Below are 57671 nucleotides of genomic sequence, written 5' to 3' on the forward strand. Positions count from 1 at the left end.
AGAGCCAGAGCCAGAGCCAGATTTGCCCCAATTCACTCCGGAAATGCCTGACTCATACGTGCCAATAGGTGAGCTGCGAGCGCGGGAAGGGTGGACACTGCAACTGGTTGCCGGTAATTACGAGTCGACCGTACTGGAGGTGCTTGGCCGGGCATCTGACGAGTCCGCCCTCGAGTATACTGTCGGTGAAAGGCAAGGGCGCCAGTGGTTCATGTTGTTGTATGGCCGCTTCGCCAGTCAGGCTGAAGCGCAGGCTGCGGCGCGTAATCTTCCCCCGGAGCTGGGGGTGAACAATGCCTGGGCGCGGGCATTCAGGAGTCTGTAGGCATGCACCATAGTGGTGCGTTTTTCGGGGTGGCGGTGGCCCGAACAGCGAAAAAAATTGTATACGTAGTTTCACGTGTGTAAAATCCCTTCCCCCTTTTTTTCGGTGTCAGCGCATTTCTTGCACCATTTTGGTGCGGTAGCGTCGCTGGCGGGAAGCATTTACACGCGAGAGAACGCTTATGACAACAGGCTTGTATCATCCTGATGAGTTCAGGGACAACTGCGGTTTTGGCCTGATTGCCCACATGAAGGGCGAAGCGAGCCATAAGCTGTTGCAGACAGCTATTGAATCTCTGACCTGCATGACCCACCGGGGCGGCATTGCTGCCGATGGCAAGACCGGTGATGGTTGTGGTCTGCTTATTCAGAGCCCCAAGGCCTTCCTCTATAAAGCTGCCCAGGCAGCCTTCGGCAAAAAACCTGGCGACTTGTTTGCGGTTGGCCAGGTTTTTTTGGCTAAGGACGACGCAAAAGCTTCTGCTGGCCGATCAGCTATTGAAAAAAGGCTGACGGAGCAAGGCCTTGAAATTATGGGTTGGCGGGAAGTGCCCGTCGATGACAGTTGCCTTGGCCCCATGGCTCTGGATTGTCTTCCGCGCATCGAACAGGTATTTGTAGAGCCCGGCGGCAAGGAAGAAAAAGAATTTGCGATCAGTCTGTTCGTCGGGCGCCGCCATGCTGAACGAGATATGGCGGAAGACCCGGAATTCTATATCTGCAGTCTTTCCCATAAGACGTTGGCCTACAAAGGCCTGATGATGCCCGCGGATCTGGCCAACTTCTACAAGGATCTTGGTGATCCGGATCTGCAAACGGCCATCTGTGTTTTCCACCAGCGCTTCTCGACCAACACCATGCCGCGTTGGCCACTGGCGCAGCCGTTCCGGTTCCTGGCCCATAATGGTGAGATAAACACCATCGACGGTAACCGTAACTGGGCAATTGCCCGCGCAGCCAAGTTCAGCTCACCGGATTTGCCGGATCTGCAGACCCTGCAGCCGCTGGTTAACCTGACTGGCTCCGACTCCTCCAGCATGGACAACATGCTGGAAGTGCTCCTGGCAGGTGGTGTAGACCTGTTCCGGGCGGTGCGCATGATGATTCCGCCTGCCTGGCAGAATGTTGATACCATGGATTCTGAGCTGCGGGCCTTTTACGAGTACAACTCCATGCATATGGAGCCTTGGGATGGCCCTGCGGGCCTGGTAATGTCAGATGGCCGTTATGCGCTGTGTATGCTGGATCGCAATGGTCTGCGTCCCGCACGCTGGGTTATCACCAAGGACGATTTCATCACCCTGGCCTCGGAAGTGGGAACGTACAGCTACTCACCGGATGATGTGGTGGCCAAGGGGCGGGTTGGTCCGGGTCAGATGCTGGCCATCGATACCGAATCCGGCGAGGTCCTGCATACCGGGGATATCGACCAGCGGCTCAAAAAAGCCCAGCCCTACAAGCGCTGGCTCAAGGACAATGCACTGCGAGTCGAGACCACGCTGAATCAGGCGACCCCGGAATTCAAGCTGATGGAATCCGAAGAACTTCTGGTTCATCAGAAGATGTTCAATATCTCGTTTGAAGAGCGGGACCAGGTGCTGCGCCCACTGGCTGAGAGTGCCCAGGAGGCGGTCGGTTCCATGGGGGACGATACCCCGATGGCAGTTCTGTCCAGCAAGGTGCGCCATGTGGCGGATTACTTCCGGCAAAAATTCGCGCAGGTCACCAACCCGCCCATTGATCCGCTCCGTGAGACCATCGTCATGTCTCTGGAGACTTGTCTGGGCGCAGAGCAGAACGTTTTCGAGGAGTCTCCGGAGCACGCTAACCGGATTATCCTGACCACGCCGGTGCTGTCGCCGGCCAAGTTCCTGAAGATCAGCAATAACGATCGCCCGGGATTTGAGGTGGCAAAAATCGCCCTGAGCTATCGTCCTGAAGAGGGCTTGGAGCAGGCGGTTCGTCGGGTATGCGACGAAGCCGAAAAAGTTGTGCGTGATGGCAAGGTGTTGCTGATTCTAAGCGATAAGGACCTGGCTCAAGGCGATCTTCCGATCAATGCCCTGATGGCCACCGGCGCAGTGCACCATCACCTGGTGGCGAGAGGTCTGCGCTGCGATTCCAACATCATTGTTGAGACCGGCTGGGCTCGGGATCCGCATCACTTTGCGGTACTGTTCGGATTTGGTGCTACGGCGGTCTACCCGTACCTGGCGTACCAGATCCTGAATGACCTGATTCGCACCGGCGAAATGCTGATGGATCCGATCGAAGCCAAGAACAATTACCGTAAGGGCATCAACAAGGGCTTGCTGAAGATCCTGTCGAAGATGGGTATCTCCACCATTACCTCCTATCGCGGTGCCCAACTGTTTGAAGCCATTGGTCTTGCCGACAATGTGGTAGACCTGTGTTTCAAAGGCGTGCCGAGCCGGATTCAGGGCGCCGACTTCTTCGATTTCCAGCAGGATCAGGAGCAGTTGGCCGCGGTTGCCTGGAAGCCCCGTAAGCCTATTTCCCAGGGCGGCCTGCTCAAGTACGTGCATGGCCAGGAATATCACGCCTTCAACCCGGATGTGGTGGGCAAACTGCAGGATGCCGTGATAAGTGGCGACTATGGCACCTACAAGGAATACGCCGGTCTGGTCAATGAGCGTCCGGTTGCCACCCTGCGCGACCTGCTGGTGTTCCGTGAGGGCATCCAGTCAATTGACCTGAGCGACGTTGAGCCCGTGGAGAATATTTTCCCGCGTTTTGACTCTGCGGCGATGTCTCTCGGTGCCCTGTCGCCGGAGGCGCACGAGGCTCTGGCCGTGGCCATGAACACGCTGGGTGGTCGTTCCAACTCCGGTGAGGGCGGCGAAGACCCGGCCCGTCACGGCACTAACAAGCGTTCCAAGATCAAGCAGGTGGCTTCCGGTCGTTTCGGTGTGACCGCTGAGTACCTGCGTAGCGCCGATGTTATGCAGATCAAGGTGGCTCAGGGTGCCAAGCCGGGTGAAGGCGGCCAGTTGCCGGGTGGTAAGGTAAATGACCTGATCGCGCGCCTGCGTTACTCGGTGCCGGGTGTCACCCTGATTTCGCCACCGCCGCACCACGACATCTACTCCATTGAAGACCTGGCGCAGCTGATCTTCGACCTGAAGCAGGTGAACCCGGAGGCGCTGGTGTCCGTCAAGCTGGTATCAGAGCCCGGGGTGGGCACGATTGCCGCGGGCGTTGCCAAGGCTTATGCCGACCTGATTACGGTTTCCGGCTATGACGGCGGTACCGCAGCCAGTCCGCTGACCTCAATCCGCTACGCTGGCTCCCCCTGGGAACTGGGCCTGACGGAAACCCAGCAGGCGCTGCGCGCCAATGATCTGCGAGGCAAGATTCGCCTGCAGACCGACGGCGGCATCAAGACTGGCCTGGACGTGGTGAAAGCCGCGATTCTGGGCGCGGAGAGCTTTGGCTTCGGTACCACCCCGATGGTGGCGTTGGGTTGTAAATACCTGCGGATCTGCCACCTGAATAACTGTGCGACCGGTGTCGCGACACAGAACGACTATCTGCGCGAAGAGCACTTCAAGGGCACCGTGGAAATGGCCATGAACTTCTTCCGCTTTGTGGCGGAGGAAACCCGTGAATGGCTGGCGAAGCTGGGTGTGCGTTCTCTGGAAGAGTTGGTCGGCCGTGTTGACCTGCTGGAGCGTCTGCCGGGTAATACCGAGCGCCAGAAGAAGCTGGATCTGACCCGTCTGCTGCAGAATGACCACATTCCGGCTGACAAGCCGCACACCTGTCAGATTGAGCGCAACAAGCCGTTCGATGAAGGTAAGCTGGCAGAGCAGATGGTGCAGGACACCGCTGCTGCCATCGCTGAGAAGTCCGGCGGTGCCTGGAGTTACCGGGTGACCAACTGTGACCGTTCTATTGGTGCACGCCTGTCTGGCGAGATTGCCGCCCGTTACGGCAACCAGGGCATGACCGATGCGCCCATCACCCTGGACCTGACCGGCACCGCTGGCCAGAGTTTCGGTGTCTGGAACGTTGGTGGTCTGAACCTGATTCTGGAGGGTGATGCTAACGACTACGTGGGTAAAGGCATGACCGGCGGTAAGCTGGTCGTCAAGCCGCCCCGTGGTAGCGATTTCAAGACCCAGGAAACCTCCATTGTCGGGAACACCTGTCTGTATGGCGCAACTGGTGGCAAGCTGTTTGCGGCCGGCACCGCCGGTGAGCGCTTTGCGGTTCGTAACTCCGGCGCCCATGCCGTGGTTGAAGGTGCTGGCGATCACTGCTGCGAATACATGACGGGTGGTCTGGTCACCGTGCTGGGGTCCACCGGCTACAACTTTGGTGCCGGCATGACCGGCGGGTTCGCCTATGTGCTGGACCTGGACAACACCTTTGTGGACAAATACAACCATGAACTGGTTGAGATCCAGCGTATTTCCCGTGAAGACATGGAAGCCTACCGGAATCACCTGCGTGGCGTGATCCGGGAGCACATCTCTGAAACCGGAAGTGCCTGGGCAGAGCACCTACTTGAAGATTTCGACGATTACATCGGCCGTTTCTGGCTGGTCAAGCCCAAGGCCGCGAACCTTCGCAGCCTGCTGGCAAGCACCCGCGCCCGTCCGGAATAACGGGCAGGTCCAACAAGGTTGATGGGTTGCACTCCGGTGCGGCCCCCGTCGAAATCGAGCTGATGAGAGTGGCAACATGAAAGAACGTCTCAACAATGACTTTCAGTTTGTGGAAGTTGGGCGGGTAGACCCGAAGAAGGTGCCTGCCAAGAAGCGCAAAAAGGAATTCGGGGAAATCTATCACCCGTTCAGCGAAACCCATGCGGCCTCCCAGTCCCATCGCTGCCTGGCGTGTGGTAACCCGTACTGTGAATGGAAGTGCCCGGTACACAACTATATTCCGAACTGGCTGAAGCTGGTGTCGGAGGGCAACATCATGAAGGCGGTGGAGCTGTGTCACCAGACTAACTCCCTGCCGGAAGTCTGTGGTCGTGTGTGCCCGCAGGATCGCCTGTGTGAAGGTGCCTGCACCCTGAATGATGGCTACGGCGCGGTTACCATCGGTTCTGTTGAGAAGTACATTACCGACACCGCATTTGCGCTGGGCTGGAAACCGGACATGTCCAATGTCACCTGGACTGACAAGAAGGTGGCTGTGATTGGCGCTGGTCCCGCAGGGCTTGGTTGTGCTGATGTTCTGGTGCGCAACGGCGTCAAGCCTGTGGTGTTTGATCGTTACCCGGAGATCGGTGGCCTGCTGACCTTCGGTATTCCTGAGTTCAAGCTGGAAAAATCCGTCATGTCCCGCCGCCGCAAGGTGTTCGAGGAAATGGGCGTGGAGTTCCGTCTGAGTACCGAGGTGGGTAAAGACGTTCAGTTGAACAAGATCCTGGAAGAGTTCGATGCCGTCTTTATGGGCATGGGTACCTACACCTACATGAAAGGTGGGTTTCCCGGTGAGGAGCTGCCGGGTGTCTATGACGCCCTGCCGTTCCTGATTTCGAATGTTAACCGTCGCCTGGGTTTCGAGAAAAAGGAATCTGACTTCATCGATATGAAAGGCAAGCGTGTTGTGGTGCTGGGTGGTGGTGACACCGCTATGGACTGTAACCGGACTTCCATTCGCCAGCAGGCCGAGAGCGTGACCTGTGCCTATCGCCGCGATGAGGCCAACATGCCTGGCTCCCGTCGGGAAGTGGCCAACGCGAAAGAGGAGGGCGTCAAGTTCCTGTTCAACCGTCAGCCCATCGCCATCATCGGTGAAGACCGTGTTGAGGGTGTAAAGGTAGTCACCACGGAGCTGGGCGAGCCGGACGAAAACGGCCGTCGTCGTCCGGAAGTGGTTCCGGGCAGTGAGGAAGTGATTCCGGCTGATGCCGTGCTGGTAGCGTTCGGCTTCCGCCCGAGCCCAGCACCCTGGTTTGAAGAGCTGGGCGTGAACACGGACGACTCCGGTCGGGTGACTGCGGCAGAAGAAGCCGAGTTTCCGTTCCAGACCAGCAATGCCAAGATTTTCGCTGGTGGCGACATGGTGCGTGGCTCGGATCTGGTGGTTACCGCAATCTGGGAAGGACGTCAGGCGGCCGAAGGCATCCTGGACTACCTGGACGTTTAACGCTGGATTGACCAGAGTCAGAAAGGGCGGCTTGCTAAGGGTAAGCCGCCCTTTTTTATTCGTGTAAACGGGGTATCATTGCTCCCCATTGTCTCTGACCATTTTTACCGACGAGAACGGGAAACTCTATGACCGAGCTGAAGAACGATCGCTTCCTGCGCGCCCTGATGCGCCAGCCTGTAGACCGCACCCCGGTGTGGATGATGCGCCAGGCAGGCCGTTACCTGCCGGAATACCGCGCAACCCGGGCCAAGGCCGGCGACTTCCTCAGTTTGTGCAAAAACACCCCGCTGGCCTGTGAGGTTACCCTGCAGCCGCTGGAGCGTTACCCCCTGGATGCCGCCATCCTGTTTTCTGACATTCTGACCATTCCCGATGCTCTAGGGCTGGGGCTCTATTTCGAAACTGGCGAAGGCCCGAAATTCCGTAAGGTCATTCGTTCGGAAGCAGATGTGGATGCCCTGCCCAGGATGAATGCCGAGTCTGACCTGGACTACGTGATGAATGCGGTGTCTACCATTCGCCGGGAGCTGAATGGCCGCGTGCCGCTGATCGGTTTCTCTGGCAGTCCCTGGACTCTGGCCACCTACATGATTGAAGGTGGATCTTCCAAGACCTTCTCGGAAGCCAAGAAGTTGATGTACGGTCAGCCGGAGGTGATGCATCGTCTGTTGGACCATCTGGCGGATTCGGTCATTGACTACCTCAATGGCCAGATCAAGGCCGGCGCCCAGGCTGTGCAGATTTTTGATACCTGGGGTGGTGTGTTGAGCAGTTGGGCCTATGAAGAGTTTTCCCTGCGCTACATGAAGAAGATTGTTGATGGTCTGATTCGCGAGAGCGAAGGTCGCCGTGTGCCGGTGATTGTTTTCACCAAGAACGGTGGTCAGTGGCTGGAGTCTATCGCTGATTGTGGCGCCGATGCTGTGGGGCTGGACTGGACGACGGACATCGGCAACGCCCGTGCCCGCGTGGGCGACAAGGTGGCCCTGCAGGGCAACATGGACCCGGCCATGCTGTATGCGCCGAAGGCGCGCATTCGCCAGGAGGTGGCGGATATCCTGAAGCGCTATGGTTCTGGCTCGGGGCATGTGTTCAACCTTGGGCATGGGATTACGCCGGATGTGGATCCGGAGCATGCCGGGGCGTTTATTGAGGCGGTTGTTGAGCTTAGTGGGCAGTATCACCAGTAAAGCCAAACTTGGGGGGGTACCGCTTCTCCTAGCCTGCAAGATTGGTGTTTGAGGGCCGGTAGAGCGGCCTCCGAAAAACCGCTACGAGCACTTCCATGTGCGCTTCTCTCCGGCCATCCATGGCCTCCGACATTTTTCGGAGGCCGCTCTACCGCCCCTCTTCGGACGTTTCTGGAAATATCCTCGTGAAACTGCATCATGATCTCTCATCGGGTGAGTTTTACTCCCTTTTGGTGTTGTTTAACTGAGCTGTACTCCTTTTTATGTCCGGTCTATAGTCAGAGAAAGCACGAACGTCTGTCTGGAGTTTTCCCTTGTCTAACAGAACATCCGAAAAACGCCGGTTTCACCGAATCAACTTTGATGCCCCCTGTGAGCTGCATTGTCAGGATCAGGTGTGGTCAACGGAGGTGTTGGATATTTCCCTGAAGGGCGTTCTCGTTCAGCGGCCAGAAGGCTGGAAGGTTCCGTTGAATAAGCCCTGTGAGGTGGTGATTCACCTGAATGAGCATGAAGCTGCGATTGTGATGGCGGTGGAGTTGAAGCATGTGGAGGATCATCGGCTGGGATTTCGCTGCCAGTACATTGATCTGGACAGTGCATCGCATTTGAAGCGGTTGGTGGAGCTGAATCTCGGGGATCAGGCGCTTTTGGAGAGAGAGTTTGCGCATCTGATTGACTGAGGTCGTCGTTGGGGATTACTCCGAAAGTTGCCGGTGCGTGGCAGAGGGACACCTCAAAAAATGTCGGAGGCCATGGATGGCCGGAGAGAAGCGCACATGGATGTGCTCGTAGCGGTTTTTTGAGGTGTCCCTCTGCCGCGCGCCTTGCACCGGATTTTGCAGGCTAGGGGGCCTGGCTCAAAGTTCCTCAAGAGCCGAAAGGGCATCCGAAAGCTTGGTCACCGGAATCACCTTCATGCCATCGACAGGCTTACGCGGAACGTTGGCCTTGGGCACCAAAGCCCGGGTAAAACCGTGCTTGGCCGCCTCGTAGATACGCTCCTGGCCACTCGGTACCGGCCGGATCTCCCCAGACAAGCCAACTTCGCCAAAAATCACCAGATCCTGCGGCAGCGCCCGATTCCGGAATGACGAAACCACAGCTGACAGCAAAGCAAGATCCGCACTGGTTTCGTTGACCTTCACACCGGCCACCACATTTACAAACACATCCTGATCGGCCACATGCATGCCGCCATGGCGGTGCAGCACGGCCAGAAGCATCGCTAAGCGGTTCTGGTCAGTCCCTACCGCTACCCGTCTAGGGTAGCTCCCCTGGGCCATGTCCACGAGGGCCTGAATCTCCACCAGCATCGGCCGAGTGCCTTCCCAGACCACCATCACCACGCTCCCCGGCGCCGCTTCCTCGCCCCGATTCAGGAAAATAGCGCTCGGATTTTTCACTTCCTTCAGGCCTTGCTCCAGCATGGCAAACACGCCCAGCTCATTAACCGCGCCGAAGCGGTTCTTGATGCCGCGCAGGGTGCGGTAGCGGCTGTCGCTGGAGCCTTCCAGCAGGATCGAGCAGTCAATCATGTGTTCCAGCACTTTCGGGCCGGCCAGGCTGCCGTCTTTGGTGACATGGCCCACCAGCAAGAGAATGGTGCCGGTTTGTTTGGCGAAGCGGGTCAGGAAGGCTGCGCTTTCCCGAACCTGGGATACCGAGCCAGGGGCGGATTCAATATCCGCCACATGCATCACCTGGATACTGTCGATTACCAGAATGCGGGGCTTCTCCGCTTCCGCCACCTGCATAAGCCGCTCAACGGAGGTTTCCGAGAGCATTTTCAGGTCTTTGGTGGGCAGGCCCAGCCGCTTGGCGCGCATGGCCACCTGTTGCAGGGATTCCTCACCGGTGACGTACAGCGCTGAGTGCTTCTCGGCCAGTTGGCAAACCGCCTGCAGTAGCAGGGTACTTTTGCCCGCGCCGGGGTGACCGCCCATGAGTACCGCCGAGCCTTCCACCAGGCCGCCACCCAGGACACGGTCGAATTCCTGCATGCCGGTGCTGATGCGTGCCTGCTCTGCCAGACTGACTTCGTCCAGGCTTTTTACCTCCGACAAGCTGCCGGCATAACCCTCAAAGCGGGCGCTGCGAGCACCTTTGCCGGGGCCTGAGACGCCGCGTACTTCGCTGATGGTGTTCCAGGCCTGGCAGGCGGTACATTGGCCCTGCCACTTGGAATAGTCGGCACCACACTCGGTGCATACAAAGGCGGTTTTGGCTTTGGCCATGGGTATGGTTCCGTGTCGGGCAGATCGGGGAGGGCAAGCGGGCCGACGCGAAGGCCGGCCCGGTCATCGGTTACGCCAGTTTCTTGTACTTCATACGCTTGGGCTGCATGGCGGAGTCGCCTTTGCGCTTCTTGAAGTCGGCGTCGTAATCGGTGAAGTTGCCTTCGAAGTAGACTACTTCGCCATCGTCTTCGAACGCCAGGATGTGGGTCGCTACCCGGTCCAGGAACCAGCGGTCGTGCGAGATCACCAGGGCGGAGCCCGGGAAGTTCAGCAGGGCTTCTTCCAGAGCGCGCAGGGTTTCCACGTCAAGGTCGTTGGTGGGTTCGTCCAGCAGCAGCACGTTGCCACCCTGTTTCAGCAGCTTGGCGAGGTGCAGGCGGTTGCGCTCACCGCCGGACAGGTCGCCCACCCGTTTCTGCTGGTCAGTGCCCTTGAAGTTGAAGCGGCCCACGTAGGCCCGGGACGGGGTCTCGTAGTTACCGACCTTGATGATGTCCTGGCCGTCGGAAAGCTCTTCCCACACAGTCTTGCTGCCGTCGAGATCGCGCATCTGATCCACGTAGGCCAGTTCCACGGTTTCACCAACGGTGATGGTGCCAGAGTCCGGCTTGTCCATGCCTGCGATCATCTTGAACAGCGTGGATTTCCCCGCGCCGTTACCACCGATGATGCCAACAATCGCACCCGGTGGAACGTGGAACGAGACATTCTCGTACAGCAGGCGGTCGCCGAAGGCCTTGCTGATGCCGTCCACCTCGATTACCTTGTCGCCAAGGCGAGGTCCGGGCGGGATATACAGTTCGTTGGTTTCGTTGCGCTTCTGGAATTCCTGGGAGCTCATCTCCTCGAAGCGGGCCAGTCGTGCCTTGCTCTTGGACTGGCGGCCCTTGGCGTTGGTGCGTACCCATTCCAGCTCGTGCTTGATGGCTTTCTGGTGAGCGGCCTCCTGCTTGGCCTCCATCTCCAGGCGCTTCTCTTTGTTCTCCAGCCACTGACTGTAGTTGCCCTCGAACGGAATGCCGTGGCCACGGTCCAGTTCCAGGATCCAGCCGGCGACGTTGTCCAGGAAGTAACGGTCGTGAGTGATGGCGACAACGGTGCCGTCGTAATCGTGCAGGAAGCGCTCCAGCCAGGCCACGGATTCGGCATCCAGGTGGTTGGTAGGCTCGTCCAGCAGGAGCATGTCAGGGCCGGACAGCAGCAGGCGGCAAAGGGCCACACGGCGGCGCTCACCACCTGACAGCACTTTTACCTTCTGGTCCCAGGCCGGCAGTCGCAGGGCGTCTGCCGCCACTTCCATCTTGCGCTCTATGTCGTGGCCATCGGTAGCCTGGATAATGGCTTCCAGTTCGCCTTGTTTCTTGGCCAGTTCGTCAAAGTCCGCATCCGGCTCGGCGTAGGCGGCGTAAACCTTGTCCAGCTCCGCCAGAGCGTTGTGTACGTGCGAGACGGACTCGTCAACGATTTCCTTTACGGTCTTCTCCTCGTCCAATTCCGGCTCCTGCGGCAGGTAGCCCACATTGATGCCGGGCTGTGGCCGGGCCTCACCGATGTAATCCTGGTCCACACCCGCCATAATACGCAGCAGGGTGGATTTACCGGCGCCGTTCAGACCAAGTACGCCGATTTTGGCGCCCGGGAAGAAGCTCAGAGAGATGTCTTTCAGAATTTCCCGCTTGGGCGGTACCACCTTGCCCACGCGGTTCATGGTGTATACGTATTGAGCCATTTTGGCATATTCCTTTTATCAAACAGTAGCTTGAAAAATGAAAGCACGTCAGGCGACTGATCGAGGACTTCGGGGTGAGCGATCCGGGATCGTCAAAATCAGGGATGATTTTGTCGAGCGTACAGGGACGTATTTACAGCGTATCCCGGATCGCTCACCCCGAAGGCCGATACCACGGACGTCGGTACCTGAGAACAATAACCGGGTAAGGTATCTAAAGCGTTCCGCGATAGCAATTGACAGCCTCCGGTGTGCCGGTATCTGCGGACGGCATAAAGGATGATTTTTAACCCGCTTTCAAGATAGAATAGCGGCCCAATTTTTCAGGGGTTCCGGCTTGCAAAGAGGCATCGCCGGGCCAGCCATACAGACAGGGGCAGCACATCCATGTTTACTCGTGATATGAAAATCGCCGGTTTCGATGACGAACTTTGGAACGCTATGCAGGCGGAAGAGAAACGCCAGGAAGCACACATCGAACTGATCGCGTCTGAAAACTACACCAGCCCGCGGGTGATGGAAGCCCAGGGCAGTGTGCTGACCAACAAGTACGCTGAAGGTTACCCCGGCAAGCGTTACTACGGTGGCTGCGAGTTTGTGGACATCGCTGAGGATCTGGCCATTGCCCGCGCCAAGGAGTTGTTTGGTGCGGCCTACGCCAACGTGCAGCCGCATTCCGGTTCCCAGGCCAACTCTGCGGTATTCATGGCGCTGCTCAAGCCCGGTGATACCGTTCTGGGTATGAGTCTTGCTCACGGTGGCCACCTGACCCACGGTGCCAGCGTGAACTTCTCCGGCAAGATCTACCACGCAGTTCAGTATGGCCTGAACCCGGAGACCGGTCTGATCGATTACGACGAAGTGGAAGCCCTGGCTGTCGAGCATAAGCCGAAAATGATCATCGCCGGCTTCTCTGCTTACTCGCAGGAGCTGGACTTTGCCCGTTTCCGTGCCATCGCCGACAAGGTGGGCGCGTATCTGTTTGTTGACATGGCCCACGTGGCCGGTCTGGTCGCCGCCGGCGTATACCCGGACCCGGTACCTCACGCCCACGTGGTTGCGACCACCACGCACAAAACCCTGCGCGGCCCCCGTGGTGGCCTGATTCTGGCCTGTGACGACGAAGACCTGCAGAAGAAGCTGAACTCTGCTGTGTTTCCGGGCGGTCAGGGCGGCCCTCTGATGCACGTGATTGCGGCCAAGGCCGTGTGCTTCAAGGAAGCCATGAGCGACGAGTTCAAGGCCTACCAGCAGCAGGTTGTGAAGAACGCTGCGGCGATGGCTGAGGTGTTCATCGAGCGCGGCTTTGACGTGGTTTCCGGTGGTACCAAGAACCACCTGTTCCTGGTGAGCCTGATCAAACAGGACATTACCGGTAAAGATGCGGATGCCGCACTGGGCAAAGCGCACATTACCGTGAACAAGAACGCCGTGCCGAACGATCCTCGTTCACCGTTCGTGACCTCTGGTCTGCGCATCGGTACTCCGGCGGTGACCACACGCGGCTTCAAGGAAGCCGAGTGTCGGGATCTGGCCGGCTGGATGTGTGACATTCTCGATAACCTTGAAGACGAAGCGGTTAACAGCCGTGTACGGGAGCAGGTGGAAGCTGTCTGCGCACGGTTCCCGGTCTACGGCTAACAGGCATAGACAGGTCAGCCCGGGCGCTCCGGTGAGTGCCCGGGTTCTTTCTTTCCGGAGCAGGTGATTTATGCATTGTCCTTTCTGTGGTGAAGCCGATACCAAGGTGATTGATTCGCGCCTGGTGGCCGAGGGTGACCAGGTTCGCCGCCGCAGGGAGTGTCTGTCCTGCCGTGAGCGTTTTACCACCTTTGAAACCGCTGAGCTGGTGATGCCCCGGGTCGTGAAGCAGGATGGTACCCGGCAGCCTTTTGATGAAGAAAAGCTGCGAGCCGGCATCATGAAAGCTCTGGAAAAACGTCCGGTCAGCATTGAGGAAATCGATGCAGCGTTGAACCGCATCAAGTACCGTCTTCGCTCCACTGGTGAGCGCGAGGTCAAGTCGATGCAGTTGGGTGAGGAAGTGATGACCGAGCTGCGCCAACTGGACAAAGTGGCCTACGTGCGTTTCGCATCGGTCTACCGCAGTTTCCAGGACATCAATGAGTTCAAGGAAGAGATCGAACGCCTGTCCCAGGGCAATGGTGATACCGCAGTGGATGTTGCCAGGGCACTGGTGGATAACGGTACAGATAAAGGCAAGGCATGATTTCAGACCGTGATCGGGCAATGATGGCCCGGGCCGTTCAACTGGCCTGGCGCGGTCGCTATTCCACTCATCCCAATCCCCGTGTTGGTTGTGTTATTGCCAAAGGCGATCTCATTGTGGGCGAGGGCTGGCACGAGCGCGCCGGTGAAGCCCATGCAGAAGTGCGTGCTTTGAGCCAGGCTGGCCATGAGGCTCGGGGAGCCACCGCCTACGTTACCCTGGAGCCGTGCAGCCACTATGGGCGCACGCCGCCCTGTGCACGAGCTCTGATTGATGCCGGTGTGGCCCATGTGTTTGCCGCCACCAAAGACCCCAACCCGTCTGTGTCCGGTCGGGGGCTGGATATGCTCAGGGAGGCTGGCATACGGGTGACCGAAGGCGTGATGGCCGATGAGGCTGCGCGTCTGAATCCTGGCTTCATGAAGCGTATGAATACCGGTCGCCCCTGGGTTCGGCTGAAGATGGCGGCCAGTCTCGATGGCCGGACCGCCATGGCCAGTGGTGAAAGCCAGTGGATAACGGGCCCGGAAGCGCGCGCGGATGTGCAGCGTTTGCGGGCGATCAGCGACGCCATCCTCACCGGGGTAGGTACGGTACTGGCGGATGACCCCTCGTTGACCGTTCGGCGGGACGAGATGGGCGATATCGGCGATGCCACGGATCCGTCCCGGCAGCCGTTGCGGGTGATCGCCGACCGGGATGCCCGTACGCCGGCCACCGCGAGGATTCTTCAGGGTGGCAATGTGCAGGTATTCTGCGCCAGTTCTGCGCTGGCCTCAGGCCCGGCCCAGGATCTGGCTGCGCTGGGCGTCAGCCTGACCGGGGTTGCCTGGAAAGATAACGGTGTTGATGTCGCCGAGTTGCTGGACGCGCTGGGAGAGCTTGGTATTAACGAGTTGCTGGTTGAAGCCGGCCCTACGCTGGCCGGTACGTTCATCGGTGAAAATCTTGTGGACGAGCTCTGGCTCTACCAGGCCCCGGTCTTCCTGGGTAGTACCGGCAGGCCGACAGCGCATTTGCCGCTGGAGACCATGGCCGACAAAGTGCAATGGAAGGTGCTGGATCGTCGTCAGGTGGGTGAGGATCAGCGTCTGATCCTGGCTCGCCACTAATCATTCAATCCATTCCCCGAGAACCGGCTAGACTGTCGGGAGGGGTGAAAGGGTGCAGAACCGTATGGCACTGAACAGCATTGAAGAAATCATTGAAGACATTCGCCAGGGCAAAATGGTCATCCTGATGGATGATGAGGATCGCGAGAATGAGGGCGATCTGGTGATGGCGGCGGAGCACTGCACGGCAGAGGCCATCAACTTCATGGCCCGCTTTGGCCGCGGACTCATCTGTATGCCCATGACCCGTGATCGCTGCGAACAGCTGGGTCTGCCGTTGATGGTTCAGCAGAATGCTTCTGGCTTCGGAACCAAATTTACCCTGTCTATCGAAGCCCGTGAGGGTGTTACCACGGGGATTTCGGCAGCGGACCGGGCTCGTACCGTGCAGGCAGCGGTTGCTCGGGATGCAAAGGCTTCTGACCTGGTTCAGCCGGGACATATTTTCCCGCTGATGTCCGATCCTGGTGGTGTTCTCAGCCGTGCCGGTCACACCGAAGCGTCGTGCGATCTGGCGGCACTGGCTGGCTGTGAGCCGGCCGGTGTGATCTGTGAAATCATGAATGATGACGGCTCCATGGCCCGGCGTCCGGATCTTGAGAAGTTCGCAGAAGAGCATGATCTGAAGATCGGGACCATCGCAGACCTGATTCATTACCGCACCATGAACGAACGCACGGTGGAGTGTGTGGAGCAGAACGAACTGGATACCGAGTACGGCGTGTTCAAACTGCACACCTACCGGGACAATATCCAGGGTGCTACCCATCTGGCTATGGTAATGGGCGATATCCAGCCAGAAGAGCCGGTGTTTGTGCGTGTGCACATTACCGATACCCTGCGCGATCTGCTGGGTGCACGCCGCAAAGACTCCCGGAGCTGGCCGCTGCATCACGCACTGGAGAAGGTTGCGGAAGAAGGCAAAGGCGTGGTGGTGCTGCTTAACAGTGCTGAAGACAGCTACAACCTGGAAGACCGGATTCAGGAGTTCTTTGACAAAGGGCAGGGATCCTCAGGCAAGGGCAGTTCCGGCGTGTATTTCACCGTCGGTACCGGTTCCCAGATTCTCCGGGATCTTGGCGTAGGTAAAATGCGCCTGCTCAGTCCGCCGGTTAAATTCTCCGCCATCTCCGGTTTCGACCTGGAAGTGGTGGAATACGTACCTTACGCCCCCGAATGATAAACCCGGTTATCGCCAATAAGGCGATGACCCGTGAAGGAGCCCGAGATGGCAGATATCAAAGTAATTGAAGGTGATTTTACCCAGTGCAGCGGCCGCTATGCGCTTGTGGTTGGCCGGTTTAACGGCTTTGTGGTGGAAAGTCTGGTGGAAGGTGCAGTGGATACCTTGCGTCGTCACGGCATTTCCAATGATGACATTGCCATCATCCGTGTACCGGGTGCCTATGAAATGCCACTGGCGGTCAAGCGTGTTGCCGAAACCTCGGACTACGACGCCATTATCGCCCTTGGCGCGGTAATTCGTGGTGGTACTCCGCACTTTGAATACGTGGCGGGCGAGGCCTCCAGCGGCCTGGGCGCTGTCAGCCTGGAAACCGATGTCCCGGTTACCTTCGGCGTATTGACCGTAGATTCCATTGAGCAGGCCATCGAACGCTCCGGCACCAAGGCCGGCAACAAGGGCGCGGAAGCCGCCATTACTGCCCTGGAAATGGTCAGTCTGTTCAAAAAGTTGGGTGAGTAATGAGCGAAGCGGGTGACACTTCTCCCCAGCCGGGGAAAACCGGCCAGCCCAAGGCAGGCGATCGTCGCCGGGCACGGGCGCTGGCCATGCAGGGTTTGTATCAGCGGCACTTCAGCAAAACGCCGATTTCTGATATCGAAGCCGAGTTCATGGTCGACAACGACATGAGCAAGGTCGATATCATGTATTTTCGGGATCTTCTGCGTGGTGTCTACCGCGAGCAGGCGGAGCTCGACAAACTGCTGGAGCCGTTTCTGGATCGTCCCCTCAAGGAGGTCGACCCGGTTGAACTGGCGATCGTTCGCCTGGGCGCCTATGAGCTGAAACACCGCATCGATGTGCCCTACAAAGTGGTCATCAACGAGGGTATTGAAATGGCCAAGCGCTTTGGTGGCACCGAAGGGCACAAGTTTGTGAACAGCATTCTGGACAAACTCAGCCGCCGGCTTCGCCTGGCCGAGACCCGCCCGCGTTGATTCATGGGTGAGTTTGAGCTGATCCGGAGGTATTTCCAGCCGCTGGCCGATGGTTCCGGGCAGAATCAGCTCCTTCTCGGTCCCGGCGACGACTGTGCGATTCAGCGGGTATCGCCGGGGCTGGATCTGGTGTTTTCTGTGGACACCCTGGTAGAGGGCGTTCATTTTCCTTCCGATTATTCGCCCGATTATCTCGGATGGCGAGCTCTGGCGGTTGCGGTCAGTGATTTGGCCGCGATGGGCGCAAGCCCGGTCTGCTTCACTCTGGCTTTAACCTTGCCAGACGCCAATCAGGGCTGGCTGAAGCCGTTTTCAGAGGGGCTGGCCCGGGCCAGCAAAGCCTTTGGTATCGCCCTGGCGGGCGGAGATACTACCCGTGGCCCCCTGACAATCAGCATTCAGGTGCACGGAACTGTTGAGAGTGGGCGTGCGCTGTATCGATCCGGCGCGAAGCCCGGCGACCTGATATGTGTCAGCGGCACGCTCGGGGCGGCCGGTGCCGCTCTTGATTACCTTGCTGCCCCCGCGCCCTCACCGGCCCAGCTCGCCTTGTTGTCACGTTATCATTTCCCGCAGCCTCGTCTGTCACTGGGTCAGCAGCTGGCGGGCTGTGCCTCCTCTGCCATAGATATTTCTGACGGGCTCCTGGCGGATCTCGGCCATATCCTTGATGCCTCGGGGGCCGGAGCGCGAATCGACACGGGACGTGTACCGATGATGGCGGAGTTGGTTGCAGTAAAGGGCGAGAACGCCCGGGATCTGGCGTTGGGAGCAGGAGATGACTATGAGCTTTGCATCACCATCCCGCCAGAAACCTTCGGCACTCTTGATGATTCTGTGGCCCGTGAGCTGACGGTCATTGGAGAGATTACTTCGGAGCCTGGCCTTCAGCTGAGCGGGCCGGTCTCTGGCGTCATTCAAGGATATGAGCACTTTGGGAGACCCGCATGAGTGATGAGCTGATGCATGAACCGGACGCCGCCCAGGTCATCTTGCCCCCTGGCTTTCTGAAAAACCCGGTCCACCTGTTGGCCTTCGGTTTTGGCAGCGGTGCAGCGCCCAGAGCGCCGGGAACCTGGGGTAGCCTCGCCGCTATTCCGGTTTGGTATGCCTTTTCCTGGATGCCTCCGTTGGCCTACTGGCTCGTGGTTCTGGCGGCGTTTCTGGTGGGTATCTGGTTGTGTGGCAAAACCGCGACAGACCTGAAAGTGCATGATCACGGCGGTATTGTATGGGATGAATTTGTGGGGATGTGGATTGCCCTGGGCCTGTTTCCGGATCAGCTTTACGGGGTGCTCATGGCGTTCATGCTGTTCCGGCTGTTTGACGTGTGGAAACCCTGGCCCATCAGCTGGCTGGATGAGCGCTTACCCGGCGGGCTCGGCATTATGGTGGACGATGTCGTCGCCGGGGCCATGGCGCTGGGTTGCCTTTGGGCGATTGACGTCTGGGTGATGCCCTATATCGTCTAGCGGGGGCATCACCCATTCGGTATTGTTGGGTGGGTTAGTGCACCTGCTGCTCTTCCGGCAGCATGCGAACAACATGCAGAAAGCGTTTAAGGCCGACTTCTGCCCGCTCTCTCGAAGCAAACGGCCCGCTGTCGAAGCCCTCTCGGGTGGTAAAGTACCATTTGCTCCCTACGCAGAAAAAACGACTGCTGCGAAACGGGACGGGGCCTTGCTCTCCTGTCCTGCGCTGAGTGTCCATGGTTTCTCCTGAGCCCACTTGTTTTTTTCTTCTCGGGCTATGCGTTGTGTAAGCCGACTTGTTTAAAACTAATCCAATTGCTGGCGAATTCAACAATTTTTTACATTCTTACGCCGGGCATCACATTCCGGACCTTTCAGCATCGAAAGCGAATTCGATTGTGTGCCTTGCTCTGATCAGCCGGGATGGTCAGAATGCTTGGCAGCGTTGCCCTCAACATTGCAGGCCGTGCCAACGGCCATCCCTATGGATAAGGAGATGAAGTGAGTATGTGTCACGTTCCAAGGCTTTTCAAGTTGCTGGCTGTTCTGGTGAGTGTGGTCATGGCGGGTTGTGCGTCTACCGTGGCCAGGGTCGATACCTGGGAAGGCCAACTGCCCGCGGCAACGGAGCCGGCAGTGCTTCAGGCGCCCGGTGCGATACAGGTGGTCAGCGTGAATGGCCGGAGCATGACCAATTTCCTGATCGACGACCTGGCACTGGATTACGGTTTGCTGCCGGGTGAAAACGAAGTGGTGTTCAACTATAAAACCATCTGGGCCAAGGCCGGTGTGGTGCGCAATGGCGAATCCAAAGTTCATGTCATTGAGAGCGGTCCTCAGGTGGCACGGTTCGAGGCGAGCCCGGACGCGGTCTACCGTTTCGAGTTTGACAAGCCGGGCAGCCGCCAGGAAGCCGAAGCCATGATGGAGAGCTTCTCGGCAAAGATTGTTGCCGGTAACGGTACCGTGGTGGCGGTATCTGAGGAATGGGACGGACAGTCCCGGTTGACAGCCAACCGCACTCCGGTACCGGTGTCTGACACAGAAAGTGTCGGGCGCACCCAGGACGGCACCGCACTGGAACAGCTCAAAGCCATTTGGGCAGATGCTTCGGATGAAGAGAAGAAAGCCTTTCTGCGTTGGGCATTCGAATAATCCCGGGCCGGGCCTGCGGGCCCGGCTTTTTCATTATCTGATTAGTTCTGCAGCTTACACCCCGGTTACCGTCTGAATTTGCCCAGCCCACCTTTCAATAGCTTTTCCACATAGGCCAGGACATCGTCGGTCAGGTTGTGTTGTGGTTCCGGAAACTGCTCATGGCCCTGATCGGGGCCCAGCTCCGCTGCAGCTTTCTCTATCGCTTCCAGGCTGTCGTGTACCAGTTCCGCTAGCTGGTCGCTGTCGGCGACCACGTCCGGGCAAAGAGTAAAGTTCAGGGTGAGCTGCCCCTGGTAGCTGACCGCGACAATCACCAGCCCAAGGCTGTCGAACAGGGGGGCACTGTTGTACTGGCGCACTAGTCGGGCACCTTGCAGGTACAGCGGCACCTGCGGACCCGGTACGTTGGTAATAGGCACATTGAACAGGGGCTGATAGCGTTGTGCCACCTGAAGCTCGGAATACAGCCGGGCTGACAGTGCCAGCAGTGTTGATGGTAGCAGTTCGGTCAGCCGGTCCGCGGCTATGGCTTCACGGTAGGGTTCCGATTCTACCGCGTTACGGTGAATTCGCCGGATCCGGGCTGCCGGGTTGGGTTCTGCGGTGGCCAGGTCCAGCAACATGGCCGACATCTGGTTGCCCGTGGCCTTGCGAAGACTGCTGGAGCGAACCGAGATCGGCGTCATGGCGACCAGCGATGTTTTCGTTTCGATGTTCTGGTTGGCGAGGTATCGGGCCAGGGTTTCGGCGCACAGGCCGAGGACCACATCGTTCAGGGTGACGTCGGCCAAGGAGCCTTTGATGGCTTTGAGCCGGGACAATTCCACGCTGGTCGAGACAATCCGCCGGTTGGCGGTAATCTGCCGGTTGAAGGGGCTGTGGGGCGCGGTGAACAAGGGCAGTGGCAATGGCAGCTTGTGTAATTGCTTCTGGATCAGCCCACGGGTGGTGGCTTCGGCGGCGTTATAGGCCAGAGAGGCCAACTGCATCGGCGTTTTCAGCATGTTGGCGCCGGCCTGTAGGAAAACCCGCTCTTCTGAAGGTTCCTGCCTTGGCAGCCAGGGACGTGGTGGCGTGATGGTTCTCGGGCTGGGTGTATACTCCAGTAGCTTGCCCATGATTTCCTCACCGCTAAACGCGTCAATGGCGGCATGGTGCAGCTTCACGATCAGTGCAAACCCTTCTTTTTCACCCTCCGGATCGTCGATCCGGAAACCATCGACAAAGGTGATGTGCCAGAGTGGTCGGTCCCGTTTCAGCGGCTCTTCAAGAATCTTCGAGGCCAGGGATATCAGGCTGGCCTGCTTGCCGTGTTCGCCAAGGTTTACGTAGGCCAGGTGCCGCTCGATGCTGAAATCGGCGTCGTCCACCCAATAGGGGCGGCCAAGCCGGAGAGGGATTTCTTTCAGCTTCTGGCGGAACAGAGGTACCACGTGGAGCCGGCTGCGCAGATAGGCGACGAAGGTGCTGAATGCCAGTGGGTTGGACAGGCCGCTGGCATCGAACAGATAAATGCCGCCGATGTGCATCGGGGTGGTGTCCGATTCCAGATACAGGAACGAGGCATCCAGTTCCGACAGCTGACGCATGGAACGCACTCCTTGTGTTTCTCGTTGTACTAGGCTTGTCAGTATACTTCAGGTCGTGAATTCGCCGGTTGGCCCCTTTGCCTCAGGAATCGGCAGGCTTGAGCCACTGGCTGAGGCTCTGGTCTTCGCTCAGCCTATTCCAGAACCACATCAGTGCCTTGCCTTTGTCTTCACTGTGGCGGGCCAGGTTAATGGCGATCGGGGGGCGTGGTTCGTGCACTTCTTTCGCCACCAGCCGGCCTGAAGCCAGTGCCTCCCGGATGCGTGGCAAGGGCAGCCAGCCAACGCCAAGGCCTGCTTCCTGTATGGCAATTTTCTGGTCGATGTTGGTGACGGTCAAGGTTCGTTGGCGCCGGAAGATGCCGGCATGGCCGGGTGGCAGCGCGCGGGAGGTGTCGGCGGCAACGGCAGCGGGAAATGGGGCGATGTCGCTTTCTTTCAGGGGCTCTTCTGCCTGGGCCAAAGGGTGGTTGGCCGCCACGGCAAAGACGAAAGGTATCTCGCCCAGTGGCTTGGTGGTAAAGCTTCCGGCGGGCTTGCTGAGCTGGTCTGCGCCGATCACCATGTCGACGCGCCGGCTTTGCAGGGCGTCCCAGGCGCCTGCAAAGACCTCCTCCACCACCTGTACATCCACTGGAACGCCCAATTGGTAAAAAGCGTCAATCGCCGGAAACAGGCATTGTGCCGGCAGCAGCGAGTTGAATCCTATTCTAAGCCTGGTTTCCCAGCCCTGAGCTACCTGGCGGGTAGAGTGAGCCAGGTTCTCGGCGGCTTCAAGCAGCGAGCGGCCTTCCTCCAGCAGGTAACGACCGGCGGGCGTGAGCACGGCTTTGTGGCCGGTTCGGTCAAAGACACTGACGCTGAGGTCTTCCTCAAGCTTCTGAACGGTGTAACTGATGGCCGAGGGAACCCGGAACAGTTCGCTGGCGGCACCGGCAAAACTGCCCTTGCGGTCGATAGCGTCCAGTACTTTGAGTGCGTCGATGGTAATGGCTGTATGCATGTTCGAATAATCTGAAAGTGTTTGCCAGAAATGCTTGCTATCAGCCTAGCAGCACAGCCGTTAGCCTGTCTCTATTAATTCAGAACCGGGTCGGCCCCATCACACTTCATCAGGGCAAATGCCATGGTGGCTGACCTTGCAGGAGGGTAGTTATGGGCTTGTTGGTTGACGGCTGTTGGCACGATCAGTGGTATGACACAGGCAGAACCGGTGGCAAGTTTGAGCGCGAAGCGGCGCGGTTCCGAAACTGGGTAACCGCTGATGGCTCTGCCGGGCCGGCCGGAGAGGGTGGTTTTCCTGCAGTGAGTGGCCGGTATCACTTGTATGTTTCCATGGCCTGCCCCTGGGCCCACCGCACCTTGATTTTCCGGAAGCTCAAAGGTCTGGAGAACCATATTTCGGTGTCTGTCGTGCACCCGGACATGGTGCAAAACGGCTGGGAGTTCCGGCCCGGTCGCAAAGAACATCAAGACGACTTGTATAATTTTGACTTCATGCACCAGATTTATACCCGTGCCGCCCCGCATTATTCTGGCCGGGTCACGGTGCCGGTGTTGTGGGACAAAGAGCGCGAAACCATTGTCAGTAATGAATCCGCAGACATTATCCGGATGTTCAATTCCGCCTTTGATGGCCTTGAGGGCGTGAATAACGACCGGGATTTCTACCCGGAAAGCCTGCGTGGTGACATCGAGGCGGTGAATGAGCGGGTTTACCACACGGTGAACAACGGTGTTTACAAAGCAGGGTTCGCGACTGCGCAGGACAAGTATGAGGAGGCCTATCAGGCCCTGTTCGACTCCCTGGACTGGCTGGAAGAAAGGCTGGCGGAGAAGCGCTATCTCACCGGTAACCGGCTAACCGAGGCCGATTGGCGGCTGTTCACCACGTTGATCCGGTTTGATGCGGTGTATTACAGCCACTTCAAGTGCAACCGCCAGCAGATCCGCGACTATCCGAATCTGTCCGGCTATGTGCGGGAGCTATATCAGGTGCCGGGCGTGGCTGAAACCGTGGATCTGGGCCAGATCAAGCGTCACTACTATGTAAGTCAGCGCACCATAAACCCAACCCAGATTGTGCCGGTGGGGCCAGAGCTGGAATTCGAAGCACCCCACGGGCGTGAACATCTCGGCTGAATGGGCCTGGTCTACTAGCTGACCCGGGCTACCGCCACTTCGGTCAATAATTCCAGCGCCTGCCGGTGCTCAGAGCCCGGCAGGCAGGCCAGCAGGTCTCTCGCGATCTGCGCCTGCTCTTTTGCTTTTGTCATGGTGTATTCGATGGCACCGGACGCCTTAACGATATCCAGTACCTTCGGCAGGTCATCCAGCCCTCCCTTCCGGATGGCCTGGCGGATCAGTTGCCTTTCGGCTTCGCTACCATTGGCCATGGCGTAGATCAGCGGCAGGGTGGTTTTGCCTTCCGCCAGGTCGTCTCCCACGTTCTTGCCCATGGTTTCGGCATCGCCCTGATAATCGAGAACGTCATCAACCAGCTGGAATGCCAGCCCGAGGTGTTTGCCATAGTCTTTCAGGGCATTTTCCTGTTCCCTGCTGGCTCCGGCCAGCAGGGCGCCCGTGTGGGACGCGGCTTCAAACAGCATGGCGGTTTTGTTGTGGATAACGACCATATACTGGTCTTCGCTCAAGTCCGGGTTCTTCACATTCATCAGCTGCATGACCTCGCCCTCGGCAATAACGGCCGTGGCGTGCGACAGCACGTTCATGATCGGCAGGCTCTGCAGCTCGACCATCATTTCGAAGGCCCGGGCATAGAGGAAATCGCCGACCAGCACGCTGGGCGCGTTGCCCCATTTTGCGTTGGCTGTGCTGCGGCCGCGGCGCATATCGGAGGTGTCTACCACATCGTCGTGCAGCAGGGTGGCGGTATGCAGGAATTCAATCACGGCAGCCAGCTTCAGATGATCGTCTTTCTGGTAGCCGGCGGCCTGGCTGGCCAGGAGAACCAGCAAAGGTCGCAGGCGTTTGCCGCCGCTTTCGATAATGTACTGGGCGATTTTCTCAACCAGCGGGACATCGGAAGCGAGCCGCTTGATGATAAGGTCGTTAACGCGGCTGAAATCATCCGCTACGGTGTCGTAGATGCGCTGGGCTGTCATCGGGCCGGTAAGTCCCTTGCTGGTGTTTTCGTTGAGTTTTCGGGCAGGTCGCGGCAATGCTAGGTATTGCTGCTTACAGTGTCAACTTGAGCCGGAATCCGGCTTGTATTGGTCGACGGGTTTTCGTACAATCACGCGCCCAACTCATCCCAACCTGCGCTCCCTGCAATAGGGTCGCCAGAGCGCTTCCCTTAGAACCAGGTGGATAAGAGCAGGGATGGGTCAATCGCGGAGACTATGAATGTACGCAGTTATTGTTAGCGGTGGTAAGCAGCACCGTGTAAAAGAAGGCGAAACTCTGAAGCTGGAAAAGCTGGAAGTTGAAACCGGCGGTTCCGTTGAGTTTGACCGTGTTCTTCTGGTTGCCAATGGCGACGACGTAAAAGTTGGCGCTCCGGTTGTTGAAGGTGCCAAGGTGACCGCAGAAGTGGTTAGCCACGGTCGTCACGACAAAGTGAACATCATCAAGTTCCGTCGTCGTAAGCATCACATGAAGCGTCAGGGCCACCGTCAGTGGTTTACTGAAGTCAAGATCACGGGTATCCAGGGCTAAGCCCTCGAATAACCCCTTAATGAAGGAGGCTGGTAATGGCTCATAAAAAGGCAGCAGGTAGTACCCGTAACGGTCGCGATTCCGAGTCGAAACGACTTGGTGTCAAGCGCTACGGTGGCGAGTCTGTATCTGCAGGCAGCATCATCGTTCGTCAGCGCGGCACCCGTTTCCACGCTGGCAGCAACGTAGGCATTGGCAAGGACCACACCCTGTTCGCGAAAGCGGAAGGTCAGGTGAAGTTCGAAACCAAAGGCCCGCAGAACCGCAAGTTCGTAAGCATCGTTCCGGCTGCGTAAGCAGCGGCGATCCGGTTCTGTTGAACCTTGGGTTTGCCTGATATGCTGATTTAGTCAGTTCTCAGGTGAATCCGGAGCCCCGCAAAGCTTCCTTGAGGCTGCGGGGCTTTTTAGTTTATGCAAAGGCATTTGGCGTATGAAATTTGTAGACGAAGCCACCATCATTGTTGAAGCCGGTAAAGGCGGGCATGGTTGCCTGAGCTTCCGGCGGGAAAAGTACGTGCCAAAGGGTGGTCCCGACGGCGGTGACGGCGGGGATGGCGGTTCCGTCTATCTGGAGGCGGACAGCGCACTCAATACCCTGATTGATTACCGCTTCCAGCGTAAATACAAGGCCCAGAATGGTGAGCCGGGAGCTGGCCGCAATTGCACCGGCACCAAAGGCGAAGATCTGGTCCTGCCGGTGCCGGTTGGCACGACGGTGGTGGACATGGATACCCATGAAGTGCTGGGTGATCTCACCAAAGAAGGCCAGCGCCTGAAAGTGGCTCAGGGTGGTTTTCACGGCCTTGGCAATACCCGCTTCAAGTCGTCCGTTAATCGTGCTCCGCGTCAGACCTCCAAAGGGTCTGAGGGTGAGGCGCGTAATCTGCGTCTGGAACTGAAGGTTCTGGCCGATGTCGGTCTGCTGGGTTTGCCCAACGCCGGTAAGTCTACGTTCATCCGGTCGGTTTCCGCCGCGCGCCCGAAGGTTGCGGATTATCCCTTCACGACCCTGGTACCGAATCTTGGTGTGGTCAGTGTGCAGGCCCATCAAAGCTTTGTTATCGCGGATATTCCTGGTCTGATTGAAGGTGCGGCCGAGGGTGCGGGTCTTGGTATTCGCTTTCTCAAGCATTTGGTCCGGACCCGTTTGTTGCTGCACCTGGTGGATGTCGCGCCTTATGACGGCTCGTCCCCGGCCGATGCGGTCAGGGCGATTGCCCACGAGCTTGAGAAGTTCAGTGAAACGCTGGCCAGCCGTCCTCGTTGGCTGGTGCTGAACAAGGTCGATATGGTCGCCGAAGAAGATCGTGAGGCCCATTGTCAGGCCATTGTTGATGAGCTTGGCTGGGAGGGGCCTGTGTTCCGCATTTCCGCGCTGAGCGGCGAGGGCACCAAGCCTTTGGTGCAGGCTGTGATGCGCTGGATCGAGGAGCAGGCCGAGCAGGAAGCCGACAATCCGGATTTCGCCGAGCAGGAAGCCGCGCGCAGGCGTCGCATGGACGAAGAGGCCCGTCAGAAAATTGAGGCGGATCGTCAGGCTCGCAGGGCGGCCCGTAACGCGGATGATGACGACGACTTTGACGACGATGATTACGACGTTGAAGTGGTTTACGCACCGGAATAACTCACTAACGGAAGAGACTGTACCGCTATCATGAGTGAACGCCTCCAGCTTCGACAGGCCCGCCGCCTGGTGGTCAAGATCGGTAGTGCCTTGCTGACCAATGATGGCAAAGGTCTGGATGTGGCCGCATTGGGGTTGTGGGTAGATCAGATCGCAGAGCTGATTGCCGAAGGGGTGGAGGTGGTGGTGGTGTCCTCCGGCTCGGTCGCCGAAGGCATGAGTCGCCTTGGTTGGACAGTTCGCCCCCAGCACTTGCACGAGTTGCAGGCTGCGGCTGCTGTGGGGCAGATGGGGCTTGTGCAGACCTGGGAGGCCCAGTTCAAGCGCCATGATATCCATACGGCGCAGATTCTGCTGACCCACGACGACCTCTCCGACCGCAAGCGTTACCTGAACGGCCGCAGTACCCTGCGTACGTTGCTGGATTACGGTGTGGTGCCGATCGTGAACGAGAACGATACGGTGGTGACCGACGAGATCCGCTTTGGTGATAACGACACCCTGGGTGCGCTGGTGGCCAACCTGATTGAGGCGGATGGTCTGATTATTCTGACCGATCAGGTGGGGTTGTTTAATAAAGACCCCCGCAAGCACGGCGATGCCGTGCTTGTGACCGAGCGCAGGGCGGAAGATCGCGAGCTGGATGCCATGGCCGGCGGTGGTGCCGGAGCGCTCGGGCGCGGTGGTATGCAGACCAAGCTGAGGGCGGCCCGGTTAGCGGCTCGCTCAGGCGCGTTTACGGTGATTGTTGGTGGCCGGATTGAGCATGTGATTGCCCGATTACGCCAGGGTGATGTGATTGGTACCTTGTTGTTGCCGGAGCAGGGGCGGCTGGCGGCCAGAAAGCAGTGGATTGCCAGTCACTTGCAAACCCGGGGCAAGCTCACGCTGGATGATGGTGCGGTGAAGGTGTTGCGCCAGGGTGGACGGAGTCTGTTGCCGGTGGGTGTGAAGGCTGTGTCCGGGCAGTTCCGGAGGGGGGAGATGGTCTCCTGTGTCGATCTGACTGGCAAAGAAATCGCGCGGGGGCTGGTTAACTATGATGCTGATGAAGCCAGGGCCATCTCGGGCCGGTCCAGTGATCGCATTAATGATGTTCTGGGTTATGTGTCCGATGAGGAGATGATCCATCGGGATAATCTGGTGGTGGTTTGATCTTTTTCGCTTGATTCAGACACAAAAAAACCGGCTGATTAGCCGGTTTTTTTATTTCGCACAGAATCAGGCGCTTTTCAGAGCCTTGATTTTGGCGTTCAGACGGCTCTTGTGGCGAGCAATCTTGTTCTTGGCGAAGATGCCTTTGTTGACCATGCTGTCCATGATCGGCTGAGCTTCTTTCAGAGCAGCCTGGGCTTCATCGTGGTTGCCGGCCTTGATCTTGGCGTCGACCTTTTTCATGTAGGTGCGTGCCATGGAACGCAGGCTGGCGTTATGCTTGCGGTTTTTCTCGTTCTGACGAGCGCGCTTCTTGGCTTGCGGGGAATTTGCCACCGTAAAACTCCTGAAAATTCGTTGCTATAAAAAAGAAATTTTTACATCGCGGGCGCGCCAAAACCAGCGCGTCGAAATAAATGACGCGGAACTATGCCGCTGAATGCCCGAAATGTCAAGGCCGCCGCACGGTTCGTGCCTCGCCTGCAAAGCCCTGTGATACACTCCGGCATCGCAGCGCTGGGGCTGGCCGGGGGGCGTTACTCCGCCTTGTGGATTACCGAGATGGCCCGTAGCTTCCACTCAGGATTCTGGACGCCGAAATCATGTCTTCCGAACAACGAAAGCCACCCTCAACAGGAAAGTCAGAACCGCCCAGGGCGCCGGGATTGTTGAGATCGTCTGGCGTGGTCGGGATGATGACCATGCTGTCCCGGGTGTTGGGGCTGGTTCGGGATATGGTGATTGCCCGCTATTTTGGCGCGGGAGCGGGGGCTGACGCGTTTTTCGTGGCATTCAAGATTCCCAACTTCCTCCGGCGTCTGTTTGCCGAAGGTGCGTTTTCTCAGGCTTTTGTGCCGGTGTTGTCATCCTATCGGGAAACGCAGGATATTTCGCAAGTGAAACGCCTGGTAGACGCCGTGGCCGGTTCTCTGGGTTTGGTGCTTCTGGCGGTAACGCTTGTTGCGATGCTCGGCTCGCCGGTGCTGACCGCGGTGTTTGCGCCAGGATTTCTGGGTGACGACGTCAAGTTTGCGCTCACCAGCGAGATGCTGCGCATTACCTTTCCGTATCTGCTGTTGATATCCCTGACCGCCTTTGCGGGTGGCATTCTCAACAGTTATGACCGGTTTGCGGTGCCGGCCTTCACTCCGGTCTTACTGAACCTGGCGATGATTTCGGCGGCCATTTTCCTCACACCGGTGATGGATGAGCCGGTGATGGCCCTGGCCTGGGGTGTGTTCATTGCCGGTGCCTTGCAGCTGTTTTTCCAGTTGCCGTTTCTGATGCGCCTGGGGCTTCTGCCCAGGCCTCGGATCGATTATCGGCACGAAGGGGTGAGCCGTATCCTGAAGCTGATGGCGCCGGCGCTGTTCGGGGTTTCGGTCAGCCAGATCAATCTGTTACTGGATACCGTGCTGGCCTCCTTCCTGCAAACCGGGAGCGTGTCCTGGCTGTACTATTCCGACCGTTTGTCGGAGTTGCCATTGGGGGTGTTCGGTATTGCGATCGCCACGGTGATTCTGCCCAGTCTGTCGCGCAAGCATGCGGCAGCATCTGCGGACCAGTTTGCAGCGACCCTGGACTGGGCTGTGCGGGCCGTTCTGCTGATCGGCGTGCCGGCCGCCCTGGCGTTGGCTTTGCTGGCAGAGCCCTTGATCGCAACTCTGTTCCACTACGGCGAAGTGACCGATCGCGATGTCGCGATGTCAGCACAAAGTCTGCGGGCCTATTCTGCGGGTTTGTTGGCGTTCATGTTGATCAAGGTGCTGGCACCGGGTTTTTTCGCCCGGGAAGATACCAAAACCCCGGTAAAGATTGGTGTGATCGCCATGGTCGCCAATATGATGTTTAACCTGGCGCTGATCGTGCCGCTGGCGCATGCCGGGCTTGCGCTGGCGACATCGCTTTCTGCCTGGCTCAACGGTTATCTGCTCTGGCGCGGACTTCGCAAGGAAGGCGCCTGGAAAAGCCAGTCGGGCTGGCCGAAGTTCCTGATGCAGCTGGCGGTTGCGAACAGCGCGCTGGCAGCGGTGATCCTCTGGCTGAACGTGCCGGTTGGCCAATGGCTGGCCTTTACTGGCCTGCAGAGGGCTTCGGAAATGACGATTCTGGTTGTGGCTGGGGTTCTCGCCTATTTTGTTGCGCTGGCCCTTGCAGGTGTTCGCGTGCGGCAATTCCGCCAGAAGTAAGGCATCGTCATTTCTACCACGCCCGCTCCTGGGGTATAATCGCGCGTTTTCTCACCAGTGCGTCGCGCGTTCGCGCCGGCGCGCCGAAAGCCATTGGCAGCATTAGGGTTCGCAGTACATGCGTCTGATTCGAGGCCTGACCAATCTCAAGCGTATCGCGGGAAGTGCGGATTCTCCGCTGGCCGATGGGTGCGTGGCCACTATCGGCAACTTTGACGGCGTTCATCGGGGCCACAAAACCATCATCGATCAGGTCAGAGGCAAGGCTCAGGCACTTAACCTGCCGTCTGTGGTGATGATTTTCGAGCCTCAGCCCCAGGAATTTTTCAAGGGGGCGGAAGCGCCTCCCCGGTTGATGCCGTTTCGCCAGAAATTTGAAGCTCTGCTTGGCGAAGGCGTTGATGTGGTGCTGTGTATCCGCTTTGACGAAACCTTCCGCAGCTATTCCGGCATGGGCTTTATCGAGGATGTGCTGATCCATGGCCTTGGGGTTCGTCACCTGGTGGTGGGCGACGACTTCCGCTTCGGCTGCGACCGGGCCGGCGACTTCAGGCTGTTGCAAAGCGTGGGGCAGGAACGGGGCTTTACAGTTGAGAATACCCGCACCGTTGTCGTGGACGGAGAGCGGGTGAGTAGCACCCGGGTGCGCAACGCCCTGAATGTGAACGGACTTGAGGAAGCCGAGCGACTCTTGGGGCACCCTTACCGGATCCATGGGCGGGTGGTATATGGCCGGCAGCTGGGCCGGCAGATCGGCGCGCCCACCGCCAATATCCTGCTGCATCAGATGCCGGCGCTGAGAGGGGTTTACGTGGTGAGGGCCCGGCTCGATACCGGGGAATGGCGTGATGGCGTGGCGAACATCGGCCTGCGCCCCACGGTAGATGGCAAGCGACCATCGCTGGAAGTGCACCTGTTTGACTTTGCTGGCACACTTTATGGCCAGCACCTGGAAGTCGTGTTCCGCCATGGCCTGCGGGACGAAGTGAAATTCGACTCTGTTGACGAACTTCGGCAACAGATCGCCCGGGATTTTGAGCATGCCCGGGCCTGGTTGGCGGAGAACCCCGCCACCCCGGAAACCTGATTCAACTGACCAACCAAGAGTACGCACACAGACATGAGCGACTACAAGCATACCCTGAATCTGCCGGAAACCGCGTTCCCCATGCGCGGTAACCTGGCCAAGCGCGAGCCGGACATGCTCAAGCACTGGCAGGACCTGAACGTTTACGGCAATCTGCGCAAGCAGCGCCAAGGTCGTGAGAAGTTCATCCTGCACGATGGCCCTCCCTACGCTAACGGCAGCATTCACATCGGGCATGCGGTCAACAAGATCCTGAAAGACATGATCGTGAAATCCCGCAGTTTCATGGGCTACGACGCACCCTACGTGCCGGGCTGGGATTGCCACGGTCTGCCCATCGAGCACAAGGTTGAGCAGGAAATCGGCAAGGCCGGCGTGAAGGTGGACTACAAAACCTTCCGCCAGGCCTGCCGAGACTACGCCACCAAACAGATCGAAGGCCAGAAGGCCGACTTTATCCGCCTGGGCGTGATGGGTGAGTGGGACAAGCCCTATCTGACCATGGATCCGAAAGTGGAGGCGGGCATTGTCCGGGCGTTGGGCAAGATCGTCGCCAAGGGCCACCTGGTGCGGGGCTTCAAGCCGGTTTACTGGAGTGTGGTTGGTCAGTCCGCACTGGCAGAAGCCGAAGTTGAATACCAGGACAAAACTTCAACCCAGATTGACGTGCGCTTCACTGTCGTGGATCAGGACGCCGTACTGAAAACCTTCGGAACCAGCGAAGGTGAGGGCGATGTATCCCTGGTGATCTGGACCACGACTCCCTGGACGATTCCCGCCAACCAGGCGGTGTCCATCGGTGCCGATATTGAATACGCACTGGTACAGTTAGATGTCGGCCACGGCGCTGAGCGAATGATTCTGGCCACGGACATGGTGCAGGGCATCATGGCTCGCTGGGGTGTGGAAGACTACAAAGTGCTGGCCAACGTCTCCGGTTCCGCACTGGAAAACCAGTTGCTGCAACATCCGGTGTACGACAAGCAAGTGCCTGTGCTGCTGGGTGACCACGTTTCCCTGGACGCCGGTACCGGTGCAGTACACACAGCGCCTGACCATGGTATGGAAGACTTCGTGGTGGGTAAGGAATACGGCATTGGCACCCTCAACCTGGTGAAAGCCGACGGCACCTATACCGACGCGGCCGGCGAATTCGCTGGTGTGCACGTATACAAGGCCGATGAGCCGGTATGCGCCGCGCTGGAACGCGAAGGCAAGCTGGTACGCTCGGAAAAATTCCGCCACAGCTACCCGCACTGCTGGCGCACCAAGACCCCGCTGATCTACAGGGCTACGCCCCAGTGGTTCATCAGCATGGACAAGCTTAACCTGCGCGCCGATGCCCTGGAAGCCATCAAAGGCGTGCGCTGGGTGCCGGCCTGGGGCCAGAATCGCATCGAGGCCATGTTCGAGCAGAGCCCGGACTGGTGTATTTCTCGTCAGCGCACGTGGGGCGTGCCGATCACCCTGTTTATCCATAAGGAAACCCAGGAGCTGCACCCGAACACCCAGGAGCTGATCGAGAAAGTCGCCCAGGCGGTGGAAACCGGCGGCATCGATGCCTGGTACGACATTGACCAGAACGAACTGCTGGGCGCCGATGCTGACCAGTACGAAAAGGTGCTGGATACCCTGGACGTCTGGTTTGACTCGGGTGTCACCCATGACTCTGTATTGCGGGTACGTGAAGAATTGGGCCAGTTCCCGGCCGATATGTACCTGGAAGGCTCTGACCAGCATCGTGGCTGGTTCCAGTCATCCCTGAAAACCTCCATTGCCATGAATGGCGTGGCGCCGTACAAGCAAGTGCTCACTCACGGCTTCACTGTGGATGCCAAGGGCTACAAGATGTCCAAGTCCCTGGGTAACGTTATCGCCCCACAGGAAGTCATGAACGAGCTGGGTGCAGACATCCTGCGTTTGTGGGTCTCTGCCACCGACTACAGCGGTGAGATGAGCGTTTCCAAGGATATCCTGCGCCAGACTGCAGACGGCTATCGCCGTATCCGCAACACTGCACGCTTCCTGTTGAGCAACCTGACCGGGTTTGATCCGGACCAGCATATGGTCGCGCCGGAAGACATGATTGCCCTGGATCGCTGGATGGTCGACCGCGCCCTGCAGCTCCAGAACGAACTGCATGAAGACTACGGCAACTATGCCTTCCTTCGGATCTACCAGAAGGTGTACAACTTCTGTGAAGCCACCCTGGGTGGCTTCTACCTGGACATCATCAAGGACCGCCAGTACACCACCCAGGCCGACAGCCTGGCGCGACGTTCCTGCCAGACCGCGCTCTATCATGTAGCCGAAGCCCTGGTGCGCTGGATTGCGCCAATCCTTAGCTTCACCGCTGATGAAATCTGGCAGCACCTGCCGGGTAGGCGCGGCGACACCGTGTTCTACGAAACCTGGTACGAGGGCTTGACTGCGCTGCCTGAGGGCTTCGAGTTAGGCCGTGACTACTGGCGTGAAATCTACGCTGTGAAAGAGGCGGTCAACAAGTGCCTGGAAGAAGTCCGTGCCCGAGGTGAAATCAAAGGCTCATTGAGCGCGGAAGTGACTCTTTACTGCGAAGGTAGCCTGGCCGAGCGACTGAACTATCTTGGTGAAGAGCTGCGCTTTGTGCTGATTACCTCTGAAGCCACCGTTAAGCCGGTGAGCGAAGCGGCCGGCGTAGAGCAAACCAACCTGGAAGGTCTGCTGGTGAAAGTGACCCCGGCGACTCACGCCAAGTGCGAACGCTGCTGGCACCACCGTGAAGACGTGGGGCAGAACGAGCAGTACAGCGATCTGTGTGGCCGTTGCGTGACCAATGTGGAAGGCCCGGGTGAAACCCGTGCATACGCCTGATGGATGCGGTCATGACTGAAAGCACTGGCAGTAAACTGAAATGGCTGTGGCTGGCGGTGCTGGTCATCGCCATTGACCTGGGCACCAAAGCCATAGCCACGGCTATGCTGACCTACGGTGACCCGGTACCGGTACTGCCCAGTTTCAACCTGACGCTACTGCACAACACTGGCGCGGCATTCAGCTTCCTGGCCGATGCCGCCGGCTGGCAGCGCTGGTTCTTTGTCGCCCTGGCGGTCGTGGTCAGTGTGGTGCTGGTGGGCTGGCTGAGAAAACTCAAAGCCGATGAAACCTGGACCGCGATTGCCATCGTATTGATCCTTGGTGGCGCCATCGGCAACGTATACGACCGGGTGGTGCATGGTTACGTGGTGGACTTCCTGCATTTCTACTGGCAGGACTGGCATTTCCCGGCCTTTAACCTGGCCGACACCGCTATCACCATTGGTGCTGCCATGATGATCATCGATGCATTCCGCAAACCCGCTGGTGCCAGCGGCGATGCTGACAGGAGCAACTGAACCCCATGAAAGAACTGCCCATCGATAAGGGAACCCGAGTAAAACTGCACTTCGCCCTGAAGTTTGAAGACGGCGAAACTGTGGATTCCACCTTCGACAAAGAGCCGGCTACCCTGGAAATCGGTGATGAAAACCTGCCGGAAAATTTCGAAGCCTACCTGATGGGCCTGAAAGCCGGCGACCACAAAACCTTTGAAGTGCCGCCGGAAAAAGCCTTCGGCCAGCACAACCCCGGCAATATCCAGACCTTCAAGCGCCACGAATTCAGTGCTGACATGGTTCTGGAGCCGGGTGTGGTGATTTCCTTCGCCGACGCGCGCCAGCAGGAACTGCCCGGGGTGATCAAGCGGGTAGAAGGTGACCAGGTGGATGTGGACTTTAATCACCCGCTGGCAGGGCATACACTGAGCTTTGAAGTTCAGATTATCGACGTTGAACCAGCAGGGCCGACACACTGATTATGCACATTCGACTCGCTAACCCCCGTGGCTTCTGTGCCGGCGTAGACCGTGCCATAGAAATTGTAAACCGCGCGCTGGACGTGTTCGGAGCGCCTATCTACGTGCGCCACGAAGTGGTCCACAACAAATTCGTGGTAGACAACCTGCGCAACCGGGGCGCGATCTTTGTCGACGAGTTGGACGAAGTGCCCGACGACAAACTGGTGATCTTCAGTGCCCACGGCGTATCCCAGGCGGTACAGAACGAAGCCGCCCGGCGCGGCCTGAAAGTGTTCGACGCTACCTGCCCGCTGGTCACCAAAGTGCATATGGAAGTGATGCGTTACAGCCGTGATGGCCGCGAGTGCATCCTGATTGGCCACCATGGACACCCGGAAGTGGAAGGTACCATGGGCCAGTACGATCACAGCAACGGCGGCGACATCTATCTGGTGGAAGACGAATCCGACGTGCAAAAGCTGGAAGTGAAAGACGCCAGCCGTTTGTCCTTCGTTACCCAAACCACGCTGTCCATGGACGATACCGCACGGGTAATCGACGCCCTGCGCGCGAAATTCCCGAAAATCGAAGGCCCCCGCAAAGACGACATCTGCTACGCCACCCAGAATCGGCAGGACGCGGTCAAGCAGTTGGCCGGTGACTGTGATCTGATGCTGGTGGTGGGCTCCCCCAATAGCTCCAACTCCAATCGCCTGCGGGAACTGGCTGAGCGCATGGGCACGCCTGCTTACCTGATTGATGAGGCTGCCCAGATAGAGCCGCAATGGCTTGAGGGCAAGAAGGCCGTAGGAGTCACTGCTGGAGCGTCGGCTCCGGAGGTGCTGGTTGCCGACGTGATTGCCCGACTCAAGGAGTTGGGCGGGGAAGAACCCGAGGAAGTCTCCGGCCGGGAGGAGAACATTGTCTTCTCGATGCCGAAAGAACTGAGGATTGACGCCCTTCAAATCGACTGAACCTGAAGGGCTATCAATTCGTTTTGATGTTACCAGCAGCCCGCCTGGGCTGCGCCTCTGACGCCTTCATCGTTCAGCGTCAGCGTGCCGCAATCATCATTGGCTTGAGCACCCGTGGGGACCGCCTGCAGAGTATAGGTGTCGCGCGTCGCGTTCACGGAAAAGCTGATGTTATAAAACGCTGTGCCTGTTTGCGGCGATTGCGTGAAGGGCAATACTGGATTATTCCCACCATCTCTGTAGTCAAAGCCGTTTGAGTAGCGTCTTTCCATCCACTGGGCCAGTTCCAACAGGTCTGCCTGGGCTGTGGTTCGTCGGGTTTGTTCCACCTGGTTCTGGTAGAGCGGCAGGGCTATTGCAGCTATGATCGCGATGATTGCAACCGCGATCATGAGCTCGACCAATGTGAAACCGGCATTCGATTGAATCTTCAAGGTAATAGATCCTTACTCTGGAATGTGTTTTGGCGGATCAATCGCGTATAACGCTGAGACCCACCGCCACTGTTGGCCCCGAGCCGCCCGCAGTATCGGGCGACAGTTCCAGTCTGATGGAGTCTCCTGGCTGAATTTGCTGCAGCACCTGTTCTCGTGACCAGACGGTATTCCTGAACTGGACGAGTCTGTCGAGCGTGAAGGACTCATCATCGACGATCAGGATGGATTCCTCAGCGTGGATGGCGTTTATGGCCCCCTCGTAAAAACGATCATTTGTATTCATAGGTGTGCCGTCAGCGATCTCCTCCTGAGCCTGAAGGCCGGAAGAAATGGATATCGCGACCAATAGGGCGCCTAAACTGCCCAGGGTTTTCTTGTTGATTCGGCGAACGCCGAGAAGCTTGAACGGATTCTTCATGGTCAATCCCGTTTCTAGGTTGAGTCAGTTTTGGGACCAGCTTCTTAACGAAGCTGCTCCCAGGTCTGTCTTCCGATGTTTGTGTCGAGCGATCTGGCGCATAAGCCATCCTCGCATGGATCGCCGGGTGACAACTGAGTCGGGTCCAGCCCCGGAATGACGATCTCCGCGTCACCGTCGGACGTGGCTATGGTCCGGTTTTCGCCACCATACCCAACCTGGATACCACTGGGCGCATACCCCCCGGTAATATCGCCGGTATTGAATTTACCGTCGCTGTTCAGGTCGAAAACTGCCGTGTCTGAGGGCGCACCTGTGCTCAGCCTGAGGTCCATCAGAAACCCTGTTCGTCCGCTGCCACAGGGGTCGCGGTCTGGAATAACGGTCGTGAAACGCACCCGATCCGGGTTAACACCAAATGGGAAGGTGGCACGACTGATCACCCGTTCGCCTACCTTATTCCCGTTATAAGCCAGATCCAGGTACCAGCCACTTTGGGTTGTCAGGCTGTTGCCGGAGGTGTCTCGGACAATGAAGCTATTGGATCCATTTCCGGATGCCTTGCTGACACTGATACTTTCCTGTTTGGTGATGGTTTGCTCCAGCAGGTCTGAGCGCGCTAATCCGCTCTTGTTCAAATCATCCTTGATGGCATAAAGCGACTGAATATCGTAGTCACCTTCGTCCCCGCTGCGGAGGAAACTACCGGTGCCGAAGGCGACAACCAGTTCATCGCTGTCGTTTGGATTAAGCGCCACGCGCGGGGCCACAGTGATCGGCTGGCTATTTCCCGCTGGACTTTGCGCTGTAAATACCTTGGTCGCGGACCAATTAGACACTCGCCCTGTCAGGTCAAACCTCCAGAGGTTGCCCAACAGGTCTCCACCGTAGGCATAACGGGTTACCGGGTCGGTTTCAGGAAAGCTGGTTACTGTCACTGATGCCAGTCCATTGGGGCTGGTGGCAGAGCCTGCTCCAGTCTGAATTTCTTTGATCAGGGTACCGGTCTCAAGATCCACAACGAACAAGCTCGATTGCCCGCTGTCGCCATTGTAGCCATTGCCGAACAGGGCCACCCAGGTGCCATCGCCCAGCCGGGAAATCTGCGGATCGGTTACGCCATAGCCCAGGTTCGGGTGTGAAAACTCCCATAGAACGTCATCCGATGGAGAGAAAGAACCCGGGTTGGTGACATCAAGTGCGAAAACGGTTTTTCCACCGATGCCCATGCCTCCCAGCAGCACCGTGCGCCAGGACTGCGTCCCGCCGCCAGACTTGTCGATGTAGGCGTCCTGGACACGGGGTGTGCCATCCATGAAATATTTATGGGTGTAGTTGGGCTGCATCAGCTCAGAGATTCGTGCGTAGGTTTTTGACCCCGAGGGCAGCAATAGCTCGGAGGGGATGTAGCCAAACAACTCTTCCCCGGTTTCGCTATTGAACGCATGGAGTATGCCGTCGTTTGCGGGTACGTAGAGCGCATCGACACGGTTTTGATACGAGGACGTGGACCTGAAATTCCGGTAAGCGACCCCCTCAGGGTCCGGGAGCCGGGCGAAACCATAGTTGGTTTTACCCACGAACTGAGGGTTGGCATTGATGATATCGCCCATCAGGCGCAAAACGCTGGCGCCACCGTCGTCCTGAACCAGCCGGTCTCTTAACGTCGGGTGGGCATTGTTATCCCCATGGAGCCATGCAATTCGATTGTGCCCAAGGTTGTCCTGGGTGGAGTTGAGCGTAGGGTCGGCGTTCAGAGCATTCTGCTGTGCCGTCGACAGATTCGACAGCGAGCTGGCCGATGCAAACTCCAGCTCAACCCCGGCACTGCCATTGTGGGTAATCAGCTTGCGCGCCTGCGGTTGAGTGCTGGCGAGGACTTCTTCAGCATTCCAGGCTTCTGAGCCTTGATCAAAATTGAAGGCGGTTAACGTTCCAGACCAGTCCTGACTCCTGAATCCAGCGAAGAAACCCAGGGAATCGGTGCGGAGCACTGCTGAACTCACTGCTGCCGAGGATGCAGAGGTTTCAGAACGTGCAATGACATCGCCCAGGAAGCCCTGGATTTCAGTGGTGAATTCGGTTGGATTCTGGGCGCTGGCATAACCGCCCCGGCCGTTAATGGCTGCGTGTAGCAGATCATCGATATTATCCGGGCTTTGGTCGGCGCCGGGCTCTGGCCAGTTAATGGTGATATTTTTGCTCGAGTCCAGTGCGGCCAGCGCGTCGGCTTCCTTGATGTCGCCGGTCACACCCAGGCCGATGGTAAACGTAGTCATGTGCTGCCAGAAGGCCGGATCTGTCGAAGAAACCGGCACTTTATTGGCCAGGTCCGTTCTCAAATCGGTCTTCCAGTATTTCATTGCCACGTCTGCGAGAGTGTTGGAATAGCTGTCCGAAAACGGCGACACCGCCTGGTAGGTGAAGTTTTTACCGTTGGGGTCGGGATTGTTGTAGGTGGGGCCACCGGTTCCATCCGCATTGCCTACCTGCGGACTGCTGCCGTTCCAGATACCGTCCGTCATAAGGATAGAAAAGCTTTGACGGCATTCGATATGCGACGTGTTGTCATTGGTGCCGGGCACTTCACCCCAGGGCCCGAGGTTGTCCGTTCGGGAATAATATTGACCAACATCCTTGAGCGCGGTCCGCAACGGGGTGCCGCCATTGATGCTCTTACCGTGCAGCCAGGTCAGGAAGGTTTGTCGGCGTGCCGCTGTGTACGGACGCACCCCGCTCACCAGCGTGTCAGTGTTAACACCATCAATGGTTCTTCCGTTGACGTTGATCGCACCATAGCCAACTCTAATGTTCTCGGGGAGGTCAAAGAAGGCTTCAGTTATACCGGATTTTGCGGCCAATGCCCGGGTGCTGTAATAGGAAAACCAGTTGGCATAGTTCTGTTTTTCCTCGGCGGAGGCATTGTTTAGCAATACGGCTGTATAACAACTGTTTTGCCTGGGGTTGCTGTCACAACTCGTTGAGGAGTTGAACTGCATATAGAAGCCTTGCTCGATGCTGCCAATCTGGTCAAACCGAATATCATTGCGCAGGTCGTCCGTACCCTCTGATTGATCAAAACCGTTGACCCACGCGTTGGTGTAGGACGAGTTCGGATACCGGCTACTGCCATCTGGCTTGTAGGGCGGCGTGTAGGTCACCGACGGGTCATAATAGATTTTATTGACGTGGCTGGAGTAGTAATAGTTGTTGCCCGCTCGCCCGCTCAAATCGTCTGGCATAAAACGCCAGCCCATGGAGCCCGAGTCGTCAAAAATGAAAACCAGGTTGGGATCCACTGATTCCTTCAGAAACAGTGGCACTTGTGACAGGTTTACCTGAGCGATCGCAGATTGTGCGGTCAGGATAGAAAACGCCGCACTGACACCGAAGGTGGTCAGCTTTGACAGCTTTCTCGACTGTAGCCGTTTGCGGAAGATCTTTTTCATAACTGGCTCTCCGAATGGAATGAGCAATCCTAATCTGATGTTCGTTTATGGTTTTCTTTATCACTGAGGCGGTAGCAGAACGGTTGACTGCAGAACCGTCACTGCCTCGGCACTGCCGCCTTGGGCTCGGGCAGTTGTCATATACCTCTCAAAGCAGGGTTGGCCCGGTTCAATCGGGCAGACATCGGCCAGTCGGGCAATGTGGTAAATCGGCTGTGCGCTGACATCCGGGCCGGCATTACCAACGCCCAGGCGAGTCGGATTGGTGCCATCCCAGAGCCACGGGGTCGCAATCAGCGGCTCATCGAAAGCCGTGAGGCGTGTCGGCAGACTGTTCAGAATATCGTCTTCTGCCTGTCGCAGGGCTGCTTCGGATGCCTGAAACGAAAGAGCTCCATCATGGGCGTTGCTGGCCATCCGTTCCTGCATGATGGATCCCTGCATGCCTCCGATAGCCAGCAGGGATATCAACAGCAGCATGACCAGGGCGACGATCAGGGTGGCGCCTTGCTGTTGTCCAGGAAACTGGCCATTCGCGAGCGGATAACCTGGGGAGACTGCGTCAATCATTGCATTCTACCTCTGATGGTGGTGGTGCCGACGGAAACCAGTCGAACTCGTCTGTCACCGTTGTTGGCCTGGGACACTTCGCTGCCCAGGACGTCAAACAACCGATCGTTTTCTTCATCAAGCACCTCGTCCCGACTGCGGGTGATTACCGCAAATCGGACGCTTGAAACCGAATCCCAGTTAGCCACGAGGTTGGCGGGAACATAATCGTCTGCGGCTTCGTCTCCAACCGTGTCGACGCCATACAGGAGTTGCAGCGTCTCGACCCCTGACACGAGTTCCTGTGGGGGTTCTAACGGTGTCATCAGTCGTCTGAACAGGGCGGGTTCTCCGTTGGTGCCCTGACCGATGTAGTAAGCCATAGAGGTAAATTCATACACTCGTGTTTCAGAGTCATATGCCAGGTTGAAATTGTTGCCATTATTGCCTGGTATGACATTGCCGCCTGCCATGGTCACTGAGCTCGAGTTGAAGTTATTGCTCTTTTGAAACAACTCGCCTTCAGAACAGTCTCCCAGTGTTGCCAGTACGATCCGGTTGACGGGCACCTCGGAGTTATCAACGAGGTTGATGCTGTTGCCGTTCTGAGGGTTCGCTGCGTTTACAGGCACGCTCAGGGGGGTGAGGGCGTTTATAACGACCACGTCTGAATTGGCCAGTACCGAGCCGGCCAACTGGGCCGGCAGCTGCGCGCCAGCATTACCAGAGGACCAACTGCCCGCACCCGGTGTGTTCAGAGCGGCGGGAAGGGTAACGCTGTCGCTGGGTCCTGTGCCGTTGAAATCCCAGCCCTGGACGGGCCGCCCCAATGGCATCAGCAGGCCACCATTCAATCGATTATCGACAACCTGGTCCAGCGGCCGGCCCATCTCTGCGAGGCAGCCAAAGCTGCCTGCGGACCGGAAATCCGGGGCGAGGATCGCAGACACAAAGCGTGCGCTCTCTTGTGCATGGGCAAGTCCCTGGGTTTGGCGATACGTTTCGTTTCCGCTCAGATAAATCTGTGTGACGCCAAGCGTCAACAGCAGGCCCAGTGCAACTGCAATCAGCAACTCCACGAGTGAAAGTCCGCGCTGGGATTGCCAACGGGGAGCGGAAGCGTGAGCTCTTGCTTGGATAGTGTGCGCCATCAGATCTGAGTCCTCACCACTACGGGGTTCATTGCCTGGTCGTTTTGATCCCAGTCGATCGTCACAGTGACCGTGTTGTTGAGGCCGTCAATGACAACTGTGCGTTCTGCATCCGGGAGCAGGCAAGCCAGGTTGTTTTCCCAGGTTGCCAGATCATTTGCAGCTACACTCCCGTTTGCCGGGACGAAGGATGTGTCGCAGGCGCCGCCATCAGCGCCTTGGGCATCGCCTTGAGCCAGTGCGTAGCCGGCGATGTTATCCGGATTGGCTCGAATTCGGTCAAGCAGATCCTCCGCCAGCAGAACCGCCTGGCTGCGGCTTTGCGATTGCGTGTTCATCTGCAGGGAGACCACCTGTGTCGATGCGACGCCCAGAATCCCGATACCGAGAATCAGGACGGTGACCAGTATCTCAATGAGTCCGATACCTGCCTGGCGGGTCAGAGCCATGGGGCTGTGCGAATTAACTGTGTGATTTAGGGAATTGATCGTCACGGGCATACTCCGTCTTCCACTTCAGTTCGCCCTACCGGACTGATTCGAATAGTCCGAAACCGTATATCCCCGGCAGCGCAGCCAACGGGAGCGACCGTAAATGTCTGGGCTGCCTGCGGTACCAGAAAACCTCGGCGGTCAAACACGATGTCGGCCGCTGATTCGGTATACGTCAGATTGCCGGGAGCCTCAAAAACACGAATCTGGTTGTTTGTGCAATCACCGGCAGCACCGCCCTCATGGACGCACCAGCCACTGTCGAGCCCGCCATCGGTGCTGAGGGTCACGTTCTCGCCACGCTTGATAGCTTCCGATCTGGCCAGCTTGATGGATGAAACAAGCAGGTTGGTACCTGATACCAGTCGGTTGTTATCGATTAACCTGCCAAATCCCGGAATGGCGATGGTTGCGACAAGCGCGAGAATGACCATCGTCACCATGAGCTCAATTAGCGTAAAACCCGCAGTTCTGTTCCTCATATGCCATCCTGCCCATTAATACAGCCTCAATTACAGCAGAATGAGTCGTACAGTCCATGAGTCTTGCGATAAAAGGTAGTTGTCAGGGAATGAGCGGTACGAGCGTCTGATAAAATGAGACCTCGTACCCGCTATCCCGGTGTGCGATCAGGAACAGACCACGGTGGTGCCCCACGGTAACCTGATGGTTCCGTCCCGGTCTTCGTCATCGAGGCTGCGTAGACGTCCGCCGATATTCAGGGCCAGGTAGCTCATTCTGATATCGTTTGGCTGGGTTCCGGAGCACACCACTATGCTCCCCATTGTGCCGCGGCTCATTCCGGTTGAAGCGAACTGGAAGTAGCCCCGGCCGGCGGTTCGAGTATGGAGTCTCGCCTGGTTGTCGTTGAGGTGGAAAACCTGATGGCTACGCCCATTATCCGGACGCTTGTCGTTGTCGGCGTCAAGGAACACGTGAACCGGTCGGTTCCAGTCGTCGATGCAGGATTGCGCCGGTGTAAGTGGGCATACCGTGATCACTGTCCTGCGGGTGACGGCCAGTGAGCGGGCACTGGCAAACATGCGATGGATCTGATTGACTGTATCCGTGTGGCGCGTTGAGGTGATCAGTTGGGGCCAGGAGACACTGGCCAAGGTAGCCAGAATGGCCATGATAGATAGCGTAAGGGTCAGCTCTATAAGCGTAAACCCGCCACTGCGTATTGTGTAACGCATAGCGAACGTCCTTGTCTGAGGTTATCTGATGAGCTCTGTACATCCTGTTCAGAGCCTGACAATCCTAACCCAGGCCGCTGGCCTGATTCTAAGTACTGAGTCTACTTCTGGATTACTCCATCCCCAGTTTCTTCAACCGGTACCTCAAGGCCCGAAAGCTGATCCCCAGTCGCTTGGCCGCCGCCGTTTTATTCCACCGTGTCGCTTCCAGTGCTTTTTCAATGGCCTGTCTCTCGATGCTTTCCAGATAGCCCTCAAGATCGATCTCACCCTCAGGCACCGGAGCTGCGGCAGCATCCGTTTCTGACTCCGTCTCTCTGGTCGCGGAGGCGGAGCCCGCTGGCACGACACCGCCGCCAAGATGCAGATCTCCGGCATCAATCAGGTCTTCATCGCACAGGGTAAAAGCGCGTTCCAGGATGTTCTCCAGTTCACGAACGTTACCGGGAAACTCGTAGCCTTTGAGTCGTTCGATGGCGGCCGCGGTGAGTTTGGCCGGGTCGCACTCGTATTCCCGCGCTATGCGTTGGAGAATGTGCTCGGCCAGCAGGGGGATATCCTCGGCGCGCTCGCGCAGCGGCGGAACGGCCAGTTCGATGACGTTGATCCGGTAGAACAGATCCTGGCGGAAGTCGCCTTCCTGCACCAGTTCCGGGAGGTTTTTGTGGGTGGCGCTGAGCACCCGGATGTCCACCGGCACTTCTTTGGTATCGCCGACCGGGCGGACGGCTTTCTCCTGGATAGCACGCAGCAGTTTTACCTGCATGGCCAGTGGGAGGTCGGCCACTTCGTCCAGAAACAGGGTGCCACCATCGGCAGAGCGGAACAGGCCCTGCTTGTTCTCGACGGCTCCGGTGAAGCTGCCCTTCTTGTGGCCAAAGAACTCGCTTTCCATCAATTCCGAGGGGATTGCGCCACAGTTCACTGCGATAAAGGGGCCGTCACTTCTGGGGCCTTGCAGGTGAATCATGCGGGCGACCAGCTCCTTGCCGCTGCCGGATTCGCCGCTGATAAACACCGGTGCCTGACTTCTGGCGAGCTTTTTCGTCTGTGTGCGCAGTTTCCGGATTTGCGGCGAGTCGCCCAGAAGCAGGCCGGGCTCATCGGACTCGGCGGTTTCGCCGGTCTGGGGTTCTGACAGCTTCAGAGCGCTGTTGACCAGTTCCCGCAGGCGGGGCAGCTCCACGGGCTTGGATACGAAGTCAAAAGCGCCGGCTTTGAGCGATTCGATAGCCGTGTCCATGCTGCCATAGGCGGTGATCACTGCAACGGGGGTGCAGGGAGTGTGTTGCTGAATCCAGTGAACAAGGTCTATACCATTGCCGTCGGGCAGGTTCATGTCTGTCAGGCAGAGCTGGGGATTGTGCTGCTGCAGTAGTTCCCTGGCGCTGGCCAGATCGGGGGCGGTGTAGGTGGTAATGCCCATCCGGGTGAGGGTGATTTCCAGTAGATCCCGGATATCCGGCTCGTCGTCAACAATCAGCGCTGTCTGTGTAGTCATTCTGTGTCTTCGGTTCCCTGTTGAATTCAAACGCCCGATGGCCAGCTGGTCAGATCATTCGCCCGGGGTGAGCAAACGTTATGCGGAATCGGCACCCCGGCTGTCCGTCATCGACCAGCGAGAGGTGTGCCTGGTTGGCTTCGCATAACTCCCTGGCCAGGTAAAGGCCAAGCCCGGTTCCGCTTTTATCCGTGGTGAAAAAGGGCTCGAATACGGAATGCCGATGCTCGGCACTGATGCCCGGGCCAAAATCCCGAACGTCCACGTAAGCCCGTTTGCCATCGGCCGTGGCGCCCGCAATTAATTGTATCCTGTTTTGCCCGGTCTGCTGTTTGCTGTACCGCAAACCATTGTCGCACAGATTCACCATCACCTGCTCAATCTGGCTCTTGTCGAAACGAGCCTGTGGAATCTGCTCGCTGATATTCAATTCGATCGTGGTGGCCGTTTCCCCATTCACGGTCTGCACGAAATCATCCCGGAACTCGCGAAGCCATTGGCCGACATCTATCAGCTCGGAATTTGCGGTCCGGCGGCGAGAAAGGTCCAGTACATTCTCGATGATGCCATTCACCCGTCGGGAGTGACGGCGAATGATGTCGAGCATGCGAAGATCCCCCTCATCCAGGCTGGGGGATTCTTCCATCAACTGGGCAGCGTGGCTTATGGCGCCGAGAGGATTCCGGATTTCGTGAGCGATGCCAGCCGTTAAGCGTCCGAGTGAGGCCAGCTTCATCTGTTGGGCCTGCTGGGTCACTTTGCTCATGTCTTCAATAAACACCAGAATCTGGTCGCCCCGCTCCTGGTCCAGTTGCGTGAAGTTGGCCTGCAAAAGCGGTGAGGTAGACGACGCCTGAAAGGGTTCAATCCGCATGTTGGGGTTTTTCAGCCAGCTTTCGAGCCCCTGCCTGAGCGGTTTAGGCAGTAGCCTTGCACGGGGCTCCAGATCTTCTCCATCGGCGCTCACACCGAACAGCAGTTCTTCGGCGGCGGCGTTGGCAAGCCGAATCTGGCCGAAACGATCAAGCACCAGGATGCCGGTACGCATGCGCTGGATGATCTGCTGGTTGATCTGTTCCAGTTCCTGAATGCTCCGTGCCCGGCTGCTGGCCAGGGCTTCGCTTCGGATCATCCGTTTTGAAATGCCCTGCAGGACAAAAGCCGCGGCAAAGTAGAGTATGCCCAGAGAACCCGCCCGGACAATGTCGTCGGCGGTTTCATTGATGGCGAGTACCGCCCAGCCGGAGATGCCGAGAGAGCAGATGGCAGCCAGTGCCGCGTAGAAGGTACCTATCCGGCTTGGTGTCAGAATATTGCCCGCCGCCACCGAAATGATAACCAGGTTGGCCAGGCCATTAGTGATACCGGTGCTGGCCAGTAACAGTCCATGCATTACCAGTATGTCGATCAGAATGGAGAGCGTGATATGCCGCTGTCTTGGCTGAAAGCCGGCAAGCAGTAGCAGTGCGGTAAAGCCATTGATTGCCAGGTAGGTAACCACGCCCGCCTGGTAGTACTCCAGCCAGCGGAACTTGCTGTCGGTGGTGAATGGATCGAAGAGCAGCAAGCCCAGCAGCATCAGGCTGATGACCACGCGATAATGATTGTAGATCCGGAACAGCCTTCCCTGTTGCTGCTTGGCCGGCGGCCCGAAAGCAGAGCGCTTGCTGTCTTTGTCGGCAGTGTCTTGAGCCATGGAGCGAGTCATCTGTCTGTGTGCGGGAGAAATCTTTGTTGTTGACGGGTTATAATAGCCTTTTAACGGCAACAAGTTACAGGAGCCAGTCCATGCCGGAAGCCGGTCAAACATCCCAGAGCCAGAACGCCGTCAGAAAACTCCGCGTTGTTATGGCGCAACTGGATTTCCTGGTTGGAGATATTCCGGGCAATACCGATCTGATTCTGGAGGCAACCCAGCGGGCCTGGGCGGAGCATCAGGCCGATATCGTTGTCTTTCCGGAGCTGTGCCTGACCGGTTACCCGCCGGAGGATCTCCTGTTGCGCCCGAGTCTGGACCTTCGCGTGCGCGAAGCACTGGAAAAGCTGCAAAGTGCGGCACTGCCTCCGGCGATGGTCATCGGGGCTCCTATTCGCTCTGGAGGGTTGCTATATAACGCGGCGCTGGTGATTGAAGCCGGTCAGATTCGCGGTCGCTACTTCAAACGCTTCCCGCCGAACTACCAGGTTTTTGACGAAAAGCGCTATTTCGCCGAAGGTTCCGACACGCTGGTGCTCGACATTAAAGGCCAGCCCGTCGGTATTACCGTGTGTGAGGATCTCTGGAAAGATGGCCCGCTCGAGGATGCCGCCGCCGCGGGTGCCCGGCTTATCCTTAATCTCAATGCCTCGCCCTACGATATCGATAAACAGGCCCGTCGCAAGGCTTTGCTCGAGCGCAAGTCCCGGGAGAACCGGGTCAGCATCGTCTACGTGAACCTGGTGGGCGGTCAGGATGAGCTGGTGTTTGATGGCGGCTCCATGGCGTACGACCACTCGGGTGGGCTGTCTGCGGAGGTGCCTCAGTTCGAGGAGGGGCTGTACCCGGTGGATTTCCTGTGCGAGCACCATTGTCAGCCGATTTCTCGGCCGTTACCGCCAGAACCGCAGCTGGAAGCCAATGTCTACAACGCCCTGGTGACCGGCGTACGGGATTACGTGAACAAGAATGGTTTCAGGTCGGTAGTACTGGGCCTGTCCGGCGGCATCGATTCGGCAGTTACACTGGCGGTTGCGGTGGATGCCCTGGGCAAGGAGCGTGTGCGCGCGGTGATGATGCCGTTCCGGTATACCTCCAGCATCAGCCTGGAAGATGCCGAAGCCGAGGCCACCGCTCTGGGTGTGCAGTATGACGTGTTCTCCATTGAGCCCATGTACGATGCCTTCATGGCGGCGCTGGCAGAACCGTTTGCGGGCACAAAGCCGGATACCACTGAGGAAAACCTTCAGGCTCGTCTGAGGGGGGTGCTGCTCATGTCGCTGTCCAACAAGTTTGGCTCGTTGGTGCTCACGACTGGCAACAAGAGTGAAATGGCGGTTGGCTATTCCACGCTATACGGTGACATGGCCGGTGGCTTTGATGTTCTGAAGGATGTGCCGAAAACGCTGGTTTTCCGGCTGGCGCGCTACCGCAATACCCTGTCACCAGTGATTCCGGAGCGGGTGATTACCCGCCCGCCCTCAGCCGAGCTGGCGCCAGACCAGAAAGATGAGGACAGCTTGCCGGGCTATGACGTGCTGGATCAGATTCTGAACCTATACGTGGAGCGCGATTACAGTGCTGATGCTATCGTCGCGGAAGGGTTTGAGCGCGAGGATGTGGACAGGGTGGTCAGGCTGGTTGATATCAATGAATACAAGCGGCGCCAGGCCCCCATCGGTGTTCGTATTACCGAACGGGGCTTTGGCAAAGACAGACGCTATCCCATTACCAATGGCTGGAAGAGCGGGAAGTAATCCCGCTCTTACTCATCCCCCATCAGACCGAAGGTCACCACGTTGGTCAATGACCGGTTCTGGCGGCGAAGAAGATCTGATTCGTACTCACCGTTGTCATTGAAGGCGTCGCTGTTCGGGAAGTTTTTTCTCAGCGTGGCAATGGCATCGTTGGCGCCCTTTTTCAGCTCCAGAAAGCGGAAGGTATCCGCCATGATCATCAGAGCCTCTTCCACTGAAGGCGAAGACGGGTAGTTCTCCACTACGTAGCGAGCACGGTTGTTGGCGGCCACGTAGGCTTCACGTTTGATGTAGTAACGGGCAGCGTGCAGTTCCAGTTCGGCCATTCGATTGCGGATGGCGATCATACGCTGGCGGGCGTCCAGAGCGTAGTCACTGTCCGGAAACCGGTTGAGCAACTGTGAGAAATCGCGGAACGCCTGCAATTGCTCGCCGGGATTGCGTGCGGCCGCATCAACAGGGAAATAGCGTGTGGCCAGTCCCAGGTCCAGATTATAGGAGGCGAGCCCTCTCATGTAGAGCGCGTAGTCCAGATGCTCACTCTGCGGATTCAGGCGAATGAAGCGGTCGGCGGCAGCCCGGGAACCTTCAAGGTCGAGGTTCTGGTAACGGGCAAAGATCAGATCGAGCTGGGCCTGTTCGGCATAACGGCCGAATGGATAATAGGTTTCCAGGGCATCCAGGTTCTGTTCGGCTTCGTTGAAGTTGCCCGAGTTCATGGCCTCACGGGCATTCTCGTAATAGGTTTGTTCCGGCAGGACTTCCACCTCCTTCTGGGACGCACAGCCGGCGGCCAGCGCAAAAAGTGTGGAAAGTAGCAGTAATCGAACGACTGATCTCATGCCGGAATCCCGTATAATGTTCAGAACTTGTGGTTGGATTGGTCATTGTAACGGGGAAGGCTGTCTGTGTGCAGTGTTTCCCGATATTGGCACCAGAATCTGACCGAAACGTAACATCGCCGCCTGTCCGGCGGCCGTCTGCGCCAGAAACCAACGGCGAAAACGAGGCTGAATGACTTCCGAAAACCGAATTACCGGCCAATTTACCGTACCGCCGGAGCTCAGCGATAAACGGCTGGACCAGGCGGCGGCGGAACTGATGCCCGAGCATTCCCGCTCCCGCCTGCAGTCCTGGATCAAGAGCGGAGCCCTGACGGTGAATGGAAAATCCCGTAAGCCGCGGGACAAGGTAATGATGGGCGATTCCCTGGCTCTCGATGCTGAGCCGGAAGTGCAGGTGACCTGGGAAGCAGAACCCATCAGCCTGGATATCGTCTACGAAGATGAGCATTTGCTGGTGATTAACAAGCCGGCCGGGTTGGTGGTGCACCCAGCGGCCGGCCATACTGATGGCACGCTGGTGAACGCCCTGCTGAATTACGCGCCGGAAGTGGAAAACCTGCCGAGGGCAGGTATTGTTCACCGCCTGGACAAGGATACCTCCGGCATCATGGTGGTGGCCCGCAGCCTGATTGCACATACCTCCCTGGTAGACCAGTTGCAAACGCGCACGATGGGGCGGGAGTATGAGGCCGTGGTGGTGGGCGCGCTGACCGGTGGTGCAACAGTTGACGCACCTATTGGCCGTCATCCGCAGGATCGTAAACGCATGGCCGTGGTTTCCAGTGGCAAACCGGCGGTCACCCATTACCGTCTGCTGGAGCGTTTTGCCGCGCATACCCTGGTTCGTTGCAAGCTGGAAAGTGGCCGCACCCATCAGATCCGTGTGCACATGGCGCATGTGCGCCACCCGCTGGTTGGTGATCCTGCCTACGGTGGGCGTCTGCGGTTGCCCAAAGGCACTACAGAGGAGCTTCGGGATGTACTGGCTGCGTTCACCCGGCAGGCCCTGCATGCGAGACAGTTGACCCTTGAGCATCCGGAAACGGGTGAGATTCTGAGCTGGGAGGTGCCGCTACCAGAGGATATGGTTCACCTGATCGAAGCTCTGCGCAAACACGCCCGTGAGCTGGAAGAACGTGATTTCTGACAATTACATCCTGAGGCCGAGTTGGTCCGCACCGGGGGCGGTGCAAGCCATGTGCACGACTCGCAAGGGAGGCGTCAGTGAGGCGCCGTGGAGTTCGCTCAACCTCGGGGATCATGTCGGGGATAGCCCTGAATCTGTCGCCGAAAACCGGCAGCGCCTGGCCCGCTTCACGGGGTTAGAGGTGGATCGGATTGGCTGGTTGAATCAGGTGCATGGTACGAGGGTGGTCGAGCTTACACCCGACAACGCCAAGCAGGTTCCGGAAGCAGATGCCAGTTTCACCCGATTTCCCGGCCTTGGTTGTGTCATTCTGACTGCCGACTGCCTGCCCGTGGTGATTGCTGATTCCGATGGAACCGTAGTGGGGGCTGCTCACGCCGGCTGGCGCAGCCTCAGCGGAGGCGTGCTGGAAAACCTGGTCAGTGCGATGGCGGTTGAGCCTGACAAGCTTTTGGCCTGGCTGGGTCCCGCCATTGGCCCCGACAGTTTCGAAGTTGGTCCGGAGGTGTGCGAAGCGTTTGTCCGGCATAGCCCGGTGGCTGAGAACGCCTTTAAAACCAGGGGGGCTCGCCCGGGCCATTTCATGGCCGATATCTACAGCCTGGCAGCCCTGCGCCTGCATCAGGTTGGTGTCTCGGCGGTCGCTGGCGGTAGCCTGTGCACCGTTCAGGATCGGGAATGGTTCTTTTCCTATCGCCGGGATGGTCAAACCGGCCGTATGGCGACCCTGGTCTGGTTAAAATCCTGAACTCCTGATTGCTCTCCCTGATGTGTTAACTGACAGCCGTCAAATTTCTGACGAATTGAGGTCGGCTCAACTTGAACTCCCCCCACTTGCCCCTACATTAAGTTTCAAAGCAATCGGAATATCCGCACCACAGGGTTGATCGGTATTCACTACGAATCTTGGGGATAAGAACACATGAGAATCGACAAGCTCACCAGCAAACTGCAAACCGCGTTGGCGGATGCGCAGTCCATCGCGGTTGGCAAAGACCATAACTTCATCGAGCCCGTGCATCTGATGCAGGCCCTGCTGGACCAGCAGGGAGGCTCCATTAAACCGCTGCTCAAACAAGTGGGGGTCGAGCCCGGCCGGGTACGGCAGGCCGTGGCGAAGGAAATTGAGAACCTGCCGGAAGTTCAGGGCAATGCCGGCGATGTGTCCATGTCGAACGACATGGGTCGACTGTTCAACATTTCCGACAAGCTGGCCCAGAAGCGGGGTGACCAGTTCATATCCAGTGAGCTGGTTCTGCTGGCGGCGGTTGAAGACCGCGGTTCGCTGGGGCGCATTCTGCGAGAGCAAGGCGTTGACAAGGCGGCGCTGGAAAAGGCGATTGACGAAGTGCGTGGGGGAGAGTCGGTGAATGATGCGGGCGCTGAGGAAAACCGTCAGGCGCTTTCAAAGTACACCATTGATCTTACCGAGCGGGCTGAAGCCGGTAAGCTGGACCCGGTAATCGGTCGCGACGACGAAATCCGTCGCACCATTCAGGTACTGCAACGCCGGCGCAAGAACAACCCCGTGCTGATCGGTGAGCCTGGTGTGGGTAAAACCGCGATTGTTGAGGGGCTGGCCCAGCGTATCGTCAACGGCGAGGTGCCCGATGGCCTGAAGGACAAGAAAGTACTGTCGCTGGACATGGGCGCATTGATTGCCGGCGCCAAGTTCCGGGGTGAGTTTGAGGAGCGCCTGAAGGCAGTGCTTAACGAGTTGTCGAAACAGGAAGGCCAGATCATCCTGTTCATTGACGAAATCCACACCATGGTAGGCGCCGGGAAAGCCGAGGGTTCGATGGATGCCGGAAACATGCTGAAGCCGGCGCTGGCCCGAGGTGAGTTGCACTGTGTCGGCGCCACCACGCTGAATGAGTACCGGGAGAATATTGAAAAAGATGCAGCACTGGAACGCCGTTTCCAGAAGGTGTTGGTCAGTGAGCCCAGCGAGGAGGATACCATTGCCATCCTGCGTGGGCTGAAAGAGCGTTATGAGGTTCACCATGGGGTTGAGGTAACGGATGGCGCCATCATCGCGGCCGCCAAGCTGTCTCATCGATATATTACCGATCGTCAGTTGCCGGATAAGGCCATTGACCTGGTGGATGAAGCGGCCAGCCAGATCCGTATGGAAATGGACTCCAAGCCTGAGGCTCTGGATCGTCTGGAGCGCCGGCTGATTCAGCTCAAGATTGAGCGGGAAGCCCTGAAAAAGGAAACCGACGCAGCCTCTAAGAAGCGGCTGGAAGAGTTGTCTGCCGTTATCGGCAACGTTGAGCGCGAATACGCCGACCTTGAGGAAGTCTGGAACACTGAAAAGGCGGCTCTGCATGGCTCCCAGAAGATCAAGAGCCAACTGGAGCAGGCCAGGATTGACCTGGAGAATGCCCGCCGTGCAGGGGATCTGGGCAAGATGTCCGAGCTGCAGTACGGCAAGATCCCGGAGCTGGAGCGCCAACTGGATATGGCCAGCCAGGCGGAAATGATGGAAATGAAGCTGTTGCGCAACCGGGTCACGGATGAAGAAATTGCGGAAATCGTTTCAAAGTGGACCGGGATTCCGGTATCCAAGATGCTGGAGGGGGAGCGCGACAAGCTGATGCGCATGGAGGAAGCCCTCCACGATCGGGTCATTGGCCAGGATGAGGCCGTGGAAGCGGTATCCAATGCGGTGCGCCGGTCCCGGGCTGGACTGTCGGATCCGAATCGTCCCAATGGTTCTTTCTTGTTCCTTGGGCCGACCGGGGTGGGGAAGACCGAGTTGTGCAAGGCGCTGGCAAACTTCCTGTTCGATACCGAAGAGGCCATGGTTCGCATCGATATGTCGGAATTCATGGAGAAGCACTCGGTCGCCCGTTTGATTGGTGCGCCTCCCGGATATGTGGGGTATGAAGAGGGTGGCTACCTGACCGAGGCCGTGCGTCGCAGGCCCTACTCGGTTCTGCTTCTGGATGAGGTTGAAAAGGCGCACCCGGATGTCTTCAACATCCTGCTTCAGGTGCTGGATGATGGGCGTCTGACCGATGGTCAGGGCCGCACGGTCGACTTCCGCAACACAGTGGTGGTGATGACCTCAAATCTGGGTTCCCACATCATTCAGGAGAAGGCCGGAGAAGAGAACTACGAAGACATGAAGTCGGCGGTGATGGAAGTGGTTGGCACTCATTTCCGGCCGGAGTTCATTAACCGTGTGGATGAAGTAGTGGTGTTCCATCCGCTGGCGGAGTCCCAGATTCAGGGCATTGCCCGCATCCAGATCGAGAATCTGGCTCGTCGCCTGAAGGATCAGGATATGAAACTGGAACTCGGAGACGACGTCATGCAGTTGCTGGCGGAAGTCGGGTACGACCCGGTTTATGGTGCCCGGCCGCTGAAGCGGGCGATTCAGCGCATGATCGAAAATCCGCTGGCGCAAAAGCTGCTTCAGGGTGCGTTTGTGCCCGGCGATATCATTCGCGCAACGGTGCAGGAAGACCGGTTGGTATTCAGCAAGAACGGCTGACGAGGGAACTACAGTTGCTGATTTAAAAAAGGGCGGAAGACACGAGTCTCCGCCCTTTTCTGTTATCCGAACCCCTAGGGTTTAACGCGGGCTGCTGCCACCTTGTTCCGGGCCGCAGTTTTCGTCTGCGATTTCCTGGAATTTCTGGCGCTGCTGCGCAATTTCCTCGGGACTCAGATACCGAGATTCACCGTTCTCCTCCACCCGGATACGAGCGTTGTTATTGATCACCTCAAGATTGGAGCGAGCTGTGCCGCAGTTGGCCTCGCGCTGCTTCCGGCGAGCTTCTTCAACCGCGGATTCTTCTCGTTGCTGCTGCTCTGCCGCTTGTTGTTCCTGCAGTTCGTCCAGCTGTTCCTGTGCGCTTCGGCGCTGAACACCAGCGCCCTGACTGGTGCCGGAACGAACGTTGACCTGCTCGGCGTTACGGCCGGTTGGCTGTCGGTCGCCAAAGTGTGTTACGCCGTTCTCGTCTGTCCACTTATAGACCGAAGCGCTGGTTGCAAGGCCGGGTGCGGCCGCCATCAATACCGTCAGCAATAATATTTTTCGGTTCATGTCTCTGCTCGTCACTTGGTTACTGCCTGTGGCTATCATGCCATCGGATGGCTGGATTTTCCTGTCTCTGGTTCAAAATCTTGCACGCAGTTTTGCACAGTATGGCAGAGAGAGGCGAATTCGGCGGTAATTAAGCCACAGCGCCTATTGACAGCGAGTTTCCCGCTGTCAGAATTACCGATTGCCTGAAGACTGGGGTCAATACGGCAGGCAATCCCGAGCGAGTATCCCCCGTTAATCACCACACTGCGTTCGCCAGCGTCTGGCGGGCCTTGGTTGTTGCTTACGTGCAACCCGTTGATTGGCCGTTCTCCGCAACCCTCAGGAGGGCGGCTGGCCAGGAGACAACCTCTTTAGTTTTGGTGTGGAGGAGTACGCCGGTTCCGCTTTCACAAGAAGCAGGGAAACCGAGAATCCAGGCAACCGGGGCGTAACCCGGCTCATTCACTCGTAGAAGAGGGTAGAAAATCGTGGAGTTATTGTCTGGCGCCGATATGCTGATCCGCTCCCTGCAGGATGAAGGGATCGAATACATATACGGCTATCCGGGTGGTGCAGCCCTTCATATTTATGATGCGCTGTTCAGGCAGGACAAAGTCAAGCATATTCTGGTGCGGCACGAACAGGCGGCGGTCCACATGGCCGACGGCTATGCCCGTGCAACCGGAAAACCAGGTACCGTACTGGTGACCTCGGGTCCTGGAGCCACCAACACCATTACCGGCATTGCCACCGCGTTCATGGATTCCATCCCCATGGTGGTTCTGTGCGGCCAGGTTGCATCCACCCTTATTGGTGAGGATGCCTTCCAGGAAACCGATATGATCGGTGTTTCCCGTCCGGTGGTTAAGCACAATCTGAGCGTTCGTCACCCCGAGGAAATCCCTGAGGTAATCCGCAAGGCATACTACATCGCTGCTACCGGTCGTCCCGGTCCGGTTGTGGTTGATATCCCGAAGGATATGACCACACCGAATGAGCGCTATGAGTACTCCTATCCCAAGAAGGTCAAGCTGCGCTCCTATAACCCGGCGGTTCGTGGCCATGCCGGTCAGATCAAAAAAGCCGTCGACATGCTGATGGCGGCCAAACGCCCGGTCATCTATGCCGGCGGCGGTGTGATCCTGGGCAAGGCTTCCAGCCAGTTGACCGAGCTGACCCGGACCCTGGGCTTCCCTATCACCAACACCCTGATGGGCATCGGTTGCTATCCGGCGACTGACAAACAGCACCTGGGCTGGCTGGGTATGCACGGTACCTATGAAGCCAACATGGCGATGCACCATTCAGATCTGATTCTCTGTGTGGGCGCGCGCTTTGATGATCGCGTGACCAACGCCACCGAGAAGTTCTGCCCGGGCGCGCGCATTATTCATATCGATATCGACCCGGCATCTATCTCAAAGACCATAGATGCAGACGTGCCCATTGTCGGCCCGGTGGATGCGGTACTGAAAGAAATGCTGTCGCTGGTAAAAGAATCCAGGGACAAGCCGGATGCCGAGGCGCTGGCATCGTGGTGGAAGCAGATTGAAGAGTGGCGCGCGTTCCACGGCATGCGTTACGAGACCAGCCCGGATGTAATCAAGCCCCAGGAAGTGGTCGAGATGCTCTGGAAGCTCACCAATGGTGATGCCTTCGTAACCACCGATGTAGGTCAGCACCAGATGTTTGCTGCCCAGTACTACAAGTTCGACAAGCCGAACCGATGGATCAACTCCGGTGGCCTCGGCACCATGGGCTTCGGCCTGCCGGCCGCCATGGGCATCAAACTGACCCATCCGGAAGATGAAGTGCTGTGCTTTACTGGTGAAGGCAGTATCCAGATGAATATCCAGGAACTGTCCACCTGCAAGCAGTACGATCTGCCGGTGAAGATCATCAACCTGAATAACCAGGCTCTGGGCATGGTCAAGCAGTGGCAGGACATGAATTACGAGTCCCGCCATTCCCAGTCTTACATGGAGTCTTTGCCGGACTTCATCAAGCTGGCGGAAGCGTATGGTCATGTGGGTGTGCGCATTGATCGCAAGGAAGACCTGGAGCCCAAGCTCAAGGAAGTCCTGGCCATGAAAGACAAACTGGTGTTTGTCGATATCTATGTGGACCGCTTTGAGCATGTCTATCCCATGCAGGTCGCTCGAGGATCCATGAAAGACATGTGGCTCAGCAAAACGGAGAGGGTGTGATCATGCGTCGAATCATTTCTGTTTTGCTGGAAAACGAACCCGGCGCACTGTCTCGTGTGGTTGGCCTGTTTTCGCAGCGCAACTACAACATCGAAACCCTGACCGTAGCGCCCACGGAAGACGAAACCCTGTCTCGCCTGACTGTCACCACGACAGGTTCCGACAAGGTTATCGAGCAGATCACCAAGCAGCTGAACAAGCTGATCGAAGTGGTCAAGCTGGTGGATCTGACCGAGGGCGCTCACATCGAGCGGGAGCTGATGCTGGTCAAGCTCAAGGCAACCGGATCCCAGCGTGCCGAGATCAAGCGCACGGTGGATATCTTCCGTGGCCAGATTGTGGATGTCACCAGTTCTGTCTACACCGTGCAGCTTGCCGGCGACAGTGAAAAGCTGGACGGCTTCATTCAGGCGGTGGGCACTTCGGGTGTTCTGGAAGTTGTTCGCACTGGTGTATCTGGCATTGCCCGGGGCGAAAAGGTGCTCAGCCTGTAAGGGCTGCCGAAACAAATCGAAAATCATGGCCCCCGAGGGGTCAGTACATATAATAGAGGTTTCTCATGCAGGTTTATTACGATAAGGATTGCGATCTTTCCATCATCCAGGGCAAGAAAGTTGCCATTCTCGGCTTCGGCTCCCAGGGTCACGCTCATGCGTGTAACCTGAAGGACTCCGGTGTAGACGTGGTTGTTGGTCTGCGTGCCGGTTCATCCTCCATCGCCAAGGCTGAAGCCTATGGACTGAAGACCAGCGATGTGGCTTCTGCCGTTGCATCTGCAGACGTGGTCATGGTTCTGACGCCGGACGAGTTCCAGGCCCAGCTGTACCGTGAGGAAATCGAGCCGAACCTGAAGCAGGGCGCTACCCTGGCCTTCGCTCACGGTTTTGCGATTCACTACAACCAGATCG

Annotated in this window: 51 protein-coding genes (1 of these 51 running past the window's edge); 32 read left to right on the forward strand and 19 right to left on the reverse strand. The window is 57.8% G+C overall.

All coding sequences use genetic code 11. The features are described 5' to 3' along the window. The 5 genes from Q674_RS0120845 to Q674_RS33620 form a co-directional block, all read left to right on the forward strand. The coding region (locus tag Q674_RS0120845; RefSeq protein ID WP_031210234.1) for an SPOR domain-containing protein at positions 1-325 on the forward strand (325 nt) is incomplete at its 5' end. Between the two features lie 181 nt (positions 326-506). Then, entirely contained in the window at positions 507-4955 is a 4449-nt protein-coding gene (gene gltB / locus Q674_RS33605) for a glutamate synthase large subunit (RefSeq protein ID WP_023009241.1), read from the forward strand. Positions 4956-5031: 76 nt separating this feature from the next. Then, entirely contained in the window at positions 5032-6450 is a 1419-nt protein-coding gene (locus tag Q674_RS33610; protein WP_011784353.1) for an FAD-dependent oxidoreductase, read from the forward strand. A gap of 128 nt (positions 6451-6578) precedes the next feature. Beyond that, complete coding sequence (gene hemE, locus Q674_RS33615; protein WP_022992192.1) at positions 6579-7643, forward strand: uroporphyrinogen decarboxylase; 1065 nt, start codon at positions 6579-6581, stop codon at positions 7641-7643. 314 nt (positions 7644-7957) lie between these two features. Further along, positions 7958-8326 carry a PilZ domain-containing protein gene (locus Q674_RS33620; RefSeq protein WP_023009242.1) on the forward strand — a complete coding sequence of 123 codons (369 nt, stop codon included), beginning with the start codon at positions 7958-7960 and terminating at the stop codon, positions 8324-8326. A gap of 177 nt (positions 8327-8503) precedes the next feature. Here Q674_RS33620 and radA read toward each other — a convergent pair whose 3' ends face one another. Beyond that, positions 8504-9880: a DNA repair protein RadA gene (radA, locus tag Q674_RS33625; RefSeq protein ID WP_011784357.1), complete on the reverse strand. Its 1377-nt coding sequence runs from the start codon at positions 9878-9880 to the stop codon at positions 8504-8506. Between the two features lie 70 nt (positions 9881-9950). Further along, positions 9951-11612 (reverse strand): energy-dependent translational throttle protein EttA, encoded by a 1662-nt coding sequence (gene ettA, locus Q674_RS33630; RefSeq protein WP_011784358.1) that lies wholly within the window; start codon positions 11610-11612, stop codon positions 9951-9953. 387 nt (positions 11613-11999) lie between these two features. Between ettA and glyA the strand changes: the two genes are divergently transcribed. The 8 genes from glyA (at position 12000) to Q674_RS33670 (ending at position 18607) form a co-directional block, all read left to right on the forward strand. Further along, the gene (gene glyA / locus Q674_RS33635) at positions 12000-13253 is read left to right on the forward strand and encodes a serine hydroxymethyltransferase (protein ID WP_022992194.1); all 1254 of its coding nucleotides are present in this window, start codon (positions 12000-12002) and stop codon (positions 13251-13253) included. Between the two features lie 70 nt (positions 13254-13323). Continuing rightward, complete coding sequence (gene nrdR, locus Q674_RS33640; RefSeq protein ID WP_011784360.1) at positions 13324-13842, forward strand: transcriptional regulator NrdR; 519 nt, start codon at positions 13324-13326, stop codon at positions 13840-13842. Then, positions 13839-14954, forward strand: a complete 1116-nt coding sequence (gene ribD, locus Q674_RS33645; protein ID WP_022992195.1) for a bifunctional diaminohydroxyphosphoribosylaminopyrimidine deaminase/5-amino-6-(5-phosphoribosylamino)uracil reductase RibD — start codon at positions 13839-13841, stop codon at positions 14952-14954. The genes nrdR and ribD overlap by 4 nt, the downstream gene beginning before the upstream one ends. 64 nt (positions 14955-15018) lie before the next feature. Continuing rightward, positions 15019-16134 carry a bifunctional 3,4-dihydroxy-2-butanone-4-phosphate synthase/GTP cyclohydrolase II gene (gene ribBA / locus Q674_RS33650; protein WP_023009243.1) on the forward strand — a complete coding sequence of 372 codons (1116 nt, stop codon included), beginning with the start codon at positions 15019-15021 and terminating at the stop codon, positions 16132-16134. Between the two features lie 48 nt (positions 16135-16182). Further along, complete coding sequence (gene ribE / locus Q674_RS33655) at positions 16183-16659, forward strand: 6,7-dimethyl-8-ribityllumazine synthase (protein ID WP_011784363.1); 477 nt, start codon at positions 16183-16185, stop codon at positions 16657-16659. Further along, positions 16659-17135, forward strand: coding sequence for a transcription antitermination factor NusB (nusB, locus tag Q674_RS33660; protein WP_014420583.1), 477 nt, complete (start codon positions 16659-16661; stop codon positions 17133-17135). The genes ribE and nusB overlap by 1 nt, the downstream gene beginning before the upstream one ends. A 3-nt stretch (positions 17136-17138) precedes the next feature. Beyond that, positions 17139-18086 carry a thiamine-phosphate kinase gene (gene thiL / locus Q674_RS33665; protein WP_023009244.1) on the forward strand — a complete coding sequence of 316 codons (948 nt, stop codon included), beginning with the start codon at positions 17139-17141 and terminating at the stop codon, positions 18084-18086. Beyond that, positions 18083-18607 (forward strand): phosphatidylglycerophosphatase A, encoded by a 525-nt coding sequence (locus tag Q674_RS33670; RefSeq protein ID WP_023009245.1) that lies wholly within the window; start codon positions 18083-18085, stop codon positions 18605-18607. Before thiL ends, Q674_RS33670 begins: the two co-directional genes overlap by 4 nt. A 34-nt stretch (positions 18608-18641) precedes the next feature. Here Q674_RS33670 and Q674_RS33675 read toward each other — a convergent pair whose 3' ends face one another. Next, entirely contained in the window at positions 18642-18845 is a 204-nt protein-coding gene (locus Q674_RS33675; RefSeq protein ID WP_011784367.1) for a DUF6316 family protein, read from the reverse strand. Positions 18846-19114: 269 nt separating this feature from the next. Here Q674_RS33675 and Q674_RS33680 point away from each other — a divergent pair, with 269 nt between their 5' ends. Next, positions 19115-19762, forward strand: coding sequence for a DUF2057 family protein (locus Q674_RS33680; protein ID WP_023009246.1), 648 nt, complete (start codon positions 19115-19117; stop codon positions 19760-19762). A 65-nt stretch (positions 19763-19827) separates the two neighbouring features. Here the strand turns inward: Q674_RS33680 and Q674_RS33685 are convergent, their stop codons facing one another. Next, positions 19828-21354 carry a WS/DGAT/MGAT family O-acyltransferase gene (locus tag Q674_RS33685; RefSeq protein ID WP_023009247.1) on the reverse strand — a complete coding sequence of 509 codons (1527 nt, stop codon included), beginning with the start codon at positions 21352-21354 and terminating at the stop codon, positions 19828-19830. 82 nt (positions 21355-21436) lie between these two features. Further along, positions 21437-22357, reverse strand: a complete 921-nt coding sequence (locus Q674_RS33690) for a LysR substrate-binding domain-containing protein (protein ID WP_023009248.1) — start codon at positions 22355-22357, stop codon at positions 21437-21439. Between the two features lie 152 nt (positions 22358-22509). Here Q674_RS33690 and Q674_RS33695 point away from each other — a divergent pair, with 152 nt between their 5' ends. After that, positions 22510-23496, forward strand: coding sequence for a glutathione S-transferase family protein (locus tag Q674_RS33695; RefSeq protein WP_023009249.1), 987 nt, complete (start codon positions 22510-22512; stop codon positions 23494-23496). Positions 23497-23510: 14 nt separating this feature from the next. Here Q674_RS33695 and ispB read toward each other — a convergent pair whose 3' ends face one another. After that, a complete protein-coding gene (gene ispB / locus Q674_RS33700; RefSeq protein ID WP_023009250.1) occupies positions 23511-24479 on the reverse strand; it encodes an octaprenyl diphosphate synthase in 969 nt (322 codons plus the stop codon). 241 nt (positions 24480-24720) lie between these two features. Between ispB and rplU the strand changes: the two genes are divergently transcribed. The 4 genes from rplU to proB all read left to right on the forward strand — a co-directional run bounded on the left by rplU (position 24721) and on the right by proB (position 27813). Then, positions 24721-25032 (forward strand): 50S ribosomal protein L21, encoded by a 312-nt coding sequence (gene rplU, locus Q674_RS33705; protein WP_011784373.1) that lies wholly within the window; start codon positions 24721-24723, stop codon positions 25030-25032. A gap of 35 nt (positions 25033-25067) precedes the next feature. Further along, a complete protein-coding gene (gene rpmA / locus Q674_RS33710) occupies positions 25068-25328 on the forward strand; it encodes a 50S ribosomal protein L27 (RefSeq protein WP_011784374.1) in 261 nt (86 codons plus the stop codon). A 136-nt stretch (positions 25329-25464) separates the two neighbouring features. Next, entirely contained in the window at positions 25465-26658 is a 1194-nt protein-coding gene (gene cgtA, locus Q674_RS33715; RefSeq protein ID WP_011784375.1) for an Obg family GTPase CgtA, read from the forward strand. Between the two features lie 30 nt (positions 26659-26688). Beyond that, positions 26689-27813 (forward strand): glutamate 5-kinase, encoded by a 1125-nt coding sequence (proB, locus tag Q674_RS33720; protein WP_014420591.1) that lies wholly within the window; start codon positions 26689-26691, stop codon positions 27811-27813. A gap of 66 nt (positions 27814-27879) precedes the next feature. Here proB and rpsT read toward each other — a convergent pair whose 3' ends face one another. Beyond that, entirely contained in the window at positions 27880-28149 is a 270-nt protein-coding gene (gene rpsT / locus Q674_RS33725; protein WP_011784377.1) for a 30S ribosomal protein S20, read from the reverse strand. Positions 28150-28415: 266 nt separating this feature from the next. Between rpsT and murJ the strand changes: the two genes are divergently transcribed. The 6 genes from murJ (at position 28416) to ispH (ending at position 35877) form a co-directional block, all read left to right on the forward strand. Then, complete coding sequence (gene murJ, locus Q674_RS33730) at positions 28416-30002, forward strand: murein biosynthesis integral membrane protein MurJ (RefSeq protein WP_081698946.1); 1587 nt, start codon at positions 28416-28418, stop codon at positions 30000-30002. 118 nt (positions 30003-30120) lie between these two features. Beyond that, positions 30121-31089: a bifunctional riboflavin kinase/FAD synthetase gene (gene ribF, locus Q674_RS33735; RefSeq protein WP_011784379.1), complete on the forward strand. Its 969-nt coding sequence runs from the start codon at positions 30121-30123 to the stop codon at positions 31087-31089. 33 nt (positions 31090-31122) lie between these two features. Continuing rightward, a complete protein-coding gene (ileS, locus tag Q674_RS33740; RefSeq protein ID WP_023009252.1) occupies positions 31123-33942 on the forward strand; it encodes an isoleucine--tRNA ligase in 2820 nt (939 codons plus the stop codon). Further along, positions 33942-34463 carry a signal peptidase II gene (lspA, locus tag Q674_RS33745; protein WP_011784381.1) on the forward strand — a complete coding sequence of 174 codons (522 nt, stop codon included), beginning with the start codon at positions 33942-33944 and terminating at the stop codon, positions 34461-34463. The genes ileS and lspA overlap by 1 nt, the downstream gene beginning before the upstream one ends. Positions 34464-34468: 5 nt before the next feature. Further along, positions 34469-34921: an FKBP-type peptidyl-prolyl cis-trans isomerase gene (fkpB, locus tag Q674_RS33750; protein WP_023009253.1), complete on the forward strand. Its 453-nt coding sequence runs from the start codon at positions 34469-34471 to the stop codon at positions 34919-34921. Positions 34922-34923: 2 nt separating this feature from the next. Next, positions 34924-35877 carry a 4-hydroxy-3-methylbut-2-enyl diphosphate reductase gene (ispH, locus tag Q674_RS33755; RefSeq protein WP_023009254.1) on the forward strand — a complete coding sequence of 318 codons (954 nt, stop codon included), beginning with the start codon at positions 34924-34926 and terminating at the stop codon, positions 35875-35877. A 29-nt stretch (positions 35878-35906) separates the two neighbouring features. Here the strand turns inward: ispH and Q674_RS33760 are convergent, their stop codons facing one another. The 10 genes from Q674_RS33760 to Q674_RS33800 form a co-directional block, all read right to left on the reverse strand. Beyond that, positions 35907-36311, reverse strand: a complete 405-nt coding sequence (locus Q674_RS33760; RefSeq protein WP_014420598.1) for a type IV pilin protein — start codon at positions 36309-36311, stop codon at positions 35907-35909. A 37-nt stretch (positions 36312-36348) separates the two neighbouring features. Then, on the reverse strand, positions 36349-36732 hold the full coding sequence (locus Q674_RS33765; protein ID WP_023009255.1) for a hypothetical protein: 384 nt from the start codon (positions 36730-36732) through the stop codon (positions 36349-36351). 44 nt (positions 36733-36776) lie between these two features. Continuing rightward, positions 36777-40181, reverse strand: a complete 3405-nt coding sequence (locus Q674_RS33770) for a pilus assembly protein (protein WP_023009256.1) — start codon at positions 40179-40181, stop codon at positions 36777-36779. 60 nt (positions 40182-40241) lie between these two features. Continuing rightward, complete coding sequence (locus Q674_RS33775; RefSeq protein WP_023009257.1) at positions 40242-40751, reverse strand: PilX N-terminal domain-containing pilus assembly protein; 510 nt, start codon at positions 40749-40751, stop codon at positions 40242-40244. Beyond that, positions 40748-41881 carry a PilW family protein gene (locus tag Q674_RS33780; protein ID WP_081698947.1) on the reverse strand — a complete coding sequence of 378 codons (1134 nt, stop codon included), beginning with the start codon at positions 41879-41881 and terminating at the stop codon, positions 40748-40750. The genes Q674_RS33775 and Q674_RS33780 overlap by 4 nt, the downstream gene beginning before the upstream one ends. Then, entirely contained in the window at positions 41881-42381 is a 501-nt protein-coding gene (gene pilV / locus Q674_RS0120850; RefSeq protein WP_081698948.1) for a type IV pilus modification protein PilV, read from the reverse strand. Before pilV ends, Q674_RS33780 begins: the two co-directional genes overlap by 1 nt. After that, on the reverse strand, positions 42372-42854 hold the full coding sequence (locus tag Q674_RS33785) for a GspH/FimT family pseudopilin (RefSeq protein ID WP_014420604.1): 483 nt from the start codon (positions 42852-42854) through the stop codon (positions 42372-42374). Before Q674_RS33785 ends, pilV begins: the two co-directional genes overlap by 10 nt. 147 nt (positions 42855-43001) lie before the next feature. Continuing rightward, positions 43002-43568, reverse strand: a complete 567-nt coding sequence (locus Q674_RS33790) for a GspH/FimT family pseudopilin (protein ID WP_023009260.1) — start codon at positions 43566-43568, stop codon at positions 43002-43004. Positions 43569-43680: 112 nt separating this feature from the next. Next, positions 43681-45069 (reverse strand): sigma-54-dependent transcriptional regulator, encoded by a 1389-nt coding sequence (locus Q674_RS33795; protein ID WP_023009261.1) that lies wholly within the window; start codon positions 45067-45069, stop codon positions 43681-43683. A 49-nt stretch (positions 45070-45118) separates the two neighbouring features. Beyond that, positions 45119-46765 (reverse strand): sensor histidine kinase, encoded by a 1647-nt coding sequence (locus Q674_RS33800; protein WP_023009262.1) that lies wholly within the window; start codon positions 46763-46765, stop codon positions 45119-45121. 92 nt (positions 46766-46857) lie between these two features. Between Q674_RS33800 and Q674_RS33805 the strand changes: the two genes are divergently transcribed. Further along, the gene (locus Q674_RS33805) at positions 46858-48522 is read left to right on the forward strand and encodes an NAD+ synthase (protein ID WP_011784394.1); all 1665 of its coding nucleotides are present in this window, start codon (positions 46858-46860) and stop codon (positions 48520-48522) included. Positions 48523-48530: 8 nt separating this feature from the next. Here Q674_RS33805 and Q674_RS33810 read toward each other — a convergent pair whose 3' ends face one another. Next, positions 48531-49364 carry an outer membrane protein assembly factor BamD gene (locus Q674_RS33810; RefSeq protein ID WP_011784395.1) on the reverse strand — a complete coding sequence of 278 codons (834 nt, stop codon included), beginning with the start codon at positions 49362-49364 and terminating at the stop codon, positions 48531-48533. Positions 49365-49536: 172 nt separating this feature from the next. Here Q674_RS33810 and rluD point away from each other — a divergent pair, with 172 nt between their 5' ends. From rluD to clpB, 3 genes are all read left to right on the forward strand, one after another. Beyond that, positions 49537-50514 (forward strand): 23S rRNA pseudouridine(1911/1915/1917) synthase RluD, encoded by a 978-nt coding sequence (gene rluD, locus Q674_RS33815; RefSeq protein ID WP_011784396.1) that lies wholly within the window; start codon positions 49537-49539, stop codon positions 50512-50514. Between the two features lie 49 nt (positions 50515-50563). Next, a complete protein-coding gene (gene pgeF, locus Q674_RS0120855) occupies positions 50564-51262 on the forward strand; it encodes a peptidoglycan editing factor PgeF (protein WP_227501229.1) in 699 nt (232 codons plus the stop codon). Between the two features lie 174 nt (positions 51263-51436). Further along, entirely contained in the window at positions 51437-54016 is a 2580-nt protein-coding gene (clpB, locus tag Q674_RS33820) for an ATP-dependent chaperone ClpB (RefSeq protein ID WP_022992226.1), read from the forward strand. An 81-nt stretch (positions 54017-54097) separates the two neighbouring features. Here clpB and Q674_RS33825 read toward each other — a convergent pair whose 3' ends face one another. Then, positions 54098-54574, reverse strand: a complete 477-nt coding sequence (locus Q674_RS33825; protein ID WP_031210239.1) for a DUF4124 domain-containing protein — start codon at positions 54572-54574, stop codon at positions 54098-54100. Positions 54575-55044: 470 nt separating this feature from the next. Here Q674_RS33825 and Q674_RS33830 point away from each other — a divergent pair, with 470 nt between their 5' ends. The 3 genes from Q674_RS33830 to ilvC form a co-directional block, all read left to right on the forward strand. Beyond that, on the forward strand, positions 55045-56763 hold the full coding sequence (locus Q674_RS33830; protein WP_011784400.1) for an acetolactate synthase 3 large subunit: 1719 nt from the start codon (positions 55045-55047) through the stop codon (positions 56761-56763). 2 nt (positions 56764-56765) lie between these two features. Beyond that, complete coding sequence (gene ilvN / locus Q674_RS33835) at positions 56766-57257, forward strand: acetolactate synthase small subunit (RefSeq protein ID WP_011784401.1); 492 nt, start codon at positions 56766-56768, stop codon at positions 57255-57257. A 65-nt stretch (positions 57258-57322) separates the two neighbouring features. Then, a protein-coding gene (gene ilvC / locus Q674_RS33840) for a ketol-acid reductoisomerase (RefSeq protein ID WP_011784402.1) crosses the window boundary here: on the forward strand, positions 57323-57671 show its 5' portion. The gene runs 668 nt beyond the window's last position; only the first 349 of its 1017 coding nucleotides appear in the window; its start codon is at positions 57323-57325; the stop codon falls past the right edge of the window.

It is taken from the genome of Marinobacter sp. EVN1, from assembly GCF_000475375.1.
Classification (GTDB): Bacteria; Pseudomonadota; Gammaproteobacteria; order Pseudomonadales; family Oleiphilaceae; genus Marinobacter; species Marinobacter nauticus.

Bases quoted from the DNA above. Each gene is read 5' to 3' on its own strand.
- gltB (WP_023009241.1), top strand. From the start codon at position 507: ATGACAACAGGCTTGTATCATCCTGATGAGTTCAGGGACAACTGCGGT.
- Q674_RS33610 (WP_011784353.1), top strand. From the start codon at position 5,032: ATGAAAGAACGTCTCAACAATGACTTTCAGTTTGTGGAAGTTGGGCGG.
- hemE (WP_022992192.1), top strand. From the start codon at position 6,579: ATGACCGAGCTGAAGAACGATCGCTTCCTGCGCGCCCTGATGCGCCAG.
- radA (WP_011784357.1), bottom strand. From the start codon at position 9,880: ATGGCCAAAGCCAAAACCGCCTTTGTATGCACCGAGTGTGGTGCCGAC.
- ettA (WP_011784358.1), bottom strand. From the start codon at position 11,612: ATGGCTCAATACGTATACACCATGAACCGCGTGGGCAAGGTGGTACCG.
- glyA (WP_022992194.1), top strand. From the start codon at position 12,000: ATGTTTACTCGTGATATGAAAATCGCCGGTTTCGATGACGAACTTTGG.
- nrdR (WP_011784360.1), top strand. From the start codon at position 13,324: ATGCATTGTCCTTTCTGTGGTGAAGCCGATACCAAGGTGATTGATTCG.
- ribD (WP_022992195.1), top strand. From the start codon at position 13,839: ATGATTTCAGACCGTGATCGGGCAATGATGGCCCGGGCCGTTCAACTG.
- ribBA (WP_023009243.1), top strand. From the start codon at position 15,019: ATGGCACTGAACAGCATTGAAGAAATCATTGAAGACATTCGCCAGGGC.
- ribE (WP_011784363.1), top strand. From the start codon at position 16,183: ATGGCAGATATCAAAGTAATTGAAGGTGATTTTACCCAGTGCAGCGGC.
- nusB (WP_014420583.1), top strand. From the start codon at position 16,659: ATGAGCGAAGCGGGTGACACTTCTCCCCAGCCGGGGAAAACCGGCCAG.
- thiL (WP_023009244.1), top strand. From the start codon at position 17,139: ATGGGTGAGTTTGAGCTGATCCGGAGGTATTTCCAGCCGCTGGCCGAT.
- Q674_RS33670 (WP_023009245.1), top strand. From the start codon at position 18,083: ATGAGTGATGAGCTGATGCATGAACCGGACGCCGCCCAGGTCATCTTG.
- Q674_RS33675 (WP_011784367.1), bottom strand. From the start codon at position 18,845: ATGGACACTCAGCGCAGGACAGGAGAGCAAGGCCCCGTCCCGTTTCGC.
- Q674_RS33680 (WP_023009246.1), top strand. From the start codon at position 19,115: ATGTGTCACGTTCCAAGGCTTTTCAAGTTGCTGGCTGTTCTGGTGAGT.
- Q674_RS33685 (WP_023009247.1), bottom strand. From the start codon at position 21,354: ATGCGTCAGCTGTCGGAACTGGATGCCTCGTTCCTGTATCTGGAATCG.
- Q674_RS33690 (WP_023009248.1), bottom strand. From the start codon at position 22,357: ATGCATACAGCCATTACCATCGACGCACTCAAAGTACTGGACGCTATC.
- Q674_RS33695 (WP_023009249.1), top strand. From the start codon at position 22,510: ATGGGCTTGTTGGTTGACGGCTGTTGGCACGATCAGTGGTATGACACA.
- ispB (WP_023009250.1), bottom strand. From the start codon at position 24,479: ATGACAGCCCAGCGCATCTACGACACCGTAGCGGATGATTTCAGCCGC.
- rplU (WP_011784373.1), top strand. From the start codon at position 24,721: ATGTACGCAGTTATTGTTAGCGGTGGTAAGCAGCACCGTGTAAAAGAA.
- rpmA (WP_011784374.1), top strand. From the start codon at position 25,068: ATGGCTCATAAAAAGGCAGCAGGTAGTACCCGTAACGGTCGCGATTCC.
- cgtA (WP_011784375.1), top strand. From the start codon at position 25,465: ATGAAATTTGTAGACGAAGCCACCATCATTGTTGAAGCCGGTAAAGGC.
- proB (WP_014420591.1), top strand. From the start codon at position 26,689: ATGAGTGAACGCCTCCAGCTTCGACAGGCCCGCCGCCTGGTGGTCAAG.
- murJ (WP_081698946.1), top strand. From the start codon at position 28,416: ATGTCTTCCGAACAACGAAAGCCACCCTCAACAGGAAAGTCAGAACCG.
- ribF (WP_011784379.1), top strand. From the start codon at position 30,121: ATGCGTCTGATTCGAGGCCTGACCAATCTCAAGCGTATCGCGGGAAGT.
- ileS (WP_023009252.1), top strand. From the start codon at position 31,123: ATGAGCGACTACAAGCATACCCTGAATCTGCCGGAAACCGCGTTCCCC.
- lspA (WP_011784381.1), top strand. From the start codon at position 33,942: ATGGATGCGGTCATGACTGAAAGCACTGGCAGTAAACTGAAATGGCTG.
- fkpB (WP_023009253.1), top strand. From the start codon at position 34,469: ATGAAAGAACTGCCCATCGATAAGGGAACCCGAGTAAAACTGCACTTC.
- ispH (WP_023009254.1), top strand. From the start codon at position 34,924: ATGCACATTCGACTCGCTAACCCCCGTGGCTTCTGTGCCGGCGTAGAC.
- Q674_RS33765 (WP_023009255.1), bottom strand. From the start codon at position 36,732: ATGAAGAATCCGTTCAAGCTTCTCGGCGTTCGCCGAATCAACAAGAAA.
- Q674_RS33770 (WP_023009256.1), bottom strand. From the start codon at position 40,181: ATGAAAAAGATCTTCCGCAAACGGCTACAGTCGAGAAAGCTGTCAAAG.
- Q674_RS33775 (WP_023009257.1), bottom strand. From the start codon at position 40,751: ATGATTGACGCAGTCTCCCCAGGTTATCCGCTCGCGAATGGCCAGTTT.
- Q674_RS33780 (WP_081698947.1), bottom strand. From the start codon at position 41,881: ATGGCGCACACTATCCAAGCAAGAGCTCACGCTTCCGCTCCCCGTTGG.
- pilV (WP_081698948.1), bottom strand. From the start codon at position 42,381: ATGCCCGTGACGATCAATTCCCTAAATCACACAGTTAATTCGCACAGC.
- Q674_RS33785 (WP_014420604.1), bottom strand. From the start codon at position 42,854: ATGAGGAACAGAACTGCGGGTTTTACGCTAATTGAGCTCATGGTGACG.
- Q674_RS33790 (WP_023009260.1), bottom strand. From the start codon at position 43,568: ATGCGTTACACAATACGCAGTGGCGGGTTTACGCTTATAGAGCTGACC.
- Q674_RS33795 (WP_023009261.1), bottom strand. From the start codon at position 45,069: ATGACTACACAGACAGCGCTGATTGTTGACGACGAGCCGGATATCCGG.
- Q674_RS33800 (WP_023009262.1), bottom strand. From the start codon at position 46,765: ATGGCTCAAGACACTGCCGACAAAGACAGCAAGCGCTCTGCTTTCGGG.
- Q674_RS33805 (WP_011784394.1), top strand. From the start codon at position 46,858: ATGCCGGAAGCCGGTCAAACATCCCAGAGCCAGAACGCCGTCAGAAAA.
- Q674_RS33810 (WP_011784395.1), bottom strand. From the start codon at position 49,364: ATGAGATCAGTCGTTCGATTACTGCTACTTTCCACACTTTTTGCGCTG.
- rluD (WP_011784396.1), top strand. From the start codon at position 49,537: ATGACTTCCGAAAACCGAATTACCGGCCAATTTACCGTACCGCCGGAG.
- pgeF (WP_227501229.1), top strand. From the start codon at position 50,564: ATGTGCACGACTCGCAAGGGAGGCGTCAGTGAGGCGCCGTGGAGTTCG.
- clpB (WP_022992226.1), top strand. From the start codon at position 51,437: ATGAGAATCGACAAGCTCACCAGCAAACTGCAAACCGCGTTGGCGGAT.
- Q674_RS33825 (WP_031210239.1), bottom strand. From the start codon at position 54,574: ATGAACCGAAAAATATTATTGCTGACGGTATTGATGGCGGCCGCACCC.
- ilvN (WP_011784401.1), top strand. From the start codon at position 56,766: ATGCGTCGAATCATTTCTGTTTTGCTGGAAAACGAACCCGGCGCACTG.